Source organism: Phenylobacterium aquaticum, from assembly GCF_022695515.1.
Taxonomy (GTDB): Bacteria; Pseudomonadota; Alphaproteobacteria; order Caulobacterales; family Caulobacteraceae; genus Phenylobacterium; species Phenylobacterium aquaticum.
The window spans coordinates 1-55,358 of the sequence record NZ_JALDPT010000030.1; the positions used below are offsets into that span (position 1 = coordinate 1).

At 69.7% G+C, this 55,358-nt stretch carries 52 protein-coding genes and 6 pseudogenes (1 of these 58 running past the window's edge); 30 read left to right on the forward strand and 28 right to left on the reverse strand.

Features of this window, described 5'->3' with window-relative positions:
- The first annotated feature begins 45 nt into the window (after window positions 1-45).
- The 9 genes from MQH10_RS19190 to MQH10_RS19230 all read left to right on the forward strand — a co-directional run bounded on the left by MQH10_RS19190 (window position 46) and on the right by MQH10_RS19230 (window position 8,892).
- Window positions 46-729 carry a DUF998 domain-containing protein gene (locus tag MQH10_RS19190; RefSeq protein ID WP_242565604.1) on the forward strand — a complete coding sequence of 228 codons (684 nt, stop codon included), beginning with the start codon at window positions 46-48 and terminating at the stop codon, window positions 727-729.
- 376 nt (window positions 730-1,105) lie between these two features.
- The gene (locus tag MQH10_RS19195; protein WP_242565605.1) at window positions 1,106-2,524 is read left to right on the forward strand and encodes an OpgD/OpgG family glucan biosynthesis protein; all 1,419 of its coding nucleotides are present in this window, start codon (window positions 1,106-1,108) and stop codon (window positions 2,522-2,524) included.
- On the forward strand, window positions 2,521-4,557 hold the full coding sequence (mdoH, locus tag MQH10_RS19200) for a glucans biosynthesis glucosyltransferase MdoH (RefSeq protein ID WP_242565606.1): 2,037 nt from the start codon (window positions 2,521-2,523) through the stop codon (window positions 4,555-4,557). Before MQH10_RS19195 ends, mdoH begins: the two co-directional genes overlap by 4 nt.
- Before the next feature lie 166 nt (window positions 4,558-4,723).
- Window positions 4,724-5,392, forward strand: coding sequence for a helix-turn-helix domain-containing protein (locus MQH10_RS19205; RefSeq protein ID WP_242565607.1), 669 nt, complete (start codon window positions 4,724-4,726; stop codon window positions 5,390-5,392).
- Window positions 5,393-5,417: 25 nt separating this feature from the next.
- Window positions 5,418-5,810 (forward strand): universal stress protein, encoded by a 393-nt coding sequence (locus MQH10_RS19210; RefSeq protein ID WP_242565608.1) that lies wholly within the window; start codon window positions 5,418-5,420, stop codon window positions 5,808-5,810.
- A complete protein-coding gene (locus MQH10_RS19215) occupies window positions 5,807-6,241 on the forward strand; it encodes a universal stress protein (RefSeq protein WP_242565609.1) in 435 nt (144 codons plus the stop codon). Before MQH10_RS19210 ends, MQH10_RS19215 begins: the two co-directional genes overlap by 4 nt.
- A gap of 56 nt (window positions 6,242-6,297) precedes the next feature.
- Entirely contained in the window at window positions 6,298-7,806 is a 1,509-nt protein-coding gene (locus MQH10_RS19220) for a PAS domain S-box protein (protein ID WP_242565610.1), read from the forward strand.
- A complete protein-coding gene (gene fixJ / locus MQH10_RS19225) occupies window positions 7,799-8,401 on the forward strand; it encodes a response regulator FixJ (protein ID WP_242565611.1) in 603 nt (200 codons plus the stop codon). Before MQH10_RS19220 ends, fixJ begins: the two co-directional genes overlap by 8 nt.
- 101 nt (window positions 8,402-8,502) lie before the next feature.
- Complete coding sequence (locus tag MQH10_RS19230) at window positions 8,503-8,892, forward strand: response regulator (RefSeq protein WP_242565612.1); 390 nt, start codon at window positions 8,503-8,505, stop codon at window positions 8,890-8,892.
- 41 nt (window positions 8,893-8,933) lie between these two features.
- On the opposite strand, the gene hemN is transcribed toward MQH10_RS19230, so the two are convergent.
- The 11 genes and pseudogenes from hemN to MQH10_RS19280 form a co-directional block, all read right to left on the reverse strand.
- Window positions 8,934-10,319 carry an oxygen-independent coproporphyrinogen III oxidase gene (hemN, locus tag MQH10_RS19235; protein ID WP_242565613.1) on the reverse strand — a complete coding sequence of 462 codons (1,386 nt, stop codon included), beginning with the start codon at window positions 10,317-10,319 and terminating at the stop codon, window positions 8,934-8,936.
- A gap of 77 nt (window positions 10,320-10,396) precedes the next feature.
- A complete protein-coding gene (gene ccoS, locus MQH10_RS19240) occupies window positions 10,397-10,552 on the reverse strand; it encodes a cbb3-type cytochrome oxidase assembly protein CcoS (protein ID WP_242565614.1) in 156 nt (51 codons plus the stop codon).
- A gap of 94 nt (window positions 10,553-10,646) precedes the next feature.
- Window positions 10,647-12,800, reverse strand: a pseudogene (locus MQH10_RS19245) (HAD-IC family P-type ATPase); the annotation flags it as partial.
- Complete coding sequence (locus MQH10_RS19250) at window positions 12,725-13,216, reverse strand: FixH family protein (protein ID WP_242565615.1); 492 nt, start codon at window positions 13,214-13,216, stop codon at window positions 12,725-12,727. The gene MQH10_RS19250 and the pseudogene MQH10_RS19245, both read right to left, overlap by 76 nt.
- The gene (locus MQH10_RS26920; protein WP_336605131.1) at window positions 13,200-13,691 is read right to left on the reverse strand and encodes a FixG Ig-like domain-containing protein; all 492 of its coding nucleotides are present in this window, start codon (window positions 13,689-13,691) and stop codon (window positions 13,200-13,202) included. Before MQH10_RS26920 ends, MQH10_RS19250 begins: the two co-directional genes overlap by 17 nt.
- A 13-nt stretch (window positions 13,692-13,704) precedes the next feature.
- Entirely contained in the window at window positions 13,705-14,709 is a 1,005-nt protein-coding gene (gene ccoG / locus MQH10_RS19255) for a cytochrome c oxidase accessory protein CcoG (protein ID WP_336605132.1), read from the reverse strand.
- A gap of 6 nt (window positions 14,710-14,715) precedes the next feature.
- On the reverse strand, window positions 14,716-15,582 hold the full coding sequence (ccoP, locus tag MQH10_RS19260; protein ID WP_242565616.1) for a cytochrome-c oxidase, cbb3-type subunit III: 867 nt from the start codon (window positions 15,580-15,582) through the stop codon (window positions 14,716-14,718).
- Entirely contained in the window at window positions 15,569-15,745 is a 177-nt protein-coding gene (locus MQH10_RS19265; RefSeq protein ID WP_242565617.1) for a cbb3-type cytochrome c oxidase subunit 3, read from the reverse strand. The genes ccoP and MQH10_RS19265 overlap by 14 nt, the downstream gene beginning before the upstream one ends.
- Window positions 15,742-16,479, reverse strand: a complete 738-nt coding sequence (gene ccoO, locus MQH10_RS19270) for a cytochrome-c oxidase, cbb3-type subunit II (RefSeq protein ID WP_242565618.1) — start codon at window positions 16,477-16,479, stop codon at window positions 15,742-15,744. Before ccoO ends, MQH10_RS19265 begins: the two co-directional genes overlap by 4 nt.
- Before the next feature lie 12 nt (window positions 16,480-16,491).
- Window positions 16,492-18,144, reverse strand: coding sequence for a cytochrome-c oxidase, cbb3-type subunit I (gene ccoN, locus MQH10_RS19275; protein WP_242565619.1), 1,653 nt, complete (start codon window positions 18,142-18,144; stop codon window positions 16,492-16,494).
- A gap of 344 nt (window positions 18,145-18,488) precedes the next feature.
- Window positions 18,489-19,139: a hypothetical protein gene (locus MQH10_RS19280; protein WP_242565620.1), complete on the reverse strand. Its 651-nt coding sequence runs from the start codon at window positions 19,137-19,139 to the stop codon at window positions 18,489-18,491.
- Between the two features lie 68 nt (window positions 19,140-19,207).
- Between MQH10_RS19280 and ybaK the strand changes: the two are divergent.
- Window positions 19,208-19,676: pseudogene (ybaK, locus tag MQH10_RS19285) on the forward strand (Cys-tRNA(Pro) deacylase).
- On the opposite strand, the gene MQH10_RS19290 reads toward ybaK, so the two are convergent.
- Window positions 19,673-20,293: a TMEM175 family protein gene (locus MQH10_RS19290; protein WP_242565621.1), complete on the reverse strand. Its 621-nt coding sequence runs from the start codon at window positions 20,291-20,293 to the stop codon at window positions 19,673-19,675. The pseudogene ybaK and the gene MQH10_RS19290 overlap by 4 nt on opposite strands.
- Before the next feature lie 162 nt (window positions 20,294-20,455).
- Here MQH10_RS19290 and MQH10_RS19295 point away from each other — a divergent pair, with 162 nt between their 5' ends.
- Window positions 20,456-21,274 (forward strand): GDSL-type esterase/lipase family protein, encoded by an 819-nt coding sequence (locus tag MQH10_RS19295; protein WP_242565622.1) that lies wholly within the window; start codon window positions 20,456-20,458, stop codon window positions 21,272-21,274.
- Between the two features lie 4 nt (window positions 21,275-21,278).
- Here the strand turns inward: MQH10_RS19295 and bfr are convergent, their stop codons facing one another.
- Window positions 21,279-21,764 (reverse strand): bacterioferritin, encoded by a 486-nt coding sequence (gene bfr / locus MQH10_RS19300; protein WP_242565623.1) that lies wholly within the window; start codon window positions 21,762-21,764, stop codon window positions 21,279-21,281.
- 72 nt (window positions 21,765-21,836) lie between these two features.
- Window positions 21,837-22,022, reverse strand: a complete 186-nt coding sequence (locus tag MQH10_RS19305; RefSeq protein ID WP_242565624.1) for a (2Fe-2S)-binding protein — start codon at window positions 22,020-22,022, stop codon at window positions 21,837-21,839.
- A gap of 196 nt (window positions 22,023-22,218) precedes the next feature.
- Here MQH10_RS19305 and MQH10_RS19310 point away from each other — a divergent pair, with 196 nt between their 5' ends.
- The 8 genes from MQH10_RS19310 (at window position 22,219) to MQH10_RS19345 (ending at window position 29,169) form a co-directional block, all read left to right on the forward strand.
- The gene (locus tag MQH10_RS19310) at window positions 22,219-23,616 is read left to right on the forward strand and encodes a cytochrome ubiquinol oxidase subunit I (protein ID WP_242565625.1); all 1,398 of its coding nucleotides are present in this window, start codon (window positions 22,219-22,221) and stop codon (window positions 23,614-23,616) included.
- Complete coding sequence (gene cydB / locus MQH10_RS19315; RefSeq protein ID WP_242565626.1) at window positions 23,613-24,638, forward strand: cytochrome d ubiquinol oxidase subunit II; 1,026 nt, start codon at window positions 23,613-23,615, stop codon at window positions 24,636-24,638. Before MQH10_RS19310 ends, cydB begins: the two co-directional genes overlap by 4 nt.
- Window positions 24,622-24,774, forward strand: a complete 153-nt coding sequence (locus MQH10_RS19320) for a hypothetical protein (protein ID WP_242565627.1) — start codon at window positions 24,622-24,624, stop codon at window positions 24,772-24,774. Before cydB ends, MQH10_RS19320 begins: the two co-directional genes overlap by 17 nt.
- A 22-nt stretch (window positions 24,775-24,796) precedes the next feature.
- Window positions 24,797-25,447, forward strand: a complete 651-nt coding sequence (gene thiE / locus MQH10_RS19325) for a thiamine phosphate synthase (protein WP_242565628.1) — start codon at window positions 24,797-24,799, stop codon at window positions 25,445-25,447.
- Between the two features lie 105 nt (window positions 25,448-25,552).
- A complete protein-coding gene (locus MQH10_RS19330) occupies window positions 25,553-26,347 on the forward strand; it encodes an inositol monophosphatase family protein (RefSeq protein ID WP_242565629.1) in 795 nt (264 codons plus the stop codon).
- Between the two features lie 47 nt (window positions 26,348-26,394).
- On the forward strand, window positions 26,395-27,474 hold the full coding sequence (locus MQH10_RS19335; RefSeq protein WP_242565630.1) for a glycerophosphodiester phosphodiesterase: 1,080 nt from the start codon (window positions 26,395-26,397) through the stop codon (window positions 27,472-27,474).
- A gap of 92 nt (window positions 27,475-27,566) precedes the next feature.
- Window positions 27,567-28,748: a thiolase domain-containing protein gene (locus MQH10_RS19340; RefSeq protein ID WP_242565631.1), complete on the forward strand. Its 1,182-nt coding sequence runs from the start codon at window positions 27,567-27,569 to the stop codon at window positions 28,746-28,748.
- A gap of 4 nt (window positions 28,749-28,752) precedes the next feature.
- Entirely contained in the window at window positions 28,753-29,169 is a 417-nt protein-coding gene (locus MQH10_RS19345; protein WP_242565632.1) for a Zn-ribbon domain-containing OB-fold protein, read from the forward strand.
- A gap of 127 nt (window positions 29,170-29,296) precedes the next feature.
- Here the strand turns inward: MQH10_RS19345 and MQH10_RS19350 are convergent, their stop codons facing one another.
- Genes MQH10_RS19350 through MQH10_RS19360 form a run of 3 tightly spaced genes read right to left on the reverse strand, consistent with a single transcriptional unit; the run spans window position 29,297 to window position 31,070 of the window.
- Window positions 29,297-29,569: a hypothetical protein gene (locus MQH10_RS19350; protein ID WP_242565633.1), complete on the reverse strand. Its 273-nt coding sequence runs from the start codon at window positions 29,567-29,569 to the stop codon at window positions 29,297-29,299.
- 2 nt (window positions 29,570-29,571) lie between these two features.
- Window positions 29,572-29,850: an AAA family ATPase gene (locus MQH10_RS19355; RefSeq protein WP_242565634.1), complete on the reverse strand. Its 279-nt coding sequence runs from the start codon at window positions 29,848-29,850 to the stop codon at window positions 29,572-29,574.
- Complete coding sequence (locus MQH10_RS19360; protein ID WP_242565635.1) at window positions 29,850-31,070, reverse strand: CaiB/BaiF CoA transferase family protein; 1,221 nt, start codon at window positions 31,068-31,070, stop codon at window positions 29,850-29,852. The genes MQH10_RS19355 and MQH10_RS19360 overlap by 1 nt, the downstream gene beginning before the upstream one ends.
- A 180-nt stretch (window positions 31,071-31,250) precedes the next feature.
- Between MQH10_RS19360 and MQH10_RS19365 the strand changes: the two genes are divergently transcribed.
- Together MQH10_RS19365 and MQH10_RS19370 are read left to right on the forward strand one after the other, a co-directional pair.
- Window positions 31,251-32,417: an acyl-CoA dehydrogenase family protein gene (locus tag MQH10_RS19365; RefSeq protein ID WP_242565636.1), complete on the forward strand. Its 1,167-nt coding sequence runs from the start codon at window positions 31,251-31,253 to the stop codon at window positions 32,415-32,417.
- Entirely contained in the window at window positions 32,414-33,184 is a 771-nt protein-coding gene (locus tag MQH10_RS19370; protein WP_242565637.1) for an enoyl-CoA hydratase/isomerase family protein, read from the forward strand. Before MQH10_RS19365 ends, MQH10_RS19370 begins: the two co-directional genes overlap by 4 nt.
- Before the next feature lie 153 nt (window positions 33,185-33,337).
- Here MQH10_RS19370 and eda read toward each other — a convergent pair whose 3' ends face one another.
- The 4 genes from eda to pgl are packed head-to-tail and all read right to left on the reverse strand — an operon-like array spanning window position 33,338 to window position 37,470.
- Window positions 33,338-33,955 carry a bifunctional 4-hydroxy-2-oxoglutarate aldolase/2-dehydro-3-deoxy-phosphogluconate aldolase gene (gene eda / locus MQH10_RS19375; protein ID WP_242565638.1) on the reverse strand — a complete coding sequence of 206 codons (618 nt, stop codon included), beginning with the start codon at window positions 33,953-33,955 and terminating at the stop codon, window positions 33,338-33,340.
- Window positions 33,952-34,929 (reverse strand): glucokinase, encoded by a 978-nt coding sequence (glk, locus tag MQH10_RS19380; RefSeq protein ID WP_242565639.1) that lies wholly within the window; start codon window positions 34,927-34,929, stop codon window positions 33,952-33,954. The genes eda and glk overlap by 4 nt, the downstream gene beginning before the upstream one ends.
- Window positions 34,926-36,740: a phosphogluconate dehydratase gene (edd, locus tag MQH10_RS19385; protein ID WP_242565640.1), complete on the reverse strand. Its 1,815-nt coding sequence runs from the start codon at window positions 36,738-36,740 to the stop codon at window positions 34,926-34,928. The genes glk and edd overlap by 4 nt, the downstream gene beginning before the upstream one ends.
- A 55-nt stretch (window positions 36,741-36,795) precedes the next feature.
- On the reverse strand, window positions 36,796-37,470 hold the full coding sequence (gene pgl, locus MQH10_RS19390; RefSeq protein WP_242565641.1) for a 6-phosphogluconolactonase: 675 nt from the start codon (window positions 37,468-37,470) through the stop codon (window positions 36,796-36,798).
- Between the two features lie 143 nt (window positions 37,471-37,613).
- Between pgl and MQH10_RS19395 the strand changes: the two genes are divergently transcribed.
- From MQH10_RS19395 to MQH10_RS19400, 3 genes are read left to right on the forward strand one after another with little or no spacing between them, the layout of a single operon-like run.
- Window positions 37,614-38,672, forward strand: a complete 1,059-nt coding sequence (locus MQH10_RS19395; protein WP_242565642.1) for a glycosyltransferase family 4 protein — start codon at window positions 37,614-37,616, stop codon at window positions 38,670-38,672.
- 9 nt (window positions 38,673-38,681) lie between these two features.
- Complete coding sequence (locus MQH10_RS26925) at window positions 38,682-39,446, forward strand: glycogen debranching N-terminal domain-containing protein (protein WP_336605133.1); 765 nt, start codon at window positions 38,682-38,684, stop codon at window positions 39,444-39,446.
- Window positions 39,413-40,846, forward strand: a complete 1,434-nt coding sequence (locus tag MQH10_RS19400) for an amylo-alpha-1,6-glucosidase (protein WP_336605134.1) — start codon at window positions 39,413-39,415, stop codon at window positions 40,844-40,846. The genes MQH10_RS26925 and MQH10_RS19400 overlap by 34 nt, the downstream gene beginning before the upstream one ends.
- Here the strand turns inward: MQH10_RS19400 and pyk are convergent.
- Complete coding sequence (pyk, locus tag MQH10_RS19405) at window positions 40,843-42,264, reverse strand: pyruvate kinase (protein WP_242565643.1); 1,422 nt, start codon at window positions 42,262-42,264, stop codon at window positions 40,843-40,845. The genes MQH10_RS19400 and pyk overlap by 4 nt on opposite strands.
- A gap of 98 nt (window positions 42,265-42,362) precedes the next feature.
- Here pyk and MQH10_RS19410 point away from each other — a divergent pair, with 98 nt between their 5' ends.
- On the forward strand, window positions 42,363-44,186 hold the full coding sequence (locus MQH10_RS19410) for a glycoside hydrolase family 15 protein (protein WP_242565644.1): 1,824 nt from the start codon (window positions 42,363-42,365) through the stop codon (window positions 44,184-44,186).
- A gap of 34 nt (window positions 44,187-44,220) precedes the next feature.
- On the opposite strand, the gene zwf is transcribed toward MQH10_RS19410, so the two are convergent.
- Entirely contained in the window at window positions 44,221-45,687 is a 1,467-nt protein-coding gene (gene zwf, locus MQH10_RS19415; RefSeq protein WP_242565645.1) for a glucose-6-phosphate dehydrogenase, read from the reverse strand.
- Window positions 45,688-45,862: 175 nt separating this feature from the next.
- Here zwf and otsB point away from each other — a divergent pair, with 175 nt between their 5' ends.
- From otsB to ligD, 5 genes and pseudogenes are all read left to right on the forward strand, one after another.
- Entirely contained in the window at window positions 45,863-46,609 is a 747-nt protein-coding gene (otsB, locus tag MQH10_RS19420) for a trehalose-phosphatase (protein WP_242565646.1), read from the forward strand.
- Window positions 46,606-47,991 (forward strand): annotated as a pseudogene (locus MQH10_RS19425) (alpha,alpha-trehalose-phosphate synthase (UDP-forming)); the annotation flags it as partial. The gene otsB and the pseudogene MQH10_RS19425, both read left to right, overlap by 4 nt.
- Window positions 47,992-48,046: 55 nt before the next feature.
- Window positions 48,047-49,300: a DNA polymerase ligase N-terminal domain-containing protein gene (locus tag MQH10_RS19430; RefSeq protein ID WP_242565647.1), complete on the forward strand. Its 1,254-nt coding sequence runs from the start codon at window positions 48,047-48,049 to the stop codon at window positions 49,298-49,300.
- 50 nt (window positions 49,301-49,350) lie between these two features.
- A pseudogene (locus MQH10_RS27145) lies at window positions 49,351-49,772 on the forward strand (ATP dependent DNA ligase).
- Window positions 49,703-50,428: pseudogene (gene ligD, locus MQH10_RS19435) on the forward strand (non-homologous end-joining DNA ligase); the annotation flags it as partial. The pseudogenes MQH10_RS27145 and ligD, both read left to right, overlap by 70 nt.
- Window positions 50,429-50,551: 123 nt before the next feature.
- On the opposite strand, the gene MQH10_RS19440 reads toward ligD, so the two are convergent.
- The 5 genes and pseudogenes from MQH10_RS19440 to MQH10_RS19460 form a co-directional block, all read right to left on the reverse strand.
- Window positions 50,552-51,127 (reverse strand): hypothetical protein, encoded by a 576-nt coding sequence (locus MQH10_RS19440; RefSeq protein WP_242565667.1) that lies wholly within the window; start codon window positions 51,125-51,127, stop codon window positions 50,552-50,554.
- 31 nt (window positions 51,128-51,158) lie between these two features.
- Complete coding sequence (gene ku / locus MQH10_RS19445; protein ID WP_242565648.1) at window positions 51,159-51,983, reverse strand: non-homologous end joining protein Ku; 825 nt, start codon at window positions 51,981-51,983, stop codon at window positions 51,159-51,161.
- 56 nt (window positions 51,984-52,039) lie between these two features.
- A complete protein-coding gene (locus MQH10_RS19450) occupies window positions 52,040-52,615 on the reverse strand; it encodes a carboxylesterase family protein (RefSeq protein ID WP_336605135.1) in 576 nt (191 codons plus the stop codon).
- A 9-nt stretch (window positions 52,616-52,624) separates the two neighbouring features.
- A pseudogene (locus MQH10_RS19455) lies at window positions 52,625-53,559 on the reverse strand (carboxylesterase family protein); the annotation flags it as partial.
- A gap of 58 nt (window positions 53,560-53,617) precedes the next feature.
- Window positions 53,618-55,358, reverse strand: the 3' portion of a protein-coding gene (locus MQH10_RS19460) for an error-prone DNA polymerase (protein ID WP_242565649.1). The gene runs 1,457 nt beyond the window's last position; only the last 1,741 of its 3,198 coding nucleotides appear in the window; its start codon lies off the right edge, out of view; it ends in the stop codon at window positions 53,618-53,620.

Below are 55,358 nucleotides of genomic sequence, written 5' to 3' on the forward strand. Positions count from 1 at the left end.
CGCCGCCGCGGCCGCCGAAGGGGCCGCCCGCCCCGCCAAGGCCGCGTGAGCCTCGCGTCGGACCCCGTCCAGTCCGCCCGCACGCGGCTCTATCGCCGCCGCCGGCTGCTGCTGCACGTGGGGATGGCCGCGCCGCTGTTCGCCTTCGCCGCGGTGGTGATCGCGGTTCTGGCCTATCCCGGCTTCGACAACGCCCACCAGTATCTGAGCGACCTGGGCAACCAGAGCGCCCGCCATCCCTGGATCTTCAACCTGGGCGTCGCGATCTCCGGGGCCGGAGCCATGGCGGCGGGCGTGGGCTTCGGCCTGGCCATGGTCGCCCTGGGCGGCTCCCGCGTCGCCGCGGCCCTGACCAGCGTCAGCTTCGCCCTGGCCGGCGCCGGCATGATCATTTCCAGCTACTATCACTATCCCGACCCCCGCCACCTGGCGATCAATCTGGGCCTGGGGATCCAGCTCGCCCCGCTGCTCCTGGTCTGGGGCCTGGCCCATGTGCCGGACATGCGCGACCTGCGCCGCTTCCTGGTGGCGGTCTTCGGGGTGATGGCGGTCCTGACGGTGCTGACCAAGCACATCGTCCTGCCGGACCTGGTCAATATGAGCAATGTCGGCTGGTGGGAGCGGGCCTTCGCCATCGTCCTGGTCGGCTGGACCGGGGTCGCGGCCTATGTGCTGGAACGCCGCCTGCTGCGGCTGGCCCACGCCGCCGATGTCGCGGGCGTGATTTGACAGATTTTTTCTGACGACGCGCGGCGCGCAGACTGACCGGGTTCGCCCCGCCCGTCGAGGGCGACCTCTCGATTTCGTGATGACAATCAAGGACAAAGCCGTTCCGCGAGCGACGGCAAGTCGGTTCGGCTGAAAAATCGGCGCCCAGGCGAAAAAGGTATGCCCACAGGCGAATAATCAAGGGGCTTGCTTGTGACCGGTGCATTGCAGCATAACATATCCGTGATCAGGGCGTGGGCGGTGTGCTGGGGGGCGCAAGTGAGCGACCTCAGGACCCCGTAGCGGGCGCCTTCTAGACAACCGGCGTTCGAAGACCTTGGCCATTTCGCGGCGTGACGCACTGACGGGCTTGGCGGTGGGCATGGTTGCGCCTGGGATGGCGCGCGCCGCCACCTCTGACAGCCTGTCCTTCAGCCCGGAGCAAGTCCGGACCCTCGCGGAATCCTTGTCGCGCCGGCCTTTTGTCGACGCCGTCCCGGCCTCCAAAGGCAATCTCGACTACGACGCCTATCGCCGGATCGCCTTCCGCCGCGAGCGCGCCCTGTGGGCCGACGCAGGCCTCGCCTTCCGCGGCGAGTACTTCCCCTGCGCCTACATCTATCCCCAGCCGGTCAGCCTCTATGAGGTGGCGGACGGCCGCGCGACCCCGATCGCCTTCGACGTCCAGGCCTTCGACGCCCCGGCCGATCTCGCCCCCGTCCTGGCCGCCGTCTCGGGCTATTCCGGCTTCCGCCTGCAGAATCCGATCAATGATCCGCACAAGTTTGACGAGATCGCGGTGTTCCAGGGCGCCAGTTATTTCCGCAGCCTGGGCAAGGACCAGGGCTACGGCCTGTCGGCCCGCGGCATAGCGGTCGGCTGCGGGAACCCCAACGAGGAGTTCCCTGGCTTCCGCGCTTTCTGGATCGAGCGTCCGACGCCGAATTCCGGATTCGCCGTGGTCCACGCCCTGCTGGACGGCCCCAGCCTGACCGGCGCCTACCGGTTCGTCATCACGCCCGGCGACGCCACCGTCTTCGACGTCGAGGCGACCCTCTATCCGCGCCGGACCATCGGCGACGGCGGCCTGGGCGCCCAGTCCAGCATGTATCTGTTCGGCGCCGCCGACCGCGCCGGGGTCGATGACCCCCGCGAGGCCGTGCATGATTCCGATGGTCTGGAGATCCTCACCGGCGACGGCCGCCGGATCTTGCGGCCGCTGACCAATCCGCGCCAGCTGCAGATCTCGACCTTCGAGGACATCGCCCCGCGCGGCTTCGGCCTCGTCCAGCGGGCCCGCGATTTCGCCGCCTATTCCGACAACACCGATCACTATGAGCGCCGCCCCAGCCTGTGGGTCGAGCCCATGGGCGACTGGGGCCGTGGCGCCGTGCATCTGGTGGAGATCCCCACCGCGCTCGACACCACCGACAATATCGCGGCCTTCTGGCGGCCGGCCGAGCCCTGGGCGGCCGGCAAGCCCGTCGAGATCCGCTACCGCCTGCACTGGGGCTGGTCGCCGCCGGTCGAGGCCGGTCTGGCGCGCGCCGCCCGCACCGCCACCGGATCCGGCGGCCGGCTGTTCACCATCGACTTCACCGACCTGCCGTCCCAGTCGCAAGGCCTCAAGGGCCTGATCGAGACCTCGGCGGGCCAGACCACCCCGGTGACCCTGAGTTCCCTGCCGCAGCCCGGCGCTGTGCGGGCGAGCTTCCGGTTCACCCCGCCGGCCTCCGGCCCGGCGGAACTTCAACTGCGTCTTTCCGGCGACGTCGGCGATCTTTCAGAAACATGGCGGTTTCGATGGACGGCATGAGCAATCTCGCGACGAAGGTCGACGCCTATTCCGTCCCCCGGGACGAGGACCGTCGCTGGATGCCCGCCGAGGCGCATCTCGACATGCCGCGCCAGAGCTTCGCCGCCGCGGGCGCCGAGACCACGCCCTCGACCTCGCCGGACAATATCGTCCTGCGTCGCGTGATCTTCTTCTCGGCCGCGCTGGCGCTGTCGGGCCTCGCCTTCATGACGCCCGCCCGGATCTATTCCGAGGATGGATTCTCAGGGCTTGAAGTCCTGGCCCTGTCGCTGTTCGCCGCCCTGATCTTCCCGATCTCCTGCTGGTTCGTCTCGGCCATGGCCGGGATCATCCTCTTGATGACCAAGGGCGGCGCCGACGAGATGGAGTTCCGGCCGATCGCGCGCCGGCCCAAGGTACGCACGGCGCTCCTGATGCCGCTGTACAATGAGGACGCCGAGGCCTCCTTCGCGCGCCTGGCCCGCATCGACCAGTCCCTGGCCGAGCTCGACGCCTCCGGCGCCTTCGACATCTTCCTGCTCTCCGACACCACCAAGGCGCCGATCGCCGAGGACGAATGGCAGGCGTTCCAATCCTTCCGCCTGACCTCGCGCAGCCGCGCCTACTATCGTCGCCGCGACAAGAACATCGAGCGCAAGGCCGGCAACATCGCCGACTGGGTCCAGCACCATGGGGCCGCCTACGCCCACATGATCATCCTGGACGCCGACTCCATGATGTCGGGCGAGACCATCCTGCATCTGGTCGACGCCATGGAGCGCAAGCCGGGCGTGGGCCTGATCCAGACCACGCCGGCGATCATCAATGGCGAAACCCTCTATGCGCGGATCCAGCAATATGGCGTGCGCATGTACGGCCGGGTGGCCGCGGCCGGCCTGTCCTGGTGGACCGGCGCGGAGTCCAGCTATTGGGGCCACAACGCGATCATCCGCGTCCGCGCCTTCGCCGAATCCTGCGGCCTGCCGATCCTGCCGGGCGCCAAGCCCTTTGGCGGCCATATCCTGAGCCACGACGTGGTCGAGGCCTCGCTGCTGCGCCGCGCCGGCTGGGGCGTCCACGTGACCGCGGCCCTGGGTGGCAGCTTCGAGGAGACCCCGCCCTCCCTGCAGAACTTCATGAGCCGCGACCGGCGCTGGGCGCAGGGCAACATGCAGCACCTGCAGCTGGTGTTCTCGCCCGGCCTGCACTGGGTCAGCCGCCTGCAGATGGTCATGGGCTGCATGGCCTATCTGGCCTCGCCCCTGTGGTTCCTGTCCCTGCTCACCGGCCTGATCATCCAGTTCCAGACCCAGCCCAAGCTGGAGGAAATCTCCACCCTGCACGGCTGGCGGACCATCACCATTCCGCGCCACGACGGCCTGGCCCTGATCTGGATGACGGTGCTGACCACCACCCTGCTGTTCGGCCCCAAGCTGCTCGGCGCCCTGCTGGTCATGCTGCGCCCCGATGAGCGCCGCGCGTTCGGCGGCGGCGGCTCCATCGTCAAGGGCGCGGCGCTGGAAACCGCCATGTCGACCATCCACGCCCCGATCATGATGGTCTCCCACACCCGCATGGTGCTCGAGATCCTCTGCGGCAAGGACGCCGGCTGGACCACCCAGCAGCGTTGCGCGAGCCGGCTGACCTGGGCCGAGGCCTGCCGTGACCACCGCTGGGAGCTGCGCGCCGGAACCATCTTCGCCGCCGCCCTGCTGGCCCGCCCGGACCTCGCCCTGTTCTTCACCCCGATCGTGGCCCCGCTGCTGCTGGCCCCGGCGCTCGCCATGCTGACCTCGCGCCGCGACGCCGGCCAGGCCGTGCGCCAGGCGGGCTTCCTGCTGACCCCGGAAGAGCTGGGCGCGCCCCCGGTCGCGGTTCGCCGCACCCGGCCGCTGCGCCAGAGGTTCATCCCGATCACGGTGAGCTTCACCGGCCCGCACGACGACGACCTGATCAGCCTGCCGACCCATGCGCCGGAGCTGGCGGTGATCGCCTCGCGCGAGCGGGGCGATGCAGGCGCCCGGGCCGCTTCGGGCGCGCATATCGGGGCCTGACACCCACCAACGGCTGCGAAACACCACTCCTGCGCGCAACGAACTTGTTCAAGATCAATGCGTTGGGGTGCGAAAGCGGCCTAAGTAAAATCACGTAGGGGAACAACCCGGATACCGCGGCGGGGCCGTGAGCCTTAGCCATACCTCCATAGCCAAGGAGGTCCCGATGTCCCTGTCCTACGCGATCGAAGCCCGCTCCCGTTACGAAGCTCCCCGCAGCGCCTCGTCCGACGCCGCCGTCGATCTGCTGGATCGGATGGGCGTCCGGATGGCCTTCGCCAAGGACGAGGAAGTCTATGGCCAGGACGAGGACGCCGACCTGATCTATCGGGTCGTGTCCGGCGCGATCCGCACCTCGCGGGTGATGAGCGACGGCCGCCGCCAGATCGGCGACTTCTACTATCCCGGCGACCTGTTCGGCCTTGAGGCCGGCCCCGAGCACCGCTTCTCGGCCGAAGCCCTCAGCGATTGCGTGATCCTGGTCCTGAAGCGCTCGGCGCTGAAGGCCGCCGGCGCCGCGCCGGAGCTGGAGCGCCTGATCTTCGCCGCCACTCTCAGCGAGCTGCAGCGCACCCAGGAGCACCTGCTGCTGCTGGGCCGCAAGACCGCCTGCGAGAAGGTCGCCAGCTTCCTGGCCGAGCTCGCCGAGCGCCGCGGCAGCGACATGGTCGACATGCCGATGTGCCGCCAGGACATGGCCGACTATCTCGGCCTGACCATCGAGACCGTCTCGCGTATGCTGTCCCAGCTGCAGGGCTCCTCGATCGTCGAGTTCTCCGGCTGCCGCCAGTTCCGGGTCCGCAACCACGACGCCCTGTCGCGTCTGGCGGACTGAACCCGTCCTGCAAGGAGGCCTGCCCATGACCTACAAGTCCGTGCTGGTTCATGTGCAGGCTCACGTCGACGCCGCGCCCCGCCTGGAGACCGCCGCCGCCCTGGCGCGTGACCTGGGCGCCAGCCTGTTCGGCCTGTCGGCGGAGGCCCCGCCGGCCCTGGGGGTGACGGATCCCTATGGCATGCTGCAGGCGGAATGGATGACCGTCATGCAGCAGGAGCTGGACCGCCGCACCGCGGCGGCCGAAGCCCTGTTCCGCAAGATCGTCGGCGACCTGGCCGGGGATTGGCGCGGCGTGCTGGATCTCCCGACCCGCGCCATGGCCGGCGCCGCGCGTGGCTGCGACCTGATCGTCGCCGGCGCGCGCCCCTCGACAATGTCGATGTCTATTCCGCCGTCGATGTGGGCGAGCTGGTGATCCGGGCCGGCCGGCCCGTGCTGATCGCCCCGCCCAGCGGCGGCCGCCTGTCCGCCCGCCGGGTCGTCCTGGCCTGGAAGGACACGCGGGAGGCCCGCCGCGCGCTGAGCGACAGCTTGCCCCTGCTGCAAAGGGCCGAGGAGGTCGTGGTCTATGAGGTCTGCGCCGCCGGCTCGGCCGAAGGCGCAGCGTTCCGCACCGAGGAGGTTGTCGCCCACCTCGCCCGTCACGGCGTCAAGGCCCGCGCCAAGGTCCGGGCCTGCGACGACGATCGGGTCTGCGACGAGCTCAATATCGAGGCCCAGGCGATCGATTCCGACCTGATCGTGGCCGGCGCCTATGGCCACAACCGGTTCAATGAGTGGGCGCTGGGCGGAGTCACCCGTGAACTGCTGCGGCGTCCCGAGCGCTTCGTATTGCTGAGCCACTAGGCTGACGGGAGGCCGTCGCTTGCCACGACGCCGATCCCCGCCTACCGGATGATCCCATGTTCGAGGGCACGCTCAGCAAGACCACTGACGCCGGATTGGTGCGCGCCCTGCGGCGCATGCCGCCCTATGTGCTGGCCGTCGCCGTCACCGCTCTATTCTTCGCCCTGCGGCTGATCCTGGAGCCGGTGTTCCACGACAGGCCCGCCTTCCTGCTCTTTGTGCCGGCGGTCCTGGGCTCAGCCCTGGTGGGCGGCGCCGGCCCCGCCCTGCTCGCCACCCTGCTGAGCCTGCTGGGCGGTGCGGCGTTCAGCGGCGCGGATCTGGTCCGTGATCCGGTCAATCTGATCGACGCCGGCTTCTTCCTCGTGCTCGGCCCGGCCATCGCCTATGGCGGCTGGCGCACCCAGACGGCGGCCCGCGCCCGCGCCGACAGCCTCAGGCACCTGGAAGAACGCGAAGCCCACCTCCAGTCGATCCTCGACACCGTGCCGGACGGCATGATCGTCATCGACGAACGGGGGCGGATGTTCTCGTTCAGCGCGGCGGCCGAGCGCCTGTTCGGCTGGCGGGCCGAGGAGGTCCTGGGCCGCAATGTCTCGATGCTCATGCCCGCCCCCTACCGCGACGCCCATGACGGCTTCCTCGACCGCTACCTGGTCACCGGCGAGCGTCGGATCATCGGCATCGGCCGGGTGGTGGTGGGCGAACGCAAGGACGGCTCGACCTTCCCCATGGAGCTGGCGGTGGGCGAGATGCGCTCCGGCGCGCACCGCTATTTCACCGGCTTCGTCCGCGACCTGTCCGAGCGCCAGGCGACGGAGCGCCGCCTGCAGGACATGCAGTCGGAGCTGGTCCACGTCTCGCGCCTGACCTCCATGGGCGAAATGGCCTCCGCCCTGGCCCACGAACTGAACCAGCCGCTCTCGGCCATCGCCAACTATATGAAGGGCTCGGTCCGGCTGCTGGACGCGCCGGAGCCGGACAAGGCCAAGATCAAGGGCGCCCTGATCAGCGCCAGCGACCAGGCCCTGCGGGCCGGCGAGATCATCCGCCGCCTGCGCGACTTCGTGTCCAAGGGCGAAGCCGAGCGTCGGATTGAGAACCTGCACAAGCTGATCGAGGAGGCCGGGGCCCTGGCCATGGTCGGCGCCAAGGAGTTCGGCGTCCGGCTGACCTTCGAGATGGACCCCCGCATCGGCGACGTCCTGGCCGACAAGGTGCAGATCCAGCAGGTCGTGCTGAATCTGATGCGCAACTCCATCGACGCCATGCAGGACAGCGCGCGCCGCACCCTGGTGGTGGCCACCCACGCCCTGCCCGACGACATGGCCGAGGTCTCGGTGGCCGACAGCGGACCGGGCATCAGCCCCGAGGTCGCCGACAAGCTGTTCCAGCCTTTCATCACCACCAAGAGCGCCGGCATGGGCGTCGGCCTGTCGATCTGCCGGACCATCGTCGAGGCCCATGGCGGGCGCATCTGGGTGGAACCGAACCCTGGCGGCGGCGCCCTGTTCCGTTTTACCCTGCGCGCCGTCCCGAAGGAGGAACTCGCGCCCGATGAGTGATGTGGTCCATGTCATCGACGACGACGAGGCCATGCGGGAATCGCTGAGCTTCCTGCTGGACGCCTCCGGCCTCACGGCCAAGACCTATGGATCGGCCGCCGAGTTTCTGGCGATCGCCGGCGAGGCCGAGCCGGGCTGTGTGGTCACCGACATCCGCATGCCCGAGATGAACGGCCTGGAGCTTGTCGCCGAGCTCAAGGCCCGCGGCGTCACCCTGCCCGTCATCGTGATCACCGGCCACGGGGACGTGCCGCTGGCCGTCGAGGCCATGAAGGCGGGGGTCTGTGATTTTCTCGAGAAGCCGTTCAGCGACGACACCTTGCTCGCCGCCATCGGCCGGGCCCTGGAGGGCCTCGCCGAGACCGAGACCCGGCAGTCCGAGGCCCGGCGCATCAGCGAGATCCTCGACCAGCTGTCCCCGAGGGAGAAGGACGTGCTGCGCGGGGTTGTGGCCGGCAAGCCCAACAAGGTGATCGCCTTCGACCTGGGGATCAGTCCGCGGACGGTCGAGGTCTATCGGGCCAATGTCATGACCAAGACCCGCGCCAATGCGGTGTCGGACCTGGTCCGCATGGCCATGATCGCCGGCCTCTGATTCGGCGCCCGTCCCCCTGCGACGATTTGCGCTGAATCAAAGTCACCTCGCTCTTCCGCCTGCAGGGTGGTCGGCGAATGTCCGCGCCACCCGCTCCCTCCATGCCCAAGTCCCCGCCGGTGCGCCCGCGCGTGCTGCTGGTCGACGACGATGTCGCCCTGCGCATGTCGCTGGAGTTCTCGCTGGATCTTGAGGGCTTCGAGGTCCTCGCCCTGGAAAGCGGCGAGGCGCTGCTCCTGGTCCAGAGCCTGCCGGTCGAGGGCGCCTGCCTCGTCCTGGACCAGAACCTGCCGGGCGTGACCGGGGTCGAGACCCTGCGCCAGCTGCGGGCCCGGGGCGTCACCCTGCCGGCCCTGCTGATCACCAGTCACCCGCCGCCGGGCGTGCGGGAGGCCGCCAAGGCCCATGGCGCGCGGATTGTCGAAAAGCCCCTGCTGGGCGACGCGCTCACCGCCCATATCGTCCAGGCCATCGAGCAGTCCGCCGTCTGACGGCGGCCGCGGCCCGGGGGACCGCGGCCTGATCTTGAGGGTCAGATGGCCTTGGAGTGCCGTCCGCCCTCGGGCGCGAAATAGGCGTCGAACTCCGCGCACACGGAACGGACCAGCAGGCGGCCGAGCTCGGTCACCTGCACCACCGCCCCGTCGAGCCGGACGAGGTCGTCCTTGGCGAAGTCCGCCAGGCGCGCCCGCGCGCCGGCCAGATCGCTCAGCGGCCGGCCGTGGCGGGCGCAGACCGCCGCCAGATCCACCCGCAGGTCGCACATCAGCCGCTCGATGATCTCGCCGCGGAACCGATCGTCCGCCGTGACCGCGACGCCGCGGGCGGTGGGCAGCTCGCCCTTGCCCACCGCGGCCCGCCAGGCCAGCTCCTGGGCGGTGTTCTGCACATAGCCCTGGGGCAGGACGCCGATGGCCGAGGCGCCGAAGCCCAGCAGGGCGCCCGCGTCGTCGGTGGTGTAGCCCTGGAAATTGCGGTGCAGCCGGCCCTCGGCCAGGGCCACGGCCAGTTCGTCGTCCGGCAGGGCGAAATGGTCCAGGCCGATGCGGACATAGCCCTGGGAGATCAGGTGGTCGGCGGCGGCCTCGCTCTGGTCCAGGCGGTCGATGGGGCCCGGCAGGGCCGCGTCCTCGATCAGCTGTTGGTGGGCCTTCATCCACGGCACGTGGGCGTAGCCGAACAGGGCCAGGCGCTCGGGCCGCAGGCTCGCCACCCGCTCGACGGTCTCCAGCATGTTGGTCGTGGTCTGGTGCGGCAGGCCGTACATCAGGTCGATATTGACCGAGCCCACGCCGGCCTCCCGCAGCCAGCCGACGCAGCGGGCGACTTCCTCATAGCTCTCGCGACGGTTCACCGCCGCCTGCACCTGGGGCGACAGGCTCTGCACCCCCAGGCTGGCGCGGTTGAGGCCGTGGGAGGCGGCCTCCCTGACCCACTCCTGGGTCAGGGAGGCCGGGTCGAGCTCGGCGGCCACCTCGGCGTTCGCGTCGAAGTCGAAGGCGCCGCGCAGGGCGGCGAACAAGAGGTCCATGTCGGCCGGCGACATCATGTTGGGCGTGCCGCCCCCCAGATGCATGGCCTTGGCCTTCAGCCGCCCCGGCAGGGACGGCGTCATCAGGCCGATCTCCTTGACCAGCAGGGCGACATATTCGCTGACCGGCTCGTGGCGGTTCACGGCCCGGGTGCTGCAGCCGCAGAACCAGCACAGCCGCGAGCAGAAGGGGATGTGGGCGTAGAGCGAGACCGGCTCGGCAGGATTCAGGGCCGCCAGCCACTGGCGATAGACGCCGGCGTCGACCTCGGGCTTGAACTGGACGGCGGTGGGATAGCTCGTATAGCGCGGCGCGCGGCCGTCATACTTGTCGACCAGGGCCATCAGGTCAGGGCGGCTGACCTCGAGCGGATGCGCAGCGTACACGGGTGTCCTCCATAGATGCTGGAGGACCATGTCGCCTGCGGCCGTCAGGCGCGGTGATTCAGATCAAACCCGACCGCTCAGAGCGGGCCGTCGTCCGGTCCGACATTCAGGATCCGATTGGCGTCGCCGGTGGGGTCCTCGTACTGGCCGCTGCGCATGGTCCACCAGAACGCCCCTAGGCCCATGAGGGCGATGAAGATCGAGATCGGCGCCAGCATCAGGAAGATGGTCATGCGTCACGTGCTCCACCCTTGAGGCGCAGGGCGTTGAGGGTCACCACGAGGGAGGAGCCTGACATGGCGAGCGCCGCCACGAAAGGATTGATCAGCCCCAGCATGGCGGCAGGGGCGGCGACCAGGTTGTAGAGAGTCGCGAAACCGAAATTCTCCAGCGCGCGCGACCGGGCCTGGCGCGCGGTGTCCAGGGCCGCGGAGACGGCGCCCAGGCCCTCGCCGGAAAACACCAGGTCGGCGGCGTTTTGGGTGGCGCTGAGCGCCGAGCCGGGGGCCATGGCGGCGTGCGCCTTGGCGAGCGCCGCAGCGTCGTTCAGGCCGTCCCCGACCATCAGCACCTTGCGGCCCTGGGCGGTCAGCCGGCCGATCGCCTCGGCCTTGTCGGCCGGGGACAGGCCGGCCCGCCACTGGTCGATCCCGACCGCTTCCGCGGCGCGGGCCACAGGGCCGGAGAGGTCGCCGGACAGGATCTCCACCGTCAGGCCGCGCCGCATCAGCTCGGCCACGGTCTTGGCCGCGTCGGCCCGCAGGTTGTCGGAGAAGCGGAAGCGCACCTTGGTGTCGCCGACAAAGCCGAACCACAGCTCGGTCTCGCCGGCGTCGTCGCCGGTCACGCGACGAAGCTGGCCCGGCCCAGCCGGGCGCGCCGTCCGCCGATCCAGCCCTCGACGCCCTGGCCGGAGGTCTCGGCGACATCCTCGGCCATGCGGGGCCGGCCGGCCTCGGCGGCCAGGGCCTTGGCGAGCGGGTGGGCGGAGGCGCGCGCCAGGGGCGCGGCCTGGGCGACCAGGGCCGGCGCGGCGTCGATCAGCCGGGGACGCCCCTCGGTCAGCACCCCGGTCTTGTCGAACACCACATGATCGACCTCGGCCATGCGCTCCAGGGCGGCGCCGGACTTCACCAGGACGCCGCGGCGGAACAGGCCGGCCGAGGCGTTGACCTGGACCGCGGGCACGGCCAGGCCGAGCGCGCAGGGGCAAGTGATGATCAGAACGGCGACCGCCCGCAGGAGGGCCTCGCGCGGGCCGAGGCCCAGGCCCCAGCCCAGGACGAAGGTCAGGGCGGCGGCGGTGTGGACCACCGGCACATAGACGGCGGCGGCCTTGTCGGCGAGCCGCACATAGAGCGACCGCGACTGGGTTCCGGCCTCGATCAGCCGGGCGATGGCGGCGACCGCCGAATCCTCGGACCGCACCGTGGCGCGCAGGGTGAGCGCGCCGGACAGGTTCAGCGCGCCGGCCTGGACGGCGCTGCCGGCGACCACCGGCACGGGCCGGGTCTCGCCGGTCAGCATAGCGTTGTCGAGCTCCGCGGACCCGCCCTCGACGACGGCGTCAACCGGAATGCGCTCGCCCGGCCGGACGACCAGCAGATCGCCGACCACCACCTCGGCCAGGGGCTTGCGATGCTCGCGCCCCAGGTCGTCGAGGGTGATCGCATAGGGCGCCTGCAGCGCCAGCAGGTCCTCGGCCGCGCTGCGCGCCTTGGCCCGCAGCTGGTGGTCCAGCCAGCGGCCGATCAGCAGGAGGAAGATCAGGGAGACGGCGGCGTCGAAATAGGCGTCGCGGCCGTGCAGGATGGTCTCGACGAAGCTGATGAACAGGGTCAGCAGCACGCCGATGGAGATCGGCACGTCCATATTGGCCCGACCCACCCGCAGCGACCGCCAGGCCGACTGGAAGAACGGCATGCCGGCATAGAGCACGCAGGGCGTGGCGATGAGGCCGCTCCACCACTGCATCATCACCCGCGTGGCCGGCCCCAGCTCCTGACCGAACAGGCCGGCCCACAGGGGCACGGAAAACATCATGGCGTTGCCGGCGCCGAAGGCCGCGACCCCGAGCGAAAGCGCCAGGCGGCGGCCTTCGCGGTCATAGGCCTCGCTGGCCTGGCCCGGATCGAAGGGGGCGGCCTTGTAGCCCAGGCTCTCGACGGTGGTCAGCACCGCGCCGGCGTCGGCCGCCTCGCCCGGCCGGAACCGGACGGCCAGCTTGCCGGTGGTCAGGTTCAGCCGGGCCGACTGGACCCCTGGCAGGGCGGCGACGCCCTTTTCGATGGTCGCCATGCAGGCGGCGCAATGGGCGCCGGCGACCAGCACGTCGAAATCCTGGGCCCCGCCGTCGCGGGGCTTCAGATAGGCGCTGAAGTCCGGACCGGCGACGGGATCATAGGTCAGGGCCATGTGACGCGCCGCTCCGCCACGAACAGGTCGCCCTTGGCGTTGCGGGCGTGGATCGTCACGTCCCATGCGCCGGACACGGGCTTCAGGTCGGCCTGGTAATAGCCCGGGCCGATCGCCTTGAACTTCGGGGTCAGCCGGCCGGTCTCGGTGGCCGGGCGCTCCATCTTGCCGGTCAGGGTCAGGCCGTCGAGCGGCTTGCCGTCACGGTCGCGGAACTCGACCTCGAGCGCCCGGCTCTGCTCGGGGGCGATGCCCACCTTCCAGCCCAGCTTCTCCTGGGCCGCCAGCTGGGCCAGCGTCTTGTTATAGGCCACGCCGTCCTCATAGGGCGTCACCGAGACCTCGCCGGGGAAGGTCTTGTAGGCGTAGACCGCCATGGCGACATCGACGGCGATGACCACGCTGAAGAAGGTCACGACAATGGCCAGCACGTGCCAGCCGGTCAGGCGGAAGCCGGGGCGGGGATCAATCACGTGAGTCATGGTTCGCGGCTCCGGAGAGGAAGGTGGACTTGGCCTGCACCGTCAGATCGCCGGACTTCAGGGTGAAGAGGGCGGCCAGGTTGTCGGCGTTGTCGTCGTCGGCCCGGGCGGTCACGAACAGGCGCACCGCGCGGGTCTCGTTGGGCTCGACGGTCACCGTGATGTCGCCATGGGTGGCGTCCGCGCCCGGAGTCTTGAGCTGGGCGTGCGGCACGCCCGCGACGTCGACCGTGAAGGTCTTGGTCTCGAACCCGCGGTTGGAGATCTTCAGGGTGTAGCCGTTGCGGATCGCCCCGTCGTGCAGGCGCACGAAGGTCGGGTTGCGGTCGCGCAGCACGTGCAGGTCGATGACTTGGCGCTGGCTGAAGCCCCAGATCATCACGCCGCTGACAATGGCCAGCGCCACGCCGTAATAGATCGTGCGGCTGCGGATCGGCTTGTAGACGGCCTTCTCGCCGCGGCCGCGGGCGGCCACCGCGAAGTCGGTGTCATAGGCGATCAGCCCGGGGCCGGTCCACCCGCTGCATGATCTCGTCGCAGGCGTCGATGCACAGGCCGCAATTGATGCATTCCAGCTGGGAGCCGTCGCGGATGTCGATGCCCATCGGGCAGGCGACCACGCAGGCGTTGCAGTCGATGCAGTCGCCGCGACCGGTCCAGGGCTCGTTCTTCTTGTGCGGGCCCCGCGGCTCGCCGCGGTCCTTGCGATAGGTGACCTGCAGGGAGTTGAAGTCGAGCATGGCGCCCTGGATGCGGGGCCAGGGGCACATATAGGTGCAGACCTGTTCGCGCATCCAGCCGGCGAACACATAGGTCGTGCCGGTCAGCACCGCGCAGGACACATAGGCCGTCATCTCGGCCTTCCCGACCCAGAAGGTGCGGATCAGGGTCGGCGCGTCATGGAAATAGAAGATCCAGGCCCCGCCGGTGCCGAAGGCGATGCCCAACCAGACGGCGTGCTTGCCGATCTTCCGCCAGGCCTTGTTGAAGGACATGGGCGAGGCGTCAAGCTTCATCCGGGCGTTGCGATCGCCTTCGAACAGCCGCTCGACATAGATGTAGAGGTCGGTCCAGACCGTCTGGGGGCAGGCGTAGCCGCACCACAGCCGGCCGAACAGGGCGGTGACCAGGAACAGGGCGAGCGCCGCCATGACCAGCAGGCCGGTGAGGAAATAGACCTCCTGCGGCCACAGCTGGATGAAGAAGAAATAGAAGCGGCGGCCGGTGAAATCCACCAGGACAGCCTGGTCGGGCAGATGGCCCGGGCGGTCCCAGCGGATCCACGGCGTGATGTAGTAGATCCCGAGCGTCAGGATCAGCAGGGCCCACTTGATGTTGCGCCACCGCCCATGCACCAGCTTGGGATAGATGGGCGTGCGGGCCTTGTAGAGACCCCCGCCCGGGTCGGCCTTTTTGCGGGCCCGGGCGGCGGCTGAAACCGGACCTGAACCCTCGGGTTCAGGCGTCCTTGTCCGGTCGATTACGGTCGTCATGACGCACTACTGACCCGCCGCATTGGCATGGATGTAGACGGCCAGCGCCTTGATCGTTTCGGGATCGAAGCGCTTCTGCCAGCTGGGCATGACCCCGCCGCGGCCGTTCCAGATCTGGCCGTGGATGTCCGCCCGGTCCGCGCCGTAGAGCCAGTCCTTGTCGGTCAGGTTCGGCGCGCCCTTGGTCGGATCGCCCTTGCCTTCCGGGCCATGGCAGATGGCGCAGTTGGCCTGGAAGATCGGGGCGGCGCGGCCCACGGCGCCGGCGTTGGCCGGACGATGGGAGAGCGCCACCACATATTCCGTCAGATCATTGATCTGTTCGGCCGGCAGCAGCTGGTCCTTGCCGAAGGCGGGCATCTGCGAGAAGCGCGCGTCCGGGTGGTCCGAGCGGACCCCCACCGTGATGGTGTGCTGGATGTCCTCGGGCGTGCCGCCCCACAGCCAGACGTCGTCGCGCAGGTTGGGATAGCCCTTCCCGCCGGTGCCGCCCGTGCCGTGGCAGGTCGCGCAGTTGTCCCCGAAGATCGACTGGCCGACGGCCAGGGCATAGGCCTGCAGCTTGGGATCGGCCTCGATCTGTTCGAGCGAGGCGTTCCTCAGCTGCGCGCCCTCGGCGCTGCGTTGGGTCTTGAGCGCGTCGAGGTCGCGGACGACCTGGGCGCGGTCGGACATCTTCAGCGTGCCGTGGGTGTAGCCGTGCAGACCCGGCCAGGCCGGCATCAGCACCCAGTAGACGATGGCCACCACGATGCAGGCATAGAAGGTCCACAGCCACCAGCGGGGCAGAGGATTGTCCAGCTCACGGATGCCATCCCATTCGTGGCCGGTGGTTTCGACGCCGGAGACGTCGTCGGTTTCACGCGGGGACATCATCGTCCTCCTGTTCGAGCGGGACGTGGGCGAGGCGGTTGAACGCCTCGCGATTACGGGGCCAAAGGGCGTAGACGAGGCCGCCCAGGAAGAGGATCGCGAAGTAGACGGTCCCCCCCTGCTGGGCGGCGCGCGCTACGGTTTCGTAGGTGAGCGCGCTCATCTCAGGTTCTCCGGGGCGTCGGCCTTGTAGGTCTTGAAGTCGACCAGGGTGCCGAGCATCTGGAGATAGGCGATCAGGGCGTCCATCTCGCTGATCTTGTCCGGATTGCCGTCGAAGTCGCGTTGGGCGACCTTGTCGCCATAGCGCTTCTTCAGAGCGGTGCCGCCGGCGTCGAAGGGATCGGCCTGGGCTTCCAGGTCGGCCTTGGCGTTGTTGATCTCGGACTGGGTGTAGGGCACCCCGACCTTGGTCATGGTGGCGACCTTGGCCTGGATGTCGCTGTAGTCGAGGTCCTTCTTCGCCAGGAAGGCGTAGGGCGGCATGACCGATTCCGGCACGACGGAGCGCGGGTTGATCAGGTGATCCTTGTGCCAGGCGTCGGAGTACTTGCCCCCGACCCGGGCCAGGTCAGGCCCGGTCCGCTTCGACCCCCACTGGAAGGGGTGGTCGTACATGCTCTCCGCGGCGAGGCTGTAGTGGCCGTAGCGTTCGACCTCGTCGCGCAGGGGACGGATCATCTGCGAGTGGCAGAGATAGCAGCCCTCGCGGATGTAGATGTCCCGGCCGGCCAGCTCCAGCGGCGTATAGGGCCGCATGCCGTCGACCTTCTCGATCGTGCTCTCCAGATAGAAGAGCGGGGTGATCTCGACCAGGCCGCCAATGGCGACCACGATCAGGATCCCGATGATGAGCAGCAGGGAGTGCCGCTCAAGTTTGGCGTGATGCTTCCACATGATGGAGTTCCCTCAGCTCGCGACGGCCATGGCGGGGAGGGCCGCGGCGGAGTCCTCTTTCGAGGTGCTCGGCATGCGGATCGTGCGCCAGAGGTTGTAGGACATGATCAGGGCGCCGGTGAGGTACATTAGGCCGCCGATGGTGCGGACGATGTTCTCGACATGCTTGGCCGAGACGGTCTCGACGAAGCTGTTGGCGAGGAAGCCCTGCGGCGTGTATTCGCGCCACATCAGGCCTTCCATGATCCCGGAGACCCACATCGCGGTGATGTAGAGCAGGATGCCGGTGGTCGCGATCCAGAAGTGCCACTCGACCAGGCGGTCGGAATAGAGGCGGTCCTTCTTCCACAGCCAGGGCACCAGGCAGTACATCGCCCCGAAGGTCACGAAGCCGACCCAGCCCAGGGCGCCGGAGTGCACGTGGCCGATGGTCCAGTCGGTGTAGTGGCTGAGCGCATTGACCTCGCGGATCGACATCATCGGACCTTCGAAGGTCGACATGCCGTAGAAGGCGATGGAGACCACCAGCATCCGCATGACCGGGTCGGTCCGCAGCTTGTCCCAGGCGCCCGAGAGCGTCATGAGGCCGTTGATCATCCCGCCCCAGCTGGGCATCCACAGCATGATCGAGAAGGTGGCCCCGAGCGTCTGGGTCCACATCGGCAGGGCCGTGTAGTGCAGGTGGTGGGGGCCGGCCCAGATGTAGATGAAGATCAGGGCCCAGAAGTGGACGATGGACAGGCGGTACGAATAGACCGGCCGCTCCGCGCGCTTGGGCACGAAGTAGTACATGATCGCCAGGAAGCCGGCGGTCAGGAAGAAGCCCACCGCATTGTGCCCGTACCACCACTGGGTCAGGGCGTTCTGGACCCCGGCGAACAGCGAATAGCTGCGGTGGTTCAACAGCCCGACCGGCAGGGCCAGGTTGTTGACGATGTGCAGCATCGCGATGGTGACGATGAAGGCCAGGTAGAACCAGTTGGCCACATAGATGTGGGGTTCCTTGCGCTTCCAGATCGTGCCCAGGAAGACCAGCAGATAGGCCACCCAGACGACCGTCAGCCACAGGTCGATGTACCATTCGGGCTCAGCATATTCCTGGCCCTGGGTGACGCCGAGCAGATAGCCGGTGGCGGCCAGCACGATGAACAGCTGGTAGCCCCAGAACACGAACCAGCCCGCCAGCCCCCCGGCGAGACGGGCCCGGCAGGTGCGCTGGACGACATAGAAGGAGGTGGCGATCAGCGCGTTGCCGCCGAAGGCGAAGATCACGCCCGACGTATGCAAGGGCCGCAGCCGCCCGAAGTTCAGCCAGCCGAACTCCGGGAAATAGAAGATCCTCGGAAACGAGAGCTGGGCGGCGATGACGACGCCCACCAGCATGCCGACAACGCCCCAGAACATGGTGGCGATGACGCCCGCGCGGATGACCCCGTCCTCGTAGGACTTGGGATCGCCGCGGAACCGCCCGGAGCTGATGCCCACGGTCAGGACGCCGGCGGCGACGATAAAGGCGATCAGGAACACGTAGCCGTGGAACCTGAACAGGGGGTCGGCCGAGAAGGCCGTGGCGAGGAGGGCGCCGAGCGCGCCCAAGCATGTGAAGGCGAGGAGAATGACCGCGTCGAGCGGCGCTCCGCCTTCTTTGACCAAGGATTGTTGCATGAGCCCCAACGTCTTTTTCTAGAGACAGCCGGCTCTTGCGCCTGACGTGGGGGAGCAGCCTTGATTCAGGTCAAGGCAGGCCCATGGGTCGCAGCGGCTAATGACGTCGAGGCGGCGTTCGCCTTGTTCGTTCGCAGAGGGGCCGCGCATGCCCGCATATGGTCAATTTGGAGCCCCCGCCCTGGGCGAGCTGGCCCTGACCCATGGAACCGGTTTTCCGACCCTCCTCGGGGGCGGGCCCTCGGCGTCGATCGCTCTGGCCATCGGCCTGGGCGGCGCCCTGTCCTTGATCCTGAAGGCCCTGCGAAGCCGGCCCCATCTGGCGCCCGTCCCGGTGCGGGCGGTCAGGGCAGGTAGGCGGGCCTGAACAGCACCTGGTCGGTGTAGGTCTCCTGCACCAGGCTGAAGGCCACCCCGTCCGGGGTCGAGAGCACCGCCCGGTGACGCAGGATTTCCGGCGGGATGACCAGGGTCGCCCCGACCGGCTCGGGCGCCCGCGGCAGGGTCTCCCAATCCCGCGGCAAGGGCTGGAACAGGAGTTCGGACGACAGGGTCCGGCGGTGATAGCCGAGCGCCCGCACCACCACCCCGAACGGGGTCTGGGTCGTCTCCAGGGCCGCATTCATCTCAGGGGTCAGCCGGCCCGGCCGATACCAGTTGTCGGCCCGCGACAGCACACGGTCGCCGCAGGCCAGTTCGACCCGGCGGTAACGCAGCGGCTCCTCGGGCCCCACCCCCAGGTCCGCTCGCTCGGCGGGCCCCGCCAGCTTGTCGAGGTCGATCCGCCGCGCCACGATCTTCAGGCCGGGCGCCGCGCCATGCGCCTCGCACCAGTGCTGCAGGGTCTGGGTGGCGCTGTCGTGGCTCAAGAGCTCGGCGTTGAAGGCCTGGACCTGGGCCAGGGCCTCCAGCCGGGCCCCGAAGCTGTCGGGCCAGGCGCCGGTCAGGGGCGCAATCAGCGCGGCCGCGGCCGCCAGGGCGGGGGGAAAGCTCATGGCCTCCGTCTCGCATTCCGGCTCGCGCCCGTCGAGCGTCGCCGCGCATTTTTTGCTAGGAAGCCGCCATGGCCAAGACCACTCCCGCGACCCTGGCGCTCGACAAGGCGGGCGTCGCCTATGCGCTTCACACCTATGACTATGACCCCGACGCCCCCCGGGTCGCTGCAGGCCGCCGAGAGCCTGGGCGTGGCGCCCGAGCGGGTGCTGAAGACCCTGATGGCCGAGGTCGACGGCAAGCCGGTCTGCGCGGTCCTGGCCTCGGACCAGGAGGTCGCGATGAAGCGGCTGGCGGCGGTGTTCGGCGGCAAGAGCGCCCAGATGATGCGCCCTGCCGACGCCGAGCGGATCACCGGCTTCAAGGTCGGCGGGGTCAGCCCCTTCGGACAAAAGCGCCGCGCCCCCACCGTGGTCGATGAGGCCGCCCTGCTGCACGACAAGGTGTTCGTCAACGCCGGCCAGCGCGGGCTTCAGGCGGAGCTCTCCCCCGACGATCTGGTCGCGGCCCTGGGCGCCAAGCTCGCCGCGATCACCTAGGTCTCGGCGTCCGCCGCCGTGGGTTTGCGAAGCGGTCGGGCGGCCAGGAAGATAACGGGGATCAACAGCCAGCAGAGTTGGCCCAGGTCCAGTTGCCCCAGGGATGTGGCCGTCAGCCCCACGCCGAAGGCGAGGCCCGGCGCGGCGGCCCGCACCAGACGGTAGGCGTGCTCGCGCCCGGAGATTCCGCCGCAGAGACGGCCGCCGCCCCGCAGGATGACCGTCACCAGGGCCATCATACAGGCGCTGGTGAGGATCATCACCAGACAGTAGGCGCTCCACTCGTTGCGGCCGAATCCCCGCTCCCCCACCAGGCTGGACGCGAACGGCATCAGGCTGACAGGCGCCAGGAAGACCAGGTTCGCCCAGGCTGTCGACCAGTCGAAATGCTTCAGGATCCGCAGGGTGTTCATGTGCGCGGCCCAGAAGACGCCGACCAGGGCGAAGCTCATGAAGAAGGCGACGAAATGGCCCGACATCGCCGCCAGCCCCGCCATCAGCGGCGCCCCGCGCTCAGGCGGTCGCAATTCCAGGACCAGCAGGGTGAGCACGATGGCGAACACCGCGTCGCTGAAAAACAGCATCCGGTCGAGCAGCGCGCGATCCGCCGCGTTCATGGCGTTCCCCCCATCCATCCTGCGTCCAGCTTGCCCACCCAACGCCACGCGGTCTACCCAACGGATGGCTGTGAGCAAAGCTTCGCCGTCCTCGGCGCGACGGCCCTCGCCATCGGCGACGGCATGGTTAGAATAACGGCTTCATCAGTCTGACGGATCGAGATGATCGTACGCGCTTTCACCGGCGGTCTGGTCGCCGGCCCCATCGCCGCTCTGTGTCTGTTCAGCGCCGCCGCCGCGCAGGCGCCCGCCGCGGCCTCAGCCCTGCCTGTCTCGGCGTCGCCCCCCGCCGTCCTCTCGCCGCCTGCCGCCGAGGGGGTCCAGACGCCGGCCCCCCAGGCGCCGCCGCCCCTGCCGTTCGCCGCCGAGATCGCCCACTTCGCCGAACTCGACGCCGCCGCCCCGCCCCAGGCCTGTTCCTTCCTGTTCGTGGGCTCCTCGACCATCCGGTTCTGGCGCAGCCTGGATCAGGACATGGCCCCCTATCCGGTGATCAACCGGGGCTTCGGCGGATCCAAGATCGAGGATGTGGACCTCTATTTCGACAAGGTGGTCGCGCCCTACAAGCCCCGCGCGATCTTCTTCTACGCCGGCGAGAACGACCTTTCGGCGGGCGAGACGGTCGAGACCGTGGTCGCCAATTTCGAGCGGTTCATGACCATGAAGACCGCCGAACTCGGCGACGCTCCGGTCTATTTCATCTCACTCAAGCCCTCGAAGCTCCGGCTCGCCCAGATGCCGCTGCAGGCCGAGGTCAACGCCCGCATCAAGGCGCTGGCCGAGACCCGCGCCGACCTGCGCTATGTCGATGTGATCCCCGCCATGCTGGATCAGGGCGCGCCGAAGGACATCTATATCGCCGACGGCCTGCACATGAACCCGGACGGCTACGCCCTGTGGACCGGTATCGTCCGCCCGGTGCTGGAGCGCGAGGCCCAGGACGGCCGCGCCTGCGGCGACACCGCCATCGCGACGCGCTGAGGCTCTAGCCGCCCGCCGGCAGCTCGCCCATGGCGCTCTGCAGATAATTGGCCTCGCCCAGCGAGCCCATCAGGGAGATCTGGGTCTCCAGGAAGTCGATGTGCTCCTCGGTGTCGGTGAGGATCTCGCGGACGATCTGGCGGCTCACATAATCGGCCGAGGCCTCGCAGAGCCGGATGGCCTCGATCTGGTCGACGCGGCCGGCGACCTCGACAGCCAGGTCGGCGGCCAGGCACTCGGCCACGGTCTCGCCGATCTTCAGCTTATGCAGGTCCTGCAGATTGGGCAGGCCGTCGAGGAACAGGATGCGCTTGATGAGCTTGTCGGCGTGCTTCATCTCGCCGATCGATTCCTCGTAGGTGATCGCGCCGAGCCTGTTGAAGCCCCAGTTCTGGTACATCCGCGCGTGCAGGAAGTACTGGTTCACTGCGGTCAGCTCATTGGTCAGGATGGCGTTGAGCAGCCGGATGATCGCCTTGTCGCCTTGCATCTTGGCCTCCTGGAATCGTGGGGGTCAGCCTCCCGTCCGGGGCGGCCCGTGTCAAAGCAATCTTGGGCGGAGCTATTCGGCCGCGTAGCGCAGGCGCTCGGCCTGATCGTCGATCATCTGCTTCATCTCGCAGACGCAGCGGGCGCATTGCGGACGGGCCCCGCAGGCGCGGAAGATCTCGACGGGGCGCTCGGCGCCAGCCTCGATGGCGGCGCGGACCTCGCGCTCGCGGATGCCGTTGCAGTTGCAGATGAACATGGACGACCAGGGTTCAGGAACCTGTCCTCTCTAGCAGATGCGAACGACGTTGCAACTCATTTGCAACTAGAGCCATCCGCGGGCGCGACGGTTTGTCGCGACCTACGGTCTTGGCCGAACACGTTCTGCGGGTGGACAGTGCCCGGCGCGTAAGACGCCCGGCCCGTGGCCGGATGAGTTAGGGGCCGTGTCTGACATGGACGTTTACGCGCTGCTCCTCTCCCGGCTGCAATTCGCCTTCACCATCGCCTTCCACATCATTTTTCCGAGTTTCACCATCGGCTTGGCCAGCTACCTGGCGGTGCTCGAGGGCCTATGGCTGGCCAGCCGCAACCCGGTCTTCAAGACGCTCTACCTGTTCTGGCTGAAGATCTTCGCGATCTCCTTCGGCATGGGCGTGGTCACCGGGGTGGTGATGAGCTACGAACTCGGAAACAACTGGAGCGTGTTTTCTGCGACAGCGTCACCTGTGATTGGCCCCCTGCTCGCCTTCGAGGTGCTGACCGCCTTCTTCCTGGAGGCCAGCTTCCTGGGGATCATGCTGTTCGGCTGGCGCAAGGTGGGCCCCGGCCTTCACTTCACGGCCACCCTGCTGGTGGCGATCGGGACCCTGATCTCGGCCTTCTGGATCATCTCGGCCAACAGCTGGATGCAGGTCCCGGCCGGCTTCGCCCGCACCGCCGGCGGCGGCCTGATCGCCACGGACTGGTGGGCGGTGATCGTCTCGCCCAGCTTTCCCACGCGCCTCGCCCACATGACGCTTGCCGCCTATCTGACCACCGCCCTGGTGGTCGGCGCCGCCTCGGCCTGGCGCCTGCTCAAGGAGCCGGACGATGACGCCTCGACCACGGCCCTGCGCATGGCGGTCGGCATGCTGGCCATTGTCGCCCCCCTGCAGCTGATCGCCGGGGACGTGTCGGGCAAGGAGGTGCGCCGTATGCAGCCCGCCAAGCTGGCCGCCGTCGAGGCGTTCTGGGAGACCCGCACGGCCCAGCCCTTCCACATCCTCGCCTGGCCGGACATGGCCGCCGAGACCAATCGCTGGGAGCTTTCCATCCCCGGCCTGGGCAGCTGGATCACCGCCGGCGACGCCCGGGCCGAGGTCACCGGCCTGAAGGCCTTCGCCGCCAAGGACCGCCCGCCGGTCGCCATCGTCTTCTACGCCTTCCGGCTGATGGTCGGCATGGGCGTCGCCATGATCGGCCTGGGCGCCTGGGGCGCGTGGCTCTCCCTGCGCGAGGGGGTGGAGCGGTCCCGCCCCTTCCTGAGGGCCATGGTCGCCATGGGGCCGACCGGATTCGTCGCGGTGATCGCCGGCTGGATCGTCGCCGAGGTCGGCCGCCAGCCCTATGTGATCTATGGCGTGCTGCGCACCGCCGACGCCGTGTCGCCGGTCGGCGCCGGCCAGGTCTCCGCCTCGCTAATCGGCTTCCTCATCGTCTATGCGGTCATCTTCAGCGTGGGCGCGCTCTATATCCTGCGCCTGATCGGCGAGGGCCCGGTCGAGGGCGCCGAGGCCCCGCCCCCGCCCCTGCCACGGGCGCCAGGCTCGGCCCTGGCCGCCGCCCAGCAGGATCCGGGGGGCGCGCCATGAGCCTCGACCTGCCGCTGATCTGGGCGGGGATCATCGCCGTCGCCGTGCTGCTCTATGTGGTGCTGGACGGCTTCGATCTGGGCGTCGGCATCCTGTTTCCCTTCGCGCCCGATCCCAGGGCCCGCGACGCCATGGTCCAGTCCGTCGCCCCGGTCTGGGACGGCAACGAGACCTGGCTGGTGCTGGGCGGCGGCGGGTTGTTCGCCGCCTTTCCCCGGGCCTATGCGGTCATCCTGCCGGCCCTCTACCTGCCGATCATGGCCATGCTGCTCGCCCTGGTCCTGCGCGGCGTGGCCTTCGAGTTCCGGGCCCGCGGCCGGGCGCGGGGCAAGGCGTTCTGGACGGCGGCCTTCGCCGGCGGCTCGCTCTGCGCGGCCCTCTCCCAGGGCCTGGTGCTCGGCGGCTTCATCCAGGGCCTGACGCTCACGGACGGCGCCTTCGCCGGAGGGCCCTTCGACTGGCTGACCCCTTATTCGGTGATGGTGGCCGTGGGCCTCGTCGCCGGCTACGCCCTGCTGGGCGCCGGGTGGCTGATCTGGCGCACCGAGGGCGAACTGCACGATCTGGCCCGCCGCTGGGCCGGAACCGCCGCCGGCGCCGTGGCCATGCTGCTGGCCGGGGTCAGCGTCGCCACCCTGTTCCTGCACCCACAGGTCGCCGCCCGCTGGGGGTTCGACGGCCACGGCTTCGTGGGCGCGAACCTCGCTCGCCTGGCCCCCATACCGCTGCTCGGCGCCGCGGGTCTGGCGACCATCGGCCTGGGGCTCGCCCGGCGCAGCCATGTCGCGCCCTTCGCCGGCGGCCTGATCGTGTTCCTGTCGGGCTATCTCGGCCTGGCGGTCGGGTTCTTTCCCTATATCGCCCCCTACGCCATGACCTTCCGCGAGGCGGCCAATCCGGACAATGCGCTGGCCCTGATGCTGGTCGGGGTCGCGGTGCTGCTGCCGGTGATCCTGGGCTACACCGTGTTCGTCTACTGGCTGTTCCGCGGCAAGGTGACCGGCGATGCGGGCTATCATTGAGCCGCCGCCCGAGCCGGGAACCCCACCCCGGCCGCTCTGGAAGCGCCTGGCCTGGTTCGCCGCCCTGGCCATCGGCGGGAGCCTGGCCGCCGCGACCTTGGCCTGGATGATGAAGGCCCTGCTTCCGGCGACCTGATCGGCGGGCTATGGAAGCGCCCATGTCGGACCCCGCCTGCCGCCTCTATCTCATCACCCCGCCCCGGATCGACGATCTGGCCGGCTTCGGCCACCTGCTCGCCCAGACCCTCGACGCCGGCGATGTCGCCGCCCTTCAGATCCGCCTGAAGGATGTTCCGGACGAGATCCTCGCCGCCGCCGTCGACGTCATCTCGCCGATCGCCAAGGCCCGCGGCGTGGCGGTGATCCTCAATGACCGGCCAGACCTCGCCGCCCGCTACGACTGCGACGGCGTCCATATCGGCCAGAGCGACGGCACGCTCGCCCAGGCCCGCAAGCTGGTGGGGCCTGAGCGCATGGTCGGGGTCACCTGCCACGACAGCCGGCATCTCGCCATGGAGGCCAGCGAGGGCGGGGCCGACTATGTCGCCTTCGGCGCCTTCTTCCCGACCACCACCAAGGACGCCGCCACCCGGGCCGAGCCCGAGATCCTGACCATCTGGCAGGAGACCATGGAGACGCCCTGCGTCGCCATCGGCGGGATCACGGCGGAGAACGCCGCCGGCCTGGCCGCCGCCGGCGCCGACTTCATCGCCGTCTCGGCCGGGGTCTGGAGCCATCCGGACGGCCCGGCCGCAGGGGTCAAGGCGCTCAACGCCGCCATCGCCGAGGGGCTTCGCCAGCGGGGATAGCGCCCCTGCGCGGCCTTTGCGGGATGACAACACTTTGGCTGTAGGACCGCCCCTCAAAGCCTCGCCTTGCCTTAAGGCCTTGGCGCCACTAGGTTCCGCGCCCTCATGTCGACCCAATCAGCCCTTCTCAAAGTCATGTCCGACGCCGCCCGCAAGGCGGCCCGGGGCCTCAATCGCGACTTCGGCGAACTGGCCGAACTGCAGGTCTCCAAGAAGGGGGCCGCCGACTATGTCTCGGCCGCCGACCTCAAGGCCGAGCAGACCCTGTTCGAGGCGCTCGCCAAGGCGCGGCCCGGCTACAGCTTCCTCGGCGAGGAACGCGGCCTGATCGAGGGCACCGACAAGACCCATACCTGGATCGTCGACCCGCTCGACGGCACCACCAACTTCCTGCACGCCATTCCGCACTTCGCGATCAATATCGCCCTGCAGCGCGAGGGCGTGATCGTGGCCGCGGTCACCTACAACCCGATCACCAACGAGCTCTACTGGGCCGAGAAGGGCAAGGGCTGCTTCGTCAATGACAAGCGCCTGCGCGTCGCCGCCCGCAAGCACCTCGACGAGGCGGTGCTGGCGACCGGCATCCCCTTCCTGGGTCACGGCCAGCACGCCAAGTTCCTGAAGGAGCTGCACCAGATGAGCCAGCGGGTCGCCGGCGTGCGCCGCTTCGGCTCCGCCGCCCTCGACCTGGCCTTCGTGGCCGCGGGCCGTTTCGACGGCTTCTGGGAACGCGACCTCAAGCCCTGGGACCTGGCGGCCGGCCTGCTTCTGGTCTCGGAAGCCGGCGGCAAGATCACGAACGCCGACGGCGACGAGGACGTGCTGGGCACGGGCAGCATCCTGGCCTCGAACCTTGAACTGCATCCGCTGATCCTCGAGAAGCTGAAGCTGGCCAACTAGCCTGCGGGCTTGACGAGACCGTCACACGCGGCGGCTAGATCGGGGTCATGATCCTGACCCGTCGCGCCTTCGCCGCCGCCTCCGCCGCGAGCCTCGCCATGCCCGCCCTCGCCCATGCCGCCGGCAAGCCTGCCAAGCGCCCCATCGTCATCGCCCACCGCGGCGCGAGCGGCCTGCGTCCGGAGCACACCCGCACCGGCTATCTGCTGGCGATCGCCCAGGGCGCCGACTTCATCGAGCCTGACCTGGTCCTGACCAAGGACGGCCATATGGTGGTCCGCCACGAGAACGAGATCGGCGGCACGACCAATGTCGCCAGCCACCCCGAATTCGCCGCCCGCAAGGCCCGCAAGGTGATCGACGGCGAGAGCATCGAGGGCTGGTTCACCGAGGACTTCACCCTGGCGGAGCTGAAGACCCTGCGCGCCCGCGAGCGCCTGGGCCAGCTGCGCCCCGTCAGCGCCGCCTTCGACGGGACCGACGAGATCCCGACCTTCGACGAGGTCTGGGAGATCGCGAAGTCGGAGAGCCAGCGGCTGGGCCGCACCATCGGCGTCTATCCGGAAATGAAGCACCCGAGCTATTTCGCCAGCCTCGGCATGCCCTTCGAGGCCCGGCTCGCCGCCTCCCTGAAGGCCAAGGGCCTGGACCGTCGCGACGCCCCAGTCTTCGTCCAGTGCTTCGAGGTCGGGCCGCTCAAGACCTTCGCGACGCTCTCCAAGGCGCCGCGCATCCAGCTGGTCTCGCTGGACGGCGGACCGGCCGACGACGCCAAGGCGACCTATCGCGACATGACCAGCGCCGCGGGCATGAAGGCCATCGCCGCCTATGCCGACGGGGTCGGGCCGGAATGGCGCATGGTGGTGCCGGTGGTCGAGGGCGGGCTGGGCCCCGCCACCCCCTTCGTCGCCGACGCCCATGCCGCAGGCCTGGCGGTGCACCCCTGGACGGTGCGGGCGGAGAACCAGTTTCTGCCCCCGGCGCTGAAGCGCGGCGCCGACCCCGCGGCGCATGGGGATGTCGACGCCCTCTACGCCGCCCTGTTCGCCGCCGGCATCGACGGCCTGTTCAGTGACTTCCCCGGCCTGGAGTTCGAGGCCCGCGCGAAGTTCATGGCGGGGAAGTAGGCCCGCCTCCGCTGCGTCACAGCTTCCGCTTCCTGCTGCGCTGCGATAAGCCCTGCCCCATTCTTTAGACGATCATTCTGGGAAGGGGATTCATGAGCATCAAGGGCAAGGCCTATATCATGGGCGCCTACGAGCATCCGCTCCGCGACGCGCCCAACAAGTCCACGCCGCAGCTCCACGCCGAATGCGCCAAGGGCGCGCTCGAGGACGCGGGGCTGACCAAGGACGACATCGACGGCTATTTCTGCGCCGGCGACGCGCCGGGCTTCGGCGCGCTCTCCATGGTCGACTACATGGGCCTGCGGAACGTCCGCCACACCGACTCCACCGAGACCGGCGGCTCCTCCTACATCGTCCATGTCGGCCACGCGGCCCAGGCGATCGCCGAGGGCAAGTGCAAGGTGGCCCTGATCACCCTCGCCGGCCGGCCCCGCCAGAACAAGTTCGGCTTCGGCGGCGGCGCCAAGCCCGGCCAGCTGTCCGACGGCCCGCCGGAAGCCGGCTTCGAGAACATCTACGGCGGCTCGACCCACAACACCTACGGCATGTGCGCCATGCGCCACATGTACGAGTACGGCACCACCTCCGAGCAGCTGGCCTGGATCAAGGTCGCCGCCAGCCATCACGCCCAGTGGAACGAGAACGCCTTCCTGAAGGACGTGGTGACCGTCGAGCAGGTGGTCAATTCGCGCCTGATCGCCGACCCGCTGCACCTCCTGGACTGCTGCGTCGTCACCGACGGCGGCGGCGCCCTGATCGTCACCAGCCCCGAGATCGCGAAAAGCCTGAACCGTCCGAAGGTCAAGGTGATCGGCGCCGGCGAGAGCCCCAAGGGCCCTCAGGGCGGCCGCAGCCTCGACCTGACCCACTCGGCTGCGGTCTGGTCCGGCCCGCCGGCCTTCGCCGAGGCCGGCGTGACCCCCGCCGACATCAAGTACGCCTCGATCTATGACAGCTTCACCATCACGGTTCTGATGCAGCTGGAGGACCTGGGCTTCTGCGAGAAGGGCCAGGGCGGCAAGTTCGTCGCCGACGGCAACCTGATCTCCGGCGTCGGCAAGCTGCCCTTCAACACCGACGGCGGCGGGCTGTGCAACAACCACCCCACCAACCGGGGCGGCATCACCAAGGTGATCGAGGCCGTGCGCCAGCTGCGCGGCGAAGCCCATCCCAAGGTCCAGGTTCCGAACTGCGACCTGGCCATCGCCCATGGCACGGGCGGCTCCCTCGGCGTCCGTCACGGCGCCGGCACCGTCATCCTGGAACGGGAATAGTCTGATGAGCGAGACCCAAACCCCGCCGGCCGCCGAAGGCCGCAAGATCCCCGCCCCGGCCGTGACCATCGAGTCCAAGCCGTTCTGGGACGCCGCCTCTGAAGGCAAGTTCCTGATCAAGCGCTGCAACGCCTGCGGCGAGGCCCACTGGTATCCCCGCGCGCTCTGCCCCTTCTGCTTCTCCGACGACACCGTCTGGGAAGAGAGCCCCGGCGAGGGCGTGATCTATACCTATTCGGTCATGCACCGCTCGCCGACCGGCCCCTACGCCATCGGCTATGTGACCCTGAACGAGGGCCCGGCCATGATGACCAACTTCGTCGACTGCGACCTGTCGAAGCTGGAGATCGGCCAGAAGGTGAAGCTGAAGTTCCAGCCCACCGAAGGCGGCCCGCCCGTGCCGGTGTTCTCGCCGGTCTAGACCCGCCTGTTCCCTCTCCCGCTTTGCGGGAGAGGGTTAGGGTGAGGGCTCTTCCTTTTGGACTCGCGATGGCGCGGCGACGGTGGAACCCCTCACCCAACCCTCTCCCCGCAAACGGGGCGAGGGCTCAATGAGCGCCTTTCCCCTCCGCCGCCAGCTTGCGCACCAGTCCGTCCGCCTCGCGCGGATGGCGCAGGCGGTGGATGCGCAGGTGCGCCCAGGTCCCGTCTGTCGACGCCAGCTCGTAGCGCGCCTTGGTGCGGGCATAGGTGTCCCAGCTCCAGCGGATCGGATGCTCCTTGTCCAGCCACCGGGCGAAGGTCTCGGTGTTGCCGGTCCCGGGCCACAACTCCTCGCCGCCGAGGGCGCGGCTGAAGGAGCGGCGGATCACGCGGCTCATGATCAGGGCCTTGGGATAGTCCAGCCAGACCAGGTCGGTCGCCCGCGCGCGGTCGCCTCGGCGACCCTCGAATAGTTGCCGTCCGTCACCCAGCTCGGCCCCGAGAGCGCCGCATAGGTGCGCCTCAGGAATTCCTCGGGATCATGGGTGTTGAGATCGACCCAGCCCGCCTGCCAGTTGATCGCGTCCAGCTCCACATGTGGGGCGTCGATCGCCGCGGCCAGCCGCCTGGCCAGTGTGGATTTGCCCGCGCCCGAATTGCCGACAATGCAGACGCGCATCAGTCCTCCGGGGCGAACCCCATCTCGGCCCGGACCTCGGCGGTGTTCTCGCCGAGCCGCGGCGCATGGCGGCGGATATTGGACGGCGAGCCTGTGAACTTCACCGGCGGCTTCATCAGATTATAGGCGCCGGCGTGCGGATGGTCATGCCGCTCGAAGAAGCCGACCGCCTTCAGGTGCGGATCCTCCGGCAGGTCGTCCAGCCGGGCGGTCTTCACCACCGGGATCGACAGCGGCTTCAGGAGGTCCAGCCATTCCTGGGTGGTCTTGGACTTCGTCGTCTCGCCTACCAGGGCGTAGAGCTCGCCGATATGCTTGGCGCGGGTGGCGTAATCGGAGAACCGCGGGTCCTTGCCGAAGGTCTCGCCCATGCCGGCGGCGGCGAAGAACTGGTCCCACTGCTTGTCGGTATAGGGCAGGAGGCCGATGTAGCCGTCCTTGGTCTGGTAGGGCTTGCGGTTGGGATTGGCGACCCGCTGATAGGCCCACTGGCCGGTCGGCGGCTCGAAGGTGTGGTCATAGAGGTGCTCGACCAGATTGAAGCTGGTCACGCATTCCAGCATCGGCACCTCGATGAACTGGCCCTCGCCGGTGCGCTCCCTGTGCAGCAGCCCCGCCGTGATCGCCTGGCACATGAAGAGCCCCGAGACCTTGTCGGCTACCAGGGTCGGCAGGATGCGCGGGGTGGGGTTGCCGTCGGTGCGCGGCAGCAGATCGGCCAGGCCCGAGGCCGACTGGATCAGGTCGTCATAGGCCGGCTCCCCCGCATAGGGGCCGTCCGAGCCGTAGCCGGCGGCGTGGACATAGACCACGTCGGGCCGCAGGGCCTTCACGTCCTCATAAGCCAGGCCCAGGCGCTTCAGGCCGTCATAGCGGATGGAGGTGGCGAACACCTCGCAGCTCTTGATCAGGGCCTCCAGCAGCGGGCGCGAGGCCGGGTCCTTCATGTCCATGACCACGGAGCGCTTGTTGCGGTTGATGGTCAGGAAGATGGGGCCGAGGTCGCGGGGACAGTCCTGGGGCACATGGCCGGCCCAGCGCATGATGTCGCCGCCGTCGCCGCGCCCCGAGCCGGGATCCTCCAGCTTGATGACCTCCGCGCCCTGGTCGCCCAGCATCTGGGTCGCATAGGCGCCGAACACCACGCTGGTCAGGTCGAGGATGCGGATCCCCTTGAGCGGGCCGGTGGCCTCCTGGGCCAGGTGATTGGCTTCCGACATGCGCCCTCCCGTCGACGTCTTGATCTGGCGATGGCGTAGCAGAGCGGCGGGGCTTGGCAATTCCTTCCCCTGGGTGAGGCGCGCTTTCCACATCCATGGAAATGCGAATCGACTTTGACCACCCCGGCGGCAGGCGTCCAAAGTCGCGGCAAGAGATCGGGAAAAGACCGGGAGGGACGGATGGATTTCGCATTGTCCGACGAGCATCGGATGCTCAAGGAGCTGACCCAGCGGTTCGTGAAGGACGAACTCATGCCGCTGGAGGCCAAGGTCCTGGCCCGCGAGGCCGACGGCAAGGGCATCCACATTACCAAGGAGGAGAAGGCCCGCGTCGACGAAGTCTCCCAGAAGCTCGGCCTCTGGGGCCTGGACGCGCCCGAGGAGATGGGCGGCTTCGACCTGCCGCAGGTGGCCCTGATCGGGGTCAATGAGGCCATGGGCTCGACCATCACCCCCTACACCCTGCCGCCGGACAGTCCGAACCTGCGGATGCTGATGGCCACGGTGAACGAGCCCCAGCGCGAGGCCTATCTGGCTCCCTACGCCGCAGGCAAGACGGTCAGCGCGATCGGCATTTCCGAGCCGGGCGCCGGCGCCGACCCGGCGGGCATGATCACCCGGGCGGTCCGCGACGGCGACGACTGGGTCATAACCGGCCGGAAGATTTGGACCAGCCGCGCGGCGGAGGCCGACTTCACCATCGTCATGGCGGTGACCGACAAGGAGAAGGGCGCCCGCGGCGGCATGAGCGCTTTCCTGGTCGACAAGGGCACGCCGGGCTTCAACGTCCTGCGGCGCATCCCGATGATCGGCGGGGCCTTCACCTATGAGGTGGCGCTCGACGACTGCCGGGTGCCGGGCTGGAAGCTGCTTGGCGTCGAGGGCCAGGGCTTCGCGCCCATGCAGGTACGGCTGTCGACCCGACGCATGGAGATGGCGGCCTGGTGCATCGGCCTGGCCCAGCGGGCGCTGGACATGATGTGCGAATACGCCCCGCAGCGGGTGACCTTCGGCGAGCCCCTGTCGCATCGCCAGGCGGTGCAGTGGTGGGCGGCGGACGCGGCGATGAAGATCCACGCCGCCCGCCTGATGGCCTATGACTGCGCCTGGAAGCTGGACCAGGGTCGCGATGTCCGTCAGGAGATCTCGATGATCAAGGTCTTCGCGACCGAGATGGCCTGGGAGGTGATCGACCAGGCGATGCAGTGCTTCGGCGCCATGGGCATGACCAAGGAAATGCCCCTGCAGCTGATGGCGTCCAGCGTGCGCAACATGCGCATCTATGACGGGCCGTCCGAAGTCCACCGGATGGTGGTGGCCCGCAACCTGATGGGAACGAAACGATGACGAAGGATATCAAGGTCGCGCACGAGGGCCATGTCGCCACGGTGACCTTCAGCCGGCCGCCGAACAACCACGTCTCGGTCGACCTGATGCGCGACCTGGCCGACACGCTCGAGGCCCTGGACAAGGACGGCGTCACCCGCGCCGTGGTCCTGGCCTCGGACGGCAAGCCCTTCTGCGCCGGCGCCGACCTCGTCGCCCCCGACGGCATCGGCGGCTCGGGCATGGGCGGAATCGCGCCGCTCTATGACCAGGCCGTGCGGCTGTTTTCGATTGAGACCCCGATCGTCGCCGCCGTTCAGGGCGCCGCCGTGGGCGCGGGCCTGGGCCTGGCGCTGGTCGCCGACTTCCGCGTCGCGGCGCCGGAAGCCCGCTTCTCGGCCAATTTCGTCAAGCTGGGCTTCCATCCGGGCTTCGGCCTGACCCACACCCTGCCGCGCCTGATCGGCCAGCAGCGGGCCAATCTGATGTTCCTGACCGGGCGTCGGGTGAAGGCCGAGGACGGCCTGGCCTGGGGCCTGGTGGACGAGGTCGTGCCGCTCGACCAGCTGCTGCCGGCCGCCAAGGCGCTCGCGCTGGAAATCGCCGAGAACGCCCCGCTCGCCGTCGTCGCCACCCGCAAGACCCTGCGGGGCGACCTCGCCAAGGCGGTTCGCGAACAGACCAACCACGAGCACGGCGAGCAGTCGATCCTGCGCGCCACCGAGGACTTCGCCGAAGGCGTTCGCGCGGTGCAGGAACGCCGGCCGGGGAACTTCAAGGGGAGGTAGGGACTGCTGCTCCCCCTCTGGGGGAGCTGTCAGCGCAGCTGACTGAGGGGGCTGTCCCGCAGGGGCGGTTGCAGTCTTTCGGTCGCATCCGCCCCCGTCGGGGGCGGCCCCCTCCACCGCTTCGCGGTCCCCCTCCCCCAGCGGGGGAGGAGCTTACCGCCCCAGCCCCGCGGCTTCCCGCGCCAGCTCGGTGATGCGGCCCCAGTCGCCGGCGCGGACGGCGTCCGTGGGCGCGACCCAGGAGCCGCCAACGCAGATCACATTGGGCAGGGCCAGATAGTCCGGCGCATTCTGCAGGCTCACCCCGCCGGTCGGGCAGAAGGTCGCTTGCGGGAACGGGCTGGCGAACGCCTTCAGGGCCCCGACCCCGCCGACGATATTGGCCGGGAACAGCTTGAAATAGCTGTAGCCCATGGACAGGCCGGCCATCAGCTCGGTGGCCGTGGCGATCCCGGGCAGCAGCGGCAGGGGGCCGTCGTCGAATTCCTCGCCGTCGATCAGGCCGGGGCTGACCCCGAACCGCGCGCCGGCGTCATAGGCCTCCTGGCGCATGGCGGCGTTCAGGATCGTGCCCGCGCCGACCACCCCGCCCTCGACCTCGCCGGCGATGCGGCGGATGCAATTGATGGCGGCGGGCGTGCGCAGGGTGACCTCCAGCGCCTTCAGCCCGCCGGCCACCAGGGCCTTGGCCAGCGGCACGGCCTGGGCCTCGTCCTCGATGATCAGGACGGGCACCACCGGCGCGAGCTTGAGGATGTCGGGAAGCGTCAAATCGGTGATCCTTCCAGGGTGTCGAGAGCGCGGGCGGCGCCCACCAGGGCCGCGTAGGGGTGGATGATCAGGGCGGTGGGGATGTCGGCCATGTATTCGGCGAGCCGACCCTTGTCCTCGAAGCGGCGACGGAAGCCGCCCATCATCAGCCGGTCGATCAGCCGGGGCGCTATGCCGCCGGAGACGAAGACCCCGCCGCGGGCGCCATAGGTGAGCGCGATGTCGCCGGCCACCGAGCCGAGGATCTCGCAGAAGCGGTCGAGGGTCTCGAGCGCCAGCGGGTCCTTGCCGGCCAGGCCGGCGGCGGCGACGGCTTTCTCGTCACCATGGACGACGGCCTGGCCGCGGATGTCGGCAAGCGCCTTGTAGAGCGAATACATGCCCGGCCCCGAGAGCACCCGCTCGATCGAGACCCGGCCATGGACCTTGCGCAGGCGGGCGAGGATCTGGTCCTCAAGTTCGTCGCCGGGGGCGAAGCTGGCGTGGCCGCCCTCGGCCGGGATCGGCACGTCGCCGCGGTCGGAGCGGGCCAGGCCCGCGACCCCGAAACCGGTGCCGGCGCCCAGCACCACATTGGGCGCCCCGGCCACGCCCTTGAGCGCCGGGCCGATCACCCGCAGGTCGTCAGCCTCCATCAGCGGGCAGGCCATGGCCTGGGCCCCGAAGTCGTTGAGCAGCTTGGCCGCCTCGAACTCGAAGGTCCCGACCAGCTCGCCCTCGGAGATGCGCCAGGCCAGGTTGGTGAACTCGATCTCGCCATCGACCACCGGGCCGGCGACGGCGATCACCGCCTTGGTCGGAACCTTGCGTCCCGCCGTGGTCTCCAGATAGGCGCCGATGACCTCGCTCAAGGAGCCATAGTCCTTGGCCGGATAGGTCTTGGGATGACGGATGCGGCCGGCCTCATCGACCAGGGCCATGCGCGCATTGGTGCCGCCGACATCGCCGACCAGCCCGATGAAATGGGTCTTCACGCCGCCCCCTCGAAAAGCACGGACGCGCCGGCCTCGGCCGCGCCCACCGAACGGCGCATCCAGCCGAACAGCTCGCGCCCATAGCCGAAGCCTGAGCCTTTCGCCACCGCCCGCGGCCGGGCGGCGAGTTCCGAGGGGTCGACCTTGATCTCCAGCACGCCCGCATGGGCGTCGAGCCGGATCACGTCGCCGTCGCGGACCTGGGCCAGCAGGCCGCCGCAGGCGGCCTCCGGCGTCACGTGGATGGCGGCGGGCACCTTGCCCGAGGCGCCGGACATCCGTCCGTCGGTGACCAGGGCCACCTTGAAGCCCTTGTCCTGCAGCACGCCCAGCACCGGGGTCAGGCTGTGCAGCTCGGGCATGCCATTGGCCTGGGGCCCCTGGAACCGGACCACGGCGATGAAGTCGCGGTTGAGCTCGCCGCGCTTGTGGGCGGCCAGCAGCTCGTCCTGGTCGTCGAACACCAGGGCGGGCGCCTCGATCTTCAGGTGCTCGTCCTTGACCGCCGAGGTCTTGATCACCGCGCGGCCGAGACCGCCGGCCAGGAGGCGGATGCCGCCCTCCCGCTGGAAGGGATTGTCGGCGGGCCGCAGGATGTCGGTGTTGAGCGAGGTCGCCGTCCCCTCGCGCCAGGTCAGCACTCCGTCCTGCAGGAAGGGCTCGGTCTGATAGTGGCGCAGGCCCAGGCCGGCCACGGTGACCACGTCATCATGGGCGAGGCCGGCGTCCAGCAGCTGGCGGACCACGAAGGCCATGCCGCCGGCGGCGTGGAAGGCGTTCACGTCCTCCGACCCGTTCGGATAGACCCGGGCCAGCAGGGGCGTGACCTTGGAGAGCGCATCGAAGTCGCTCCAGTCGATCAGCACGCCGGCGGCGCGGGCCATGGCGACCAGGTGCAGGGTGTGGTTGGTCGAGCCGCCGGTGGCCAGCAGGCCCACCACCGCATTGACGATCGACTTGGCGTCGACCACCGCCGACATCGGCGCATAGGCGTTGCCGCCGTCGGCGATCTCTATGGCGCGACGGGGCGTCGCGGCCGTGAGCGCGTCGCGCAGGGGCGTGTTGGGATGGACGAAGGCCGCGCCCGGCAGGTGCAGGCCCATCATCTCCATCATCATCTGGTTGGAGTTGGCGGTGCCGTAGAAGGTGCAGGTGCCCGGCCCGTGATAGGACTTCATCTCGGAGTCCAGCAGCTCGTCGCGGGTGGCCAACCCTTGAGCGTAGAGGCCGCGCACCCGGGCCTTTTCCGCATTGGGCAGGCCCGAGGTCATGGGCCCGGCCGGCACGAAGATCACCGGCAGGTGGCCGAAGGCCAGCGCCCCCATCACCAGGCCCGGCACGATCTTGTCGCAGACCCCCAGGAGCAGGGCGGCGTCGAAGGCGTCGTGGGTCAGGGCCACCGCCGTCGACATGGCGATCACGTCGCGGGAGAACAGCGACAGCTCCATGCCCGGCCGGCCCTGGGTCACCCCATCGCACATGGCCGGCACCCCGCCGGCCACCTGGGCCGTCGCGCCCGCGGCCTCGGCCGCGGCCTTGATCAGCTCGGGGAAGCGCTCGAACGGCTGATGGGCCGAGAGCATGTCGTTGTAGGAGGTGACGATCGCCACGTTGGGGGCGGTCGGATTGCGCATCCGCTGCTTGTCGCCCTCGGGGCTGGCCGCAAAGGCGTGGGCCCAGTTGGCGCAGGAGAGCTTGGCGCGGCCGACGCCGGCGCTGCGGGCCGCCTCCATCCGGTCCAGATAGTCGGCGCGGGCCTCGCGGCTGCGGTCGATGATGCGGGCGGTGACTTCGGCCGTGACGGGATTCATGGGCGCCTCGAAGAGGGTCAGGAGCGGTCCAAGTTATGGATCTGGAAAACGGCGATCAGGGCGTCCAGAGCACCCGGACCGGGGATTTAGCCTGTTCCAGCAGGACATGCACGGGCAGACCGCCACCGGTTTCCACGATCGCGCGCTTCGTCGCCCCGGAGATCAGGATCAGGGTCCTGCGCGCCATCAACAGGGCATGCAGGGTCAGCGTGATCCGGGCCACGGGCGGCGAGCCCACCCCGGCCGGCACGCCGATCGCCCAGCGCGGGCCGTGCGGATCCATGCCCGCCGCCAGCACCGGACTGCCCGGGATCAGCGAGGCGACATGGCCGTCCTCGCCCATGCCCAGCAGCAGCATGTCGAAGCCGCCCAGGGCCCTGAGCTTCGGGTCCGCGATCGCGGCGCTGGCCTCGGGGTCGGGGGCGTCGTGGCGCAGGGGCAGGAAGTCGGCGACGTCCGCCTGGTCGACCAGCAGCCGCTCGCGCACCAGCCGCTCATTGGAGTCCTGCGAGGTCACGGGGACGAACCGGTCGTCCGACAGGGTCACCGTGACATGGCGCCAGTCGAACACCGCGCGGGCGAGGCGGTCATAGACGGGGGCGGGCGAGCGGCCGCCAGTCGCCGCCAGGGTCGCCCAGCCGCGCTCGGTGATCCCCCAGCCCAGGGCGTCCAGGGTCGCATCCACGGCGGCGTCGGCCAGCGCGTCTGAATCGGGGAAGGTTTCAATCATCATCCGCCCATAACGCGGCGGCCGCCAAAAGGCCGCTCGATTTCCCGTGATCGCCCCGTCCACGGAACCCAAACGCGGTTCGAGAGCTTCAGCCTGACGGGACGCGTGCGCCGGCGTCTCCTCGCCATGTCAGGACCACGCCCATGCGAATCGCCCAGGTTCCGCCCCTGTATGAAGCCGTGCCGCCCCGCTTCTATGGCGGGACCGAGCGGGTGGTGGCGCACCTGACCGACGCCCTGGTCGATCTGGGCCATGACGTCACCCTGTTCGCCAGCGCCGACGCCCGCACCCGGGCGAAGCTTGTGCCCGTGCGCGACGAGGCGATCCGCCTGGACCCCGCGCCCCTGAAGTCGGATCTGGCCGCCCACATGGTCCTGCTGCACGAGGTGCGCCGCCGCGCCGACCAGTTCGACGTGATCCATTTCCACACCGACATGATCCATTTCCCGTTCTTCGAGGACCTGGCCGACAAGACCGTCACCACCCTGCACGGTCGCCTGGACCTGAAGGACCTGCCGGGCGTCTACGCCCGCTGGCCGCAATTCCCCCTGGTCTCGATCAGCGACGACCAGCGCCGGCCCCTGCCGGACGCCAACTGGGCCGGGACCGTGCATCACGGCATGGCCGCCGACCTCTATGAATTCTATCCGCGGAGCCAGGGCTATCTGGCCTTCCTGGGCCGCATCTCGCCGGAGAAGCGCCCGGACCGGGCGATCGAGATCGCGCGCCGGCTGGGCAAGCCGCTGAAGATCGCCGCCAAGGTGGACGCCGCCGACCTGCGCTATTTCACCGACATGATCGAGCCGCAGATCCGCGCCGCCGGCCCGCAGGTCGAGTTCATCGGCGAGATCGGCGACGGCGAGAAGTCCGCCTTCTTGGGCGGGGCCGAGGCCCTGTTGTTCCCCATCGACTGGCCGGAGCCCTTCGGCCTGGTGATGATCGAGGCCATGGCCTGCGGCACGCCCGTGGTGGCCTATGCCTGCGGCTCGGTGCCCGAGGTGATCGAGGACGGGGTGACCGGCTTCATCGTGCGCACCGACGACGAGGCCTGCGCCGCCGCGGCGCGCGTCGGCCAGATCGACCGCCGCCGGGTGCGCCAGCGCTTCGAGGCGCGCTATTCGGCGACCGCCATGGCGCGGCGCTATCTGCAGCTCTATGATCGGCTGGGCGAAGCGGCCTACCCCATCGCCGCGACGGCCTGAGGCTCAGCCATGGACGATATGGCGCCCGCGCCCGGATCCGCCGTCGATCCGGGTCAGACGGAAGAACCCCGCACGCCGGGGCGCCTGCACGCCCTGAAGGACAAGGACACCTTCATCGTCGCCGATTCGCGCGGGGATATCCTGGGCGCGGCCGACGGCCTGTTCCACAACGACACCCGCCTGTTGTCGCGCTTCCGCCTGCTGCTGGGGCGTGAGCCGCCGTCCCTGCTGTCCGGCGCGGTGTCGGCGGACAATGTGTTCTTCACCTTCAACGGCGCGAACCAGGCCCTGCCCCTGCCCGGCGGCCCGATCGGCCCGCCCGGGGTGCTGCACGTGGAGCGCAAGCGCTTCCTGTGGCGCGAACGGCTGTTCGAGCGGATCACCTGCGTGAACTACAGCCGCGACGAGGTGCTCACCCCCTTGTCGGTGGAGTTCGGCGCGGACTTCCGCGACATGTTCGAGGTGCGCGGCGTCAAGCGCGAGCGGCGCGGCGACCTGTCTGCGCCGGAGATCAACGGCCGCAGCGTCGCCTTCCGCTATGTGGGGCTGGACGCCGTCGAGCGCTCCAGCGTCATCAGCTTTTCCGACCCGCCCGTGCGGCTGTCGGGATCGCGCGCCGACTACCTCTATCCCTGCGCCCCGAGGGGCGGCTGGAGCTCTATCTGGAGATCGGCGCCGCCGCCGAGGAGCCGCCCAGCCGCGAGCGGTTCCGCGCCAATGCGGCGGCCGCCCGCTGGGACATGCGCAGCCGCATCCGCCACGGGGCGCGGCTGAAAAGTTCGGGGCGGCTGTTCAACCAGTGGCTGGACAAGTCCCGCGCCGACCTGGCCCTGCTCACCACCCGCATGGAGACCGGCCCCTACCCCTATGCGGGCATCCCCTGGTTCTCGACCGCCTTCGGCCGCGACGCCATCATCACCGCCTGGCAGATCCTGTGGTTCGAACCCAGCCTGGCCAAGGGGGTCTTGACCTATCTGGCCGCCCACCAGGCCGAGGAGGTCTCGGCCTTCCGCGACTCGGCGCCCGGCAAGATCATGCACGAGACCCGCAAGGGCGAGATGCCGGCCTTGGGCGAGGTGCCGTTCGGCCGCTATTACGGCGGGGTCGACACCACGCCCCTGTTCGTGGCGCTCGCCGGCGCCTATGCCGAGCGGACCGGCGACCTGCAGCTGATCGACGACCTGTGGCCGGCGCTCACCGCCGCCACCGCCTGGATCGAGCATTTCGGCGACACCGACGGCGACGGCCTGATCGACTACGCCCGCGGCGCCGAGAGCGGCCTGGCCAACCAGGGCTGGAAGGACAGCCAGGACAGCGTGTTCCACGCCGACGGCCGGTTCCCCAAGGGACCGATCGCGCTCGTCGAGGTGCAGGGCTACGCCTTCGCCGCCTATCGGGCCATGAGCCGCTTCGCCCGCCACCGGCAGGATATCGAGTCCGCCACGCGCTGGGCCGAACGCGCCGAGCATATCCGCGCCACGGTCGAGGCCCGGTTCTGGATGGAGGACCAGGGCGGCTATGGCATCGCCATAGACGGGGCCGGAGAGCTCTGCCGGGTGCACAGCTCCAATCCCGGCCACCTGCTGTTCTGCGGCCTGCCCAGTCCCGAGCGGGCGGCCCTGACAGCCGAGCGTCTGTTGTCGGCCCGGTTCGATTCCGGCTGGGGCGTCAGGACGCTCGCCTCCGGCGAGGCCCGCTTCAATCCGATGAGCTATCACAACGGCTCGATCTGGCCGCACGACACGGCGATCTGCGCCGCCGGCCTTTCGCGCTATGGCGAGCGCGACGGGGTGGTGGATCTGATGTCGGGCCTGTTCGAGACCGCCTCCAGCTTCGAGATGCGACTGCCCGAGCTGTTCTGCGGCTTTCCCCGCGCCGCTGGCGAGCCGCCGGTGGCCTATCCGGTCGCCTGCCTGCCCCAGGCCTGGGCGGCGGGCTCGGTGTTCATGCTGCTGCAGGCCTGCCTGGGCCTGAAGGTCGACGGCTGGACTGGCGAGGTGGAGATCCGCGATCCGCGCCTGCCGATCGGCATCGACCAGCTGCGCGTCGAGGGGTTGAGGGTCGGCGATCAGAAGCTGGACCTGTGCTTCGAGCGCCTGCAAGGCCGCATCGCCGTCCACGCCGACGGCGGCTCGGTGGTGCCGGTGACCATCCGCCAGGGGGGCCGCGCCTAGCGTCTCAGCGGGGTGTGCGCCAGGCGCAGGATATTGGCGGCGCCGGGGGAGCCCATCGGCAGGCCGGCCAGGATCAGGATGCGGTGGCCGGGCGGGGCGAGGCCGAACTCCACGACCTTGTCCACGGCGACCTTGGTCATGTCCTCCAGATCGGTGACCTCGGGCACGACGCGGGGCTCGACGCCCCAGGCCAGCGCCAGGCGGCGCGCGGTGGTGAGGCGCGTGGTGAGCGCCAAGGTGGGCTGCAGGGGGCGCTCCCGCGACAGGCGCAGGGCTGTCTGGCCGGTGGTGGTGAAGGCCACCAGGCAGGCGGTGGAGGCGGCCTCGGCCGCGCGCCGGGCGGCGGCGACCAGGGCGTCGGCGTCCTCATCATCGACCGGATGCTCGGCGGCCATCAACTCGGGCCAGCGCGGGTCCTGCTCCACGCGGGTGAGGATGCGGTCCATGATCGAGACCGCTTCCAGCGGGAATTCCCCGGCCGCCGTCTCGGCCGAGAGCATCACCGCATCGGCGCCCTCATAGACCGCATTGGCGACGTCGGAGGCCTCGGCCCGTGTGGGCGTCGGGGCATGGATCATGCTCTCCAGCATCTGGGTCGCGACGATCACCGGAATGCCGCGATTGCGGGCGGCGCGGACCAGCATCTTCTGCACCACCGGCACGTCCTCGGGCGCCAGTTCGACCCCCAGATCGCCGCGGGCCACCATCACCGCCTCGCAGAGGTCGAGGATCTCATCCAGGGCATCCAGCGCCGCGGGCTTCTCGATCTTGGCCAGGACGCCGGCCCGGCCCTGGACGATCTGGCGCAGCTCGGCCATGTCGGCGGCCCGCTGGACGAAGGATAGGGCCACCCAGTCGACGCCCTGGGACAGGGCGAAGTTCAGGTCCTCGCGGTCCTTGGGCGTCAGCGCCGGGATCGGGATGGCCAGGCCCGGCAGGTTGAGGCCCTTGTGGTCGGACAGGGCCTCGCCGCCCATCACCACGCAGTCGGCGAAGTCCGGGCCGCATTGGCGCACCTTGAGCCGCACCTTGCCATCGTCGAGCAGGATGTCGGCCTCGGGCTTGAGCGCCTGGAAGATCTCCACATGCGGCACGCAGATCCGCGAGGCGTCGCCGGGCTTGGGGTCGCGGTCGAGGCGGAAGTCCTGGCCGGTCTTCAGCCGCACCCGGCTGTCGGCGAATTCGCCCAGCCTGAGCTTGGGGCCCTGCAGGTCGGCGAGCACCGCCAGGTGGCGGCCGACCAGGGCCTCGGCCTCGCGGACATTGGCGATGGTCTTGGCGTGGTCGGGATGGCCGCCATGGCTAAAATTCACCCGGAAGACGTCGGCGCCGGCCTCGGCGAGCGCCCGGATCTTGGCGAGGTCACGGCTGGCGGGACCCAGGGTGGCGACGATGCGGGCGCGACGGGCGCGGATCATGGTCAAACTCCGGCCGCAGGCGACGGCGACGTTGCGTGGGCGGGATCGAAGCTTATCAAGAGGCGTTCCCTGCGCGCCCACAATCTGAGAGCCCATACATGGACCGATCCGCGCAGCCGGGGAATCCCCTCGCCTCGCCCCAGAGCCTGGACCTGTTCCCGATCGGCAATTGCGCGGCCAGCGCCCTGATCGACCGGGCCGGGCGCTTCGTCTGGGCCTGTTTCCCGAGGGTCGACGGCGACCCCGCCTTCTCGGCCCTGCTGGGCGGCGAGACCGGCGAGGCCCGCGGCTTCTGGTCGGTGGAGGCCGAGACCCCGGCGGGCGTCCGCCAGAGCTATCTGCGCAACACCCCGATCCTGACGACCGAGATCACCGACGCCTCCGGGGCGGTGTTCCAGGTGATCGACTTCGCCCCGCGCTATCGGCAGTTCGGCCGGGTCTATCGGCCCATGGCCTTCGTGCGGATCATCCGACCCGTCTCCGGCACGCCGCACATCCGCATCCGCATGCGGCCCACCGCCCACTGGGGCGCGGCCGACGCCCAGGTGACCCGCGGCTCCAACCACCTGCGCTACGTGGGCGGCGAGATGACACTGCGGCTGACCACCGACACCGCCGTCTCGCACATCGCCGACGAGCGGCTGTTTCGCCTGGAGGAGCCGATCGCCATGTTCCTGGGCCCCGACGAGGGGATCGAGGCCGACATCCAGGCCACCGCCGAGCGGATGCTGCACGAGACCACCAGCTATTGGCGCGGCTGGGTCAGGACGCTCTCCATTCCGCTGGAATGGCAGGAGGCGGTGATCCGGGCGGCCATCACGCTGAAGCTCTGCGCCCACGAGGAGACCGGCGCCATCGTCGCGGCCCTGACCACCTCGATCCCCGAACACGACGGGTCGCAGCGCAACTGGGACTATCGCTACTGCTGGCTGCGCGACGCCTATTACGTGGTCCAGGCCCTGAACCGGCTGGGGGCGGCGGACATGCTGGAGAACTATCTCGGCTATCTGCGCAACCTGATCGACCGGGCCAAGGGCGGCCATATCCAGCCGCTCTATGGCGTGGGGCTGGAGAGCGACCTGACCGAGCGCTTCGCCCCCGACCTGCCCGGCTATCGCGGCATGGGGCCGGTGCGGGTCGGCAACCAGGCCTATGAACACCTGCAGCACGACGTGTACGGCCAGATCGTGCTGTCGACGGTCCAGGCCTTCTTCGACGAGCGCCTGCTGCGCCCCGCCACGGTGGAGGACTTCCACGCCCTGGAGGCGGTGGGGGAGCGCGCCTTCGCCCTGCACGACCAGCCGGACGCCAGCCTGTGGGAGTTCCGCGGGCGGGAAGCGGTGCACACCTATTCGGCCATGATGTGCTGGGCGGCCTGCGACCGGCTGGGCAATGCGGCGGCCAAGCTGGGCCTGCTGCAGCGGGCCGACCACTGGAACGGCCGCGCCGCCCAGGTGCGGGCGACCATCGAGGCCAAGGCCTTCAATCCGGAGCTCGGACGGTTCGCGGCCACCTTCGGCGGCGACCAGCTGGACGCCTCCCTGTTGCAGCTGGTCGATGTGCGCTTCGCCGCCCCGGACGACCCGCGCATGGCCGCGACCCTGAAGGCGGTGGAGGAGGGCCTCAGGCGCGGGCCCTACATGCTGCGCTACGCCATTCCCGACGATTTCGGCGAGCCGAAGACCGCCTTCAACATCTGCACCTTCTGGCTGATCGAGGTGCTGCACCTGTCGGGCCGCACCGAGGAGGCGCGGACCCTGTTCGAGGAGATGCTGGGCCGGCGCACCGCCGCCGGCCTGTTGTCGGAGGACATCACGCTGGACGGCGCGGAGCTGTGGGGCAACTACCCCCAGACCTATTCCCTGGTCGGGCTGATCAACTGCGCCAACATGCTGAGCCGGCCCTGGACCAGCGTCCGCTGAGCCAGGCCCCGCCGGGCGCGCGAGGGCCGCCCCGTCAATCGTGCCAGGCGCGCTCGGAGCGTTCGATCAGGGCGAAGGCGCCGGCCGGGCCCCAGCTGCCGGCGGCGTAGGGTTTCGGCGTCATGCCGCTCTCGGCCCAGGCGGCGGCGACGCCGTCGACCCAGGTCCAGGCCTGCTCCACCTCGTCGCGGCGAACGAACAGGGTGGAATTGCCGTGGATGACGTCGAGGATCAGCCGCTCATAGGCGATGCGCCGGCGCGCATTGGGACCGGAATAGGCCTTCAGCAGGGACAGGGACAGCGGCAGGGACTGCAGGCGCATGCCGTCCTGGGAGATGCCCGGCGCCTTGTTCATCAGGACGAGTTCGATGTCCTCGTCCGGCTGCAGGTCGATGATCAGCTGGTTGGCGACCAGGTCGGCCTTGGCCGCGCCGCCGAAGATCGAGTGGGGCACGCCCTTGAACTGGATGGCGATCTGGGTGCGCCGCTCGGGCAGCCGCTTGCCGGTGCGCAGGAAGAAGGGCACGCCCGCCCAGCGCCAGTTGTCGATGTCGGCCCGCAGCGCCACGAAGGTCTCGGTGTCGGATTTCTGGCCGCGCTCGGCCTCGTAGCCCGCCACCTGCTGGCCGCCGACCACGCCCGGCGTGTACTGGCCGCGCACGCTGTTGGCCTGGACGTCGGCGCGGGTGAAGGGGCGGAGCGAGCGCAACACCTTGACCTTCTCGTTGCGCACGGAGTCCGGCTCCATGTCGGCCGGCGGCTCCATGGCGACGAAGCAGAGCAGCTGCAGCATGTGGTTCTGCAGCATGTCGCGCAGGGCGCCGTACTCGTCGTAATAGGGCCAGCGATCGCCGACCCCTTCCGTCTCGGCCACGGTGATCTGCACGTGGTCGATGGTCAGGTTGTTCCAGAGCGGCTCGAAGAAGGTGTTGGCGAAGCGCAGCGCGATCAGGTTCTGGACCGTCTCCTTGCCCAGATAGTGGTCGATGCGGAACACCCGGTCCTCGCTGAACACCTCCGCCACCTGGGCGTTGATGGCCTTCGACGAATGCAGGTCGCGGCCGATCGGCTTCTCCAGCACGATGCGGCTGTCGGGGACGGCCAGGCCGGATCCGCCCAGCGCCTTGCACACCCGGCCGAACAGGCTGGGCGAGATGGCCAGGAAGAACATCGGGGCCTTGAAGGCGCCCATGGCCGCCTTGATCGCCTCGACCCCCGCCGCGGTGGTGGCGTCGGCCCCCACATAGTCGAGCCGGGCGGAGAACCGGGCCCAGGCCGCCTTGTCCAGCCCGCCCTCGGCGCGCTTCTGGATGGTCTCGCGCACCTGCTCGACGAAGGCGTCGCGCGCCATGTCCGCCCGCGCGGTGGCGACGATCCGGAACTCGGGGGCCAGGAAGCCGTCGGCGTCGAGGAAATAGAGCGATGGGAACAGCATCCGCTGGGCCAGATCGCCGGTCCCCCCGAACAGCACGATCACATCGGAAAGCGGCGCATCGGCCATCGGGGTCACCTTGGGTGAGGAGGTTGGCGTCCGAGCCTCGCATAGCGGGGTTCGGCGGGGTCCCGTCAACCCCCCGTCTGCGTTCACCGCATCGTGCGCGGTCAGGTTGGATCGAAGCGGGCGCCCTGACGTTGTGCTTGGTCGATCCCGAAGGCCGGCCTTGGACGGGGAGCCTATGACCACTGACACCATGACCATGATCGCCGAAGCGCCGCAGGTGAAGGCCGCGGAGACGGCGCTGTTCCTCGATCTGGACGGCACGCTCGCGCCCATCGTCGCCCGGCCGGAGGCCGTAGGACCCGATCCGCGCCGCACCCGGCTGCTGGAGGCCCTGGCCCAGCGCCTGGACGGCCGGCTGGCGGTGGTCAGCGGCCGGACCCTGGCCGACCTGGACCGCATCCTGGAGGGCCGCACCCCGGTGCTGGCCGGGGTTCACGGCCTGGTCCGCCGTGACGCCCAGGGCCGGGTGACCTCCACCCCGCCCCATCCCGGCCTGGCCGCGGCCGTCCGCGTGCTGCGGGACTTCGCCGCCACCCATGCCGGCCTGATCGTCGAGGACAAGGGGCTGAGCGTCGCCCTGCACTACCGCCAGGCGCCGGAGCTCGCGCCGCGCGTCCGCATCCAGACCGAATGGCTGGCCGCCGAGACCGGCCTGGTCCTGCAGCCCGGCGACCAGGTCATGGAGCTGCGCACGCCCGGCCCGCGCAAGGGCGAGGCGATCACCGCCTTCATGGCCCAGCCGCCCTTCGCCGGGCGCAGGCCGGTGTTCCTGGGCGACGACCTGACCGACGAGGACGCCTTCCAGGCCGCCGAGCGCCTGGGCGGCTTCGGGGTGCTGGTGGGTCCCGCCCGGCCCACCGCCGCCCGCTATCGCCTGGCCGATGTCGGCGCGGCGCTGGACTGGCTGGAGGCCCTGGCATGACCCGTCTGATCGTCGTCTCCAACCGCGTCACCCCGCCCACCGGCTCCGGCGACGGCAGCGTCGGCGGCTTGGCCATGGCTCTGGCCGCCGCGCTGCGGGAATATTCCGGCCTGTGGTTCGGCTGGAGCGGCCGGACCACCGCGGAGTTCACCGGCCATCTGAACCTGCAGCGCGCCGACGGGGTGACCGTGGCCACCGTCGACCTCGAGGAGGCCGACCTGCAGGAATATTACAACGGCTACGCCAACAAGACGCTCTGGCCGCTGTTCCATTATCGCCAGGACCTGACCGCCTATGACCGGGCGTTCGACGCCGGCTATGCGCGGGTCAACCGTCGCTTCGCCGAGACCCTGGCCCCGCTGATCGAGCCGGACGACCTGGTCTGGATCCACGACTACCACCTGATCCCGCTGGCCCGCGAGCTGCGGGCGCTGGGGGTGAAGAACCGCATCGGCTTCTTCCTGCACATCCCCTGGCCGGCGCATCAGCTGATGGTGACCCTGCCGGGGCACAGACTGCTGGTGGAGTCCCTGTTCGACTACGACCTTGTCGGCTTCCAGACCCCCGAGCACGTCCAGGCCTTCGAGGAATATGTGCTGACCGAGGCCAAGGGCGCCCGGGTCGGCCGCGAAGGCTTGCGGGCCTATGGCAAGACCACGCGGGTCGGCGCCTTCCCGATCGGCATAGACGCCGCCGATTTCGCCCGGCTGGTGGAGAGCGAGGCCGCGCGCCGGACCTTCGACGTGATGAAGGCCCACACCGCCTTCCGCAAACTGATCGTCGGCGTCGACCGGCTGGACTATTCCAAGGGGCTTGAGGAGCGGTTCGCCGGTCTCGAGCGGTTCCTGGCCGACAATCCGGACCTGCGCCGCGAGGCCCTGATGCTGCAGATCGCACCCCTGTCGCGGGACTCGGTCGAGGCCTATCAGGAGATCCGCGCCCGGCTGGATTCGCTCTCGGGGCGGATCAACGGCGAATATGCCGACATTGACTGGAACCCGATCCGCTATGTGAACAAGACCTATCGCCGCGACGAGCTGGCCGGGGTCTATCGCGCGGCCCAGGTCGGGCTGGTCACGCCGATGCGCGACGGCATGAACCTGGTGGCCAAGGAGTTCGTCGCCGCCCAGGATCCCGAGGATCCCGGGGTGCTCATCCTGTCGCGGTTCGCCGGCGCCGCCGACCAGATGCGCCAGGCCCTGATCGTCAATCCGAACAGCCCCGAGGAGATCGCCGAGGCGATCAAGCGGGCGCTGTCCATGGACCGCGAGGAACGGATCGCCCGCTGGCGCGTGCTGTACGACAACATCGTCACCGAGGACGTGACGGCCTGGCGCGACGCCTTCGTGCGGGCGCTGAAATCCGCGCGCGAGGCCCTGCCGTCGAGACCCGAAGGGATCACCGCCTATGGCGAACAAGCTCGCCCGCTATCGGTCGATGAGGGACTTCTCCCGGACCGCGGAACCGCAAGGTCGGGCGAAGACCCGGGCGTCGAAGCGTCTGCGCTTCGTCATCCAGAAGCATGCGGCGACCCGCCTGCACTACGACTTTCGGCTGGAGCTGGACGGGGTTTTCAAGTCGTGGGCGGTGACGCGGGGCCCTTCTCTGGACCCCGCCGAGCGTAGGCTGGCGGTCGAGGTCGAGGACCATCCCCTCGACTATGGCGACTTCGAGGGCGTGATCCCGGCCGGTGAATATGGCGGCGGCTCGGTCCTCTTGTGGGACCGCGGCTATTGGACGCCGGAGCCGGGGACCGACCCGCACGAAGGCCTGACCAAGGGCGACCTGAAGATCGTGCTGGAGGGCGAGCGGCTGCGCGGCGGCTTCGTCCTGGTGCGCATGAAGCCGGACAAGCCGGGCGCGAAACGCAACAACTGGCTGCTGATCAAGCATCGCGACGACTGGGCGAGGCCCGGCGACGGCGAGGCGGTCATCGCCGACAACACCGCCTCCGTGGCCTCGGGCCGGAAGATGGCGGCCATCGCCGCGGGCGAGGGCGCGCCGCCGAAGCCCTTCATGACCGCCCGCACGGCCGCCGCCGACGCGGTCTGGTCGACCAAGGCGCGGCCGGCGGCGGGCCGGAAGACGCCCCCCAAAGGCGCCCGAGCGAGCCTGGGCTTCGTCGAACCCCAGCTTTGCAAGCTGGTCGATCGCCCGCCCGCCGGCCCCGGCTGGGCGCACGAGGTGAAGTTCGACGGCTATCGGCTGCAGGCCGTGGTCCGGGACGGCGCGGCGCGGCTGCTCACCCGCAAGGGGCTGGACTGGAGCGCGCGCTTTCCGGAGATCGCCAAGGCGGCCGCCCGCCTACCCGACGTGGTGCTGGACGGCGAGGCGGTGGCGCTGGACGCCGACGGGTCGCCCGACTTCGCGGCCCTGCAGGCCGCCCTGTCGGAAGAGAAGACCGCCGACCTGGTGCTGTTCGCCTTCGACCTGCTCAGCCTGAAGGGCGAGGACCTGAGGGCCAAGCCCTTGAGCGAGCGCAAGGCGGCGCTGAAGATCCTGCTTCAGAATCTGGACGATCCCCGGCTGCGCTATGTGGAGCACTTCGAGACCTCCGCCCAGGCGCTGCTGGAATCGGCCTGTCGCCTGTCCCTGGAGGGCATCGTGTCCAAGCGCCTCGACGCGCCCTATCGCTCCGGCCGGGCGACACCTGGACCAAGGCCAAGTGCCGCGCGGGCCATGAGGTGGTGATCGGCGGCTGGAGCGGCGACGAGACCACCCTGCGCTCCCTGCTGGTCGGGGTGCATCGGGACGGCAAGCTGATCTATCTGGGCCGGGTCGGAACCGGTTTCGGGCGCGACGCCGCCGCGCGCCTGCTGCCCAGGCTGAGGGCGGCCACGGCCAAGGCGAGCCCCTTCTCCGGGACGGGGCCCCGGCCCGAGGCGCCGACGTCACCTGGATCCGCCCCGAGCTGGTGGCCGAGATCGAATATCGCGGCTTCACCGGATCGGGCCTGCTGCGCCAGGCGGCCTTCAAGGGGCTCAGGGCCGACAAGCCCGCCACGGAGGTGGAAGCCGAGGCGCGGCGCCGGCCGCCTCCACGCCGCTCGCCGAGCCGCGGCCGGGCGCAGGGTCGAAGGCCGATCCCGTGGTCATGGGCGTGCGCCTCTCCCATCCGGACAAGGCCCTGTGGCCCAACTCGGCGGACGATCCCGCCCCGGTGACCAAGCTGGACCTGGCGCGCTATTTCGAGGCCGTGGGCGCCTGGATGCTGCCCCATATCCAGGGCCGGCCCTGTTCGATCCTGCGGGTCCCCGACGGGATCGAGGGCGAGCGGTTTTTCCAGCGGCACGCCGGCCCCGGCGCCTCGGTGCTGTTCGAACAGGTCAAGATCGAGGGCGACGCCAAGCCCTATCTGCAGATCGACCGGATCGAGGCCCTGGCCGCCCTGGCCCAGATCGGCGGGATCGAGCTGCACCCCTGGAACTGCCGCCCCGGCCAGCCCGAGATCCCTGGCCGGCTGGTGTTCGACCTCGACCCCGGGCCGGGGGTGGCGTTCGACGCTGTGGTCGCCGGCGCGCGGGAGGTTCGCGACCGCCTGGAGGCCCATGGCCTTGTCGCCTTCTGCAAGACCACCGGCGGCAAGGGCCTGCATGTGGTGACCCCGCTGGCGGCCGGGCGGCTGGACTGGGACACGGCCAAGGCCTTCGCCCGCCGGCTCTGCGAGGAGATGGCCGCCGACCATCCCGAGCTCTACTTGACCAAGATGGCCAAGAAGCTGCGCGAGGGGCGCATCTTCCTGGACTATCTGCGCAATGACCGGCTGGCGACCGCGGTCGCGCCCCTGTCGCCCCGGGCCAGGCCCGGGGCCGGCGTCTCCATGCCGCTGACCTGGGGCCAGGTGAAGGCGGGGCTGGATCCGGCCCGGTTCACGTGCGCACCGTGCCGGCCCTGCTGGCCCGGACCGAGGCCTGGGCCGACTATGGCGACGGGGAGCGGCCGCTCAGTTCGACGGCGAGGCGGCCGGGTTCGGCTCGTTCGAAAGCCTGCGGATGACGTGCAGGGTGTGGGCGACGGCCGAGACGAAGCCGACCAGGCCCGCAAAGCCCTGCATGAAGTTCCAGGCCGCATCGACCAGGGGGCTGCCGAACACCTGCTCGGTCAGGGCGTAGAGCAGCCGGCCGACCAGGATGCGGAAGCCGGCATAGACCTCGGAATATTCGATCGAGACCTGGGTCGCCCAGGCGCCGCCGACCACCGCCAGCACCGGCGACCACAGGAGCGGCAGGGCCAGCAGCAGGGCCAGCACGCAGAGCACGGTCTTGGTGAGCCAGCTCTCCCGGGCCGTGAGCGTCAGGATCACGAAGCCCCCGAGCCCGAGGCCGAGGATCGGGAAGGCGATCGCCAGCAGCAGATCGGCGGCCTTCACGAAGGCGACATGGAAACCGAAGGCGGCGATCAGCCCGGCTGCCAGCACCGCCATGAAGGCGGTCAGCCAGACCACGCCATACTGGCCCAGGCGACGGCTGATCAGCTCCAGGTTCAACATGCGCAGCGGCTCCAGCGGGAGCTTCAGCATGCGGCGCCGCCGGCGAGCCGTCGAGCCGGAATCAGGCCCGCTTGCGCCGGGCCGTCGACTTTGCGGCCGGCGCGGATTTCGCCTTGCCGCCCAGGCTGCGCTTCAGGGCCTCCATCAGGTCGACCACCTCGGCCTGGCGCGGCTCGGGCGCCGTGACCTTGCGGCCGTGGCCCTTCTCCTTCTCGGCGATCAGGGCCCGCAGGGCGTCCTCGTATCGGTCGGTGAACTGGGCGGGATCGAAGGGGCCGGCCTTCTGGTCGATGATCTGGGCGGCGATGCGCACCATGTCGGCGGGCGGCCGGGTCTTGGGAATGGCGGCGAACACCTCGGCGTCATCGCGCACCTCGTCGTGGCTGCGCAGGGTGTAGGCCAGGATGCCGCGGTCGCGCGGCTCCAGCGCCATGAGCCGCTCGCGCTGGTGCATGACCAGCCGGGCGAGCGCCACCTTGCCGGCCGTGGCCATGGCCTCGCGGATCACCGTGAAGGCCTCCGCGGCCAGGTCACCGTCGGGCGCCAGATAATAGGGCTGGTCCCAATAGATGCGGTCGATCTCGGCCTCGTCGACGAAACGCTCGATGTCGATGGTGCGGGTGGTCTCCAGCCGCACATTGTCGATCTCGTCGTCGGTGACGACGACGTAGCGGTCCTTCTCGATCTCGTAGCCCTTGACGATGTCGGCGCGGTCGACGGGCCCCTTGTCCGGATCGGTGGGGACCATCCGGATGCGGTTGTGGGTCTCCTTGTGCAGCATGTTGAAGCGCACCTCCCCGCCGTGGGAGGTCGCCGTGCTGAGGGTGACGGGACAACTGACCAGCGAGAGGCGCAGCTGACCTTGCCAGGTGGGGCGACTGACCATGACGGACTCCGGGACGTTGCCAGTCCGGAACGCGCCGCGCGACCGGGGGTTCGGCCCTATTGTCCGGGCAGACCCATGTCGCGCAGGCCCACGGCATCCTGGATGTCCAGACGCGGCTTCAGGAAGTGAGTCCGTACGCCGTTGCCGTTGCCGAACTCCATGAGCTGGTCGGTCTTGGGGTCATAGGCGGGCCAGGCCGGGCCCGAGGCGCAGGTCGGCTGGCCGGTCTTGGCGAAGGCCACCCAGCAGGAATGCATCAGGGTCGCCATGGCCTTGTCCTCGTCGGAGACCAGGCTCATCGGGGTGCGCCGGCCCCAGTATTCGAACACGTACTGGATCTCGGCGGCGTGGAAGGCGCGGGTCACCGCCGGCCGGTAGCGCGAGCCGACATAGGAGAAGTGGTAGAGCCAGGCCGGCTGGCCGCCCGCGGCCCTGGCCGCCACCCAGCGGGCGGGCGCGCCCATATAGCGGTCGGTGAACATGGCGCGCAGCTTGGCCTCGTCCCCGGGCTGGTCGGCATAGGGCGCCTGGACGAAGGCCGGAATGCGGGCGAGCGCGGCGGCGGGATCCGGCAGGGGCTTGAAGCCCAGCAGCGAGTCCTCGCCGGAATTGGAGCCGATGATCAGGGGCACGTCATTGGCCTGCCCCCCGGCGAAGGCCTGGGTGGCGGTGCGGGTCATCAGCACCCCGTCCGTGAAGGGGCCGTAGTCCGAGCCGGGCAGCTTGGCGACCAGGTCCTCGGCGGGGATGGCGCGCAGGGCCTGGGCGGTCACGTCCTCGGGCAGGCCCATGGCGCGGGTGGCCGCCGCCCCCGCATCGGCCTGGGCGGTCAGCCCGCCCGGTGGGAACCAGCCGCCGCCGGATTCCACGATGGCGCGCGTATAGAGGCCGTTGGCCGATGGCGTCGCCAGCAGGGCCAGAGTGCTCATGCCCCCGGCGCTCTCGCCGAACAGGGTGACATTGGCCGGGTCGCCCCCGAAGGCGGCGATGTTGCGCTTCACCCATTGCAGGGCGGCGATCTGGTCCATCAGCCCGTAATTGCCGACCGGCTCGCCGGGCTTGGCGGCCTTGATCAGGGCCGGATGGGCGAAATAGCCGAGCGGCCCCAGGCGGTAATTGATCGCCACCAGCACCACCCCGTCGCGGGCGAAGTTGGAGCCGTCATAGACCCAGCCGGCGCCCACCCGGTGCGAGCCGCCGTGGATCCACACCATGACCGGGGCCTTCTTGGCGCGGCCGGCGCGAAGACATTCAGCTGCAGGCAGTCCTCGCTCATCGGGCCATTGGCCCCGCCGCCATTGGGGCTGCCGTCGGGGTTCATCGGCTGGACGCAGGAGGGGCCGGCCTTGTCCGCGGGCCGCACGCCGCTCCAGGCGAGCGGCCGGGCGGGCGGCGCCCAGCGCAGGGGACCGACCGGCGGAGCGGCGAAGGGGATGGCGCGGAAGGCCGCGACGCCATTGGCCTGGACGCCTTCCAGCGTTCCGCTCTCGACCTTGACCCGGACCGGGTCGGCCAGGGCCGGGGCGGCGGCCAGCGCCAGGACGGCGAGGACGGAAGCGGCGAGCCTGCGGATCATCGGGTCCTCCCGGAACGTGTTGGCGAAGACTTGGCGCGGCGGCCGGCGGGGTCAAGCCTCAGTGGAAATCGCGGCTGGCCTGCAACCGTCCGGCGCGGCCGGTGCGGGTGGGGGCGCCCGGCGCCTCGGCCTTCAGGCCGGCGGTCAGGTGGGAGAGATCGGTGAAGCTCTTGGCCACCAGGTGGATCACCTCGCCCTCCCGCTGCAGCTGGCCGTGCACCGCCAGCACCGAGGCGCTCATCACCAGCCGGCGGTGGGCCTCGAACACGTCGCGCCAGACCACGATATTGGCGACCCCTGTCTCGTCCTCCAGGGTCATGAACACCACCCCCTTGGCGGTGCCGGGCCTTTGCCGCACCAGCACCAGCCCGCCGACCGAGGTGCGCCGGCCGTCGCGCAGGGTCCTGAAGGCCGCGGCCGGCACGCAGGCCAGCGCCTCCAGTTCGGCGCGGAAGAAGCTGCAGGGGTGGGCCTTCAGGGACAGCCGGGTGGTGCGGTAGTCCTCGGTCACCTGCAGGGGCAGGCTCATCTGGGGCAGCTCGACCTGGGCCTCGCGGCGGCCCATGGCGGCCAGCAGGGGCGCCTCGGTCTCCACCCGCGTCTCACCAACGAGGCCCTTCACCGCCCACAGGGCCTGGCGACGATCCAGTCCGATCCCGGCGAAGGCGTCGGCTTCGGCCAGCAGCTCCAGGGCCCGGCGCGGCAGGTGGCGGGCCAGGTCCTCGACGGTCAGCACCCCCTCCTCGCGCAGGCGGACCAAGAGCTCGGCGTCCTCGCGCTTCAGCCCCTTGATCTGGCCGAGCCCCAGGCGGACGGCCCGCAGGCGTTTGCCCTCCACCGGCTCCAGGCCGCAGTCCCAGCCGGAGGCCGCGACATCGGGGGGGCGCACCTCGACCCCGTGCTCGCGGGCGTCGCGGACCAGCTGGGCCGGCTGGTAGAAGCCCATGGGCTGGCTGTTGAGCAGGGCCGCGCAGAAGGCGTCGGGCCAGCGCCACTTCACCCAGGCTGAGGCATAGACCAGCAGAGCGAAGCTGATCGCGTGGCTCTCGGGAAAGCCGTAGGAGCCGAAGCCCTTGATCTGGTTGAAGCAGGCCTGGGCGAAGCCGAGGTCATAGCCCTTTCGGGTCATGCCGCTGACGAACAGCTCCTCATAGTCCTCCAGGTGGCCATAGTTGCGGAAGGTGGCCATGGCGCGGCGCAGGCCGTCGGCCTGGTCGGGGGTGAACTCGGCGCCCTCGATGGCGATGCGCATGGCCTGTTCCTGGAACAGGGGCACGCCCATGGTCTTTTCCAGGATGGCGCGCAGCTCGTCCGCCGGCCAGGGCGGGGCGGGCGAAGGGTAGCTGACCGGCTCGGTCCCGTCGCGGCGCTTCAGATAGGGATGGACCATGTCGCCCTGGATCGGGCCCGGGCGGACGATCGCCACCTCGATCACCAGGTCGTAGAACTTGCGCGGCTTGAGCCTGGGCAGCATCGACATCTGGGCCCGGCTCTCGACCTGGAACACGCCCACCGAGTCGGCCTTGCACAGCATGTCATAGACGCCGGGGACCTCCTGGGGGATGTCGGCGATGTCCTTCAGCCGCCGCCCGTCGGGCCGGGGCGGGACCATCTCGAAGGCGCGCTTCAGGGCCGTCAGCATGCCCAGCGCCAGGATGTCGACCTTCATCAGGCCGAGCGCGTCGATGTCGTCCTTGTCCCACTCGATGAAGGTGCGGTCGGCCATGGCGGCGTTGCCGATCGGCACGGTCTCGTCCAGCCGGCGCTTGGTCAGCACATAGCCGCCGACGTGCTGGGAG

Excerpts from the sequence above, each read along its gene's own strand:
- MQH10_RS19345 (WP_242565632.1), top strand. The coding sequence starts at position 28,753 with ATGAGCGAGACCCAAACCCCGCCGGCCGCCGAAGGCCGCAAGATCCCC.
- MQH10_RS19290 (WP_242565621.1), bottom strand. The coding sequence starts at position 20,293 with ATGAACGCGGCGGATCGCGCGCTGCTCGACCGGATGCTGTTTTTCAGC.
- MQH10_RS19440 (WP_242565667.1), bottom strand. The coding sequence starts at position 51,127 with ATGCTGAAGCTCCCGCTGGAGCCGCTGCGCATGTTGAACCTGGAGCTG.
- pyk (WP_242565643.1), bottom strand. The coding sequence starts at position 42,264 with ATGATCCGCGCCCGTCGCGCCCGCATCGTCGCCACCCTGGGTCCCGCC.
- MQH10_RS19370 (WP_242565637.1), top strand. The coding sequence starts at position 32,414 with ATGACGAAGGATATCAAGGTCGCGCACGAGGGCCATGTCGCCACGGTG.
- MQH10_RS19195 (WP_242565605.1), top strand. The coding sequence starts at position 1,106 with ATGGCGCGCGCCGCCACCTCTGACAGCCTGTCCTTCAGCCCGGAGCAA.
- MQH10_RS19355 (WP_242565634.1), bottom strand. The coding sequence starts at position 29,850 with ATGCGCGTCTGCATTGTCGGCAATTCGGGCGCGGGCAAATCCACACTG.
- MQH10_RS19210 (WP_242565608.1), top strand. The coding sequence starts at position 5,418 with ATGACCTACAAGTCCGTGCTGGTTCATGTGCAGGCTCACGTCGACGCC.
- MQH10_RS19280 (WP_242565620.1), bottom strand. The coding sequence starts at position 19,139 with ATGAGCTTTCCCCCCGCCCTGGCGGCCGCGGCCGCGCTGATTGCGCCC.
- thiE (WP_242565628.1), top strand. The coding sequence starts at position 24,797 with ATGTCGGACCCCGCCTGCCGCCTCTATCTCATCACCCCGCCCCGGATC.
- MQH10_RS19410 (WP_242565644.1), top strand. The coding sequence starts at position 42,363 with ATGGACCGATCCGCGCAGCCGGGGAATCCCCTCGCCTCGCCCCAGAGC.
- MQH10_RS19205 (WP_242565607.1), top strand. The coding sequence starts at position 4,724 with ATGTCCCTGTCCTACGCGATCGAAGCCCGCTCCCGTTACGAAGCTCCC.
- MQH10_RS19395 (WP_242565642.1), top strand. The coding sequence starts at position 37,614 with ATGCGAATCGCCCAGGTTCCGCCCCTGTATGAAGCCGTGCCGCCCCGC.
- ku (WP_242565648.1), bottom strand. The coding sequence starts at position 51,983 with ATGGTCAGTCGCCCCACCTGGCAAGGTCAGCTGCGCCTCTCGCTGGTC.
- MQH10_RS19335 (WP_242565630.1), top strand. The coding sequence starts at position 26,395 with ATGATCCTGACCCGTCGCGCCTTCGCCGCCGCCTCCGCCGCGAGCCTC.
- MQH10_RS19365 (WP_242565636.1), top strand. The coding sequence starts at position 31,251 with ATGGATTTCGCATTGTCCGACGAGCATCGGATGCTCAAGGAGCTGACC.
- MQH10_RS19330 (WP_242565629.1), top strand. The coding sequence starts at position 25,553 with ATGTCGACCCAATCAGCCCTTCTCAAAGTCATGTCCGACGCCGCCCGC.
- ccoO (WP_242565618.1), bottom strand. The coding sequence starts at position 16,479 with ATGTGGAAGCATCACGCCAAACTTGAGCGGCACTCCCTGCTGCTCATC.
- pgl (WP_242565641.1), bottom strand. The coding sequence starts at position 37,470 with ATGATTGAAACCTTCCCCGATTCAGACGCGCTGGCCGACGCCGCCGTG.
- fixJ (WP_242565611.1), top strand. The coding sequence starts at position 7,799 with ATGAGTGATGTGGTCCATGTCATCGACGACGACGAGGCCATGCGGGAA.
- MQH10_RS19305 (WP_242565624.1), bottom strand. The coding sequence starts at position 22,022 with ATGTTCATCTGCAACTGCAACGGCATCCGCGAGCGCGAGGTCCGCGCC.
- MQH10_RS19310 (WP_242565625.1), top strand. The coding sequence starts at position 22,219 with ATGGACGTTTACGCGCTGCTCCTCTCCCGGCTGCAATTCGCCTTCACC.
- MQH10_RS19340 (WP_242565631.1), top strand. The coding sequence starts at position 27,567 with ATGAGCATCAAGGGCAAGGCCTATATCATGGGCGCCTACGAGCATCCG.
- MQH10_RS19220 (WP_242565610.1), top strand. The coding sequence starts at position 6,298 with ATGTTCGAGGGCACGCTCAGCAAGACCACTGACGCCGGATTGGTGCGC.
- otsB (WP_242565646.1), top strand. The coding sequence starts at position 45,863 with ATGACCACTGACACCATGACCATGATCGCCGAAGCGCCGCAGGTGAAG.
- ccoS (WP_242565614.1), bottom strand. The coding sequence starts at position 10,552 with ATGACCATCTTCCTGATGCTGGCGCCGATCTCGATCTTCATCGCCCTC.
- MQH10_RS19350 (WP_242565633.1), bottom strand. The coding sequence starts at position 29,569 with ATGAGCCGCGTGATCCGCCGCTCCTTCAGCCGCGCCCTCGGCGGCGAG.
- ccoP (WP_242565616.1), bottom strand. The coding sequence starts at position 15,582 with ATGTCCCCGCGTGAAACCGACGACGTCTCCGGCGTCGAAACCACCGGC.
- MQH10_RS19265 (WP_242565617.1), bottom strand. The coding sequence starts at position 15,745 with ATGAGCGCGCTCACCTACGAAACCGTAGCGCGCGCCGCCCAGCAGGGG.
- ccoN (WP_242565619.1), bottom strand. The coding sequence starts at position 18,144 with ATGCAACAATCCTTGGTCAAAGAAGGCGGAGCGCCGCTCGACGCGGTC.
- MQH10_RS19400 (WP_336605134.1), top strand. The coding sequence starts at position 39,413 with ATGCGCAGCCGCATCCGCCACGGGGCGCGGCTGAAAAGTTCGGGGCGG.
- MQH10_RS19230 (WP_242565612.1), top strand. The coding sequence starts at position 8,503 with ATGCCCAAGTCCCCGCCGGTGCGCCCGCGCGTGCTGCTGGTCGACGAC.
- MQH10_RS26925 (WP_336605133.1), top strand. The coding sequence starts at position 38,682 with ATGGACGATATGGCGCCCGCGCCCGGATCCGCCGTCGATCCGGGTCAG.
- MQH10_RS19295 (WP_242565622.1), top strand. The coding sequence starts at position 20,456 with ATGATCGTACGCGCTTTCACCGGCGGTCTGGTCGCCGGCCCCATCGCC.
- MQH10_RS19360 (WP_242565635.1), bottom strand. The coding sequence starts at position 31,070 with ATGTCGGAAGCCAATCACCTGGCCCAGGAGGCCACCGGCCCGCTCAAG.
- edd (WP_242565640.1), bottom strand. The coding sequence starts at position 36,740 with ATGAATCCCGTCACGGCCGAAGTCACCGCCCGCATCATCGACCGCAGC.
- bfr (WP_242565623.1), bottom strand. The coding sequence starts at position 21,764 with ATGCAAGGCGACAAGGCGATCATCCGGCTGCTCAACGCCATCCTGACC.
- MQH10_RS19250 (WP_242565615.1), bottom strand. The coding sequence starts at position 13,216 with ATGACTCACGTGATTGATCCCCGCCCCGGCTTCCGCCTGACCGGCTGG.
- cydB (WP_242565626.1), top strand. The coding sequence starts at position 23,613 with ATGAGCCTCGACCTGCCGCTGATCTGGGCGGGGATCATCGCCGTCGCC.
- zwf (WP_242565645.1), bottom strand. The coding sequence starts at position 45,687 with ATGGCCGATGCGCCGCTTTCCGATGTGATCGTGCTGTTCGGGGGGACC.
- MQH10_RS19320 (WP_242565627.1), top strand. The coding sequence starts at position 24,622 with ATGCGGGCTATCATTGAGCCGCCGCCCGAGCCGGGAACCCCACCCCGG.
- mdoH (WP_242565606.1), top strand. The coding sequence starts at position 2,521 with ATGAGCAATCTCGCGACGAAGGTCGACGCCTATTCCGTCCCCCGGGAC.
- ccoG (WP_336605132.1), bottom strand. The coding sequence starts at position 14,709 with ATGACGACCGTAATCGACCGGACAAGGACGCCTGAACCCGAGGGTTCA.
- MQH10_RS19430 (WP_242565647.1), top strand. The coding sequence starts at position 48,047 with ATGAGGGACTTCTCCCGGACCGCGGAACCGCAAGGTCGGGCGAAGACC.